The sequence below is a fragment of the Tullyiplasma multilocale ATCC 49900 genome (assembly GCF_000483165.1).
In the GTDB taxonomy this organism is placed as follows: Bacteria; Bacillota_I; Bacilli_A; order Mycoplasmatales; family Mycoplasmataceae; genus Tullyiplasma; species Tullyiplasma multilocale.
Genome location: NZ_AXXW01000005.1, coordinates 1 through 57,671 on the forward strand (window position 1 = coordinate 1; position 57,671 = coordinate 57,671).

The 57,671-nt window shown below is 30.2% G+C and carries 54 protein-coding genes, 1 tRNA gene and 1 rRNA gene (1 of these 56 running past the window's edge); 12 read left to right on the forward strand and 44 right to left on the reverse strand.

Going from position 1 to position 57,671, the window contains the following annotated elements; translation table 4 throughout:
- Together G319_RS0100030 and G319_RS04450 are read right to left on the reverse strand one after the other, a co-directional pair.
- Window positions 1–204, reverse strand: a 16S ribosomal RNA gene (locus tag G319_RS0100030); the annotation flags it as partial.
- Window positions 205–635: 431 nt separating this feature from the next.
- Window positions 636–1,388, reverse strand: coding sequence for a lipoprotein (locus G319_RS04450; protein WP_035358703.1), 753 nt, complete (start codon window positions 1,386–1,388; stop codon window positions 636–638).
- Window positions 1,389–1,709: 321 nt separating this feature from the next.
- On the opposite strand from G319_RS04450, the gene G319_RS0100040 reads away from it, so the two are divergent.
- Entirely contained in the window at window positions 1,710–2,132 is a 423-nt protein-coding gene (locus tag G319_RS0100040) for an N-acetyltransferase (protein ID WP_026389110.1), read from the forward strand.
- A gap of 27 nt (window positions 2,133–2,159) precedes the next feature.
- Here G319_RS0100040 and G319_RS08655 read toward each other — a convergent pair whose 3' ends face one another.
- The 5 genes from G319_RS08655 to G319_RS0100065 form a co-directional block, all read right to left on the reverse strand.
- Window positions 2,160–2,519, reverse strand: a complete 360-nt coding sequence (locus G319_RS08655; protein WP_026389111.1) for a hypothetical protein — start codon at window positions 2,517–2,519, stop codon at window positions 2,160–2,162.
- A 192-nt stretch (window positions 2,520–2,711) separates the two neighbouring features.
- Window positions 2,712–4,127: an NADP-dependent glyceraldehyde-3-phosphate dehydrogenase gene (locus G319_RS0100050; protein WP_026389112.1), complete on the reverse strand. Its 1,416-nt coding sequence runs from the start codon at window positions 4,125–4,127 to the stop codon at window positions 2,712–2,714.
- Between the two features lie 82 nt (window positions 4,128–4,209).
- Window positions 4,210–4,971, reverse strand: a complete 762-nt coding sequence (locus G319_RS0100055) for a TrmH family RNA methyltransferase (protein ID WP_026389113.1) — start codon at window positions 4,969–4,971, stop codon at window positions 4,210–4,212.
- Window positions 4,972–5,014: 43 nt separating this feature from the next.
- Window positions 5,015–5,353, reverse strand: coding sequence for a hypothetical protein (locus G319_RS0100060; RefSeq protein ID WP_026389114.1), 339 nt, complete (start codon window positions 5,351–5,353; stop codon window positions 5,015–5,017).
- A 123-nt stretch (window positions 5,354–5,476) separates the two neighbouring features.
- Window positions 5,477–5,980: a dUTP diphosphatase gene (locus G319_RS0100065; protein WP_026389115.1), complete on the reverse strand. Its 504-nt coding sequence runs from the start codon at window positions 5,978–5,980 to the stop codon at window positions 5,477–5,479.
- A 222-nt stretch (window positions 5,981–6,202) separates the two neighbouring features.
- Here G319_RS0100065 and G319_RS04455 point away from each other — a divergent pair, with 222 nt between their 5' ends.
- Complete coding sequence (locus G319_RS04455) at window positions 6,203–6,535, forward strand: helix-turn-helix domain-containing protein (RefSeq protein WP_035358705.1); 333 nt, start codon at window positions 6,203–6,205, stop codon at window positions 6,533–6,535.
- Between the two features lie 31 nt (window positions 6,536–6,566).
- Here G319_RS04455 and G319_RS08660 read toward each other — a convergent pair whose 3' ends face one another.
- From G319_RS08660 to G319_RS0100110, 8 genes are all read right to left on the reverse strand, one after another.
- On the reverse strand, window positions 6,567–7,415 hold the full coding sequence (locus G319_RS08660; protein ID WP_051350825.1) for an aldo/keto reductase: 849 nt from the start codon (window positions 7,413–7,415) through the stop codon (window positions 6,567–6,569).
- Window positions 7,416–7,417: 2 nt separating this feature from the next.
- On the reverse strand, window positions 7,418–8,497 hold the full coding sequence (locus G319_RS08665; RefSeq protein ID WP_026389116.1) for an oxidoreductase: 1,080 nt from the start codon (window positions 8,495–8,497) through the stop codon (window positions 7,418–7,420).
- Window positions 8,484–8,795: a helix-turn-helix transcriptional regulator gene (locus G319_RS0100085; RefSeq protein ID WP_026389117.1), complete on the reverse strand. Its 312-nt coding sequence runs from the start codon at window positions 8,793–8,795 to the stop codon at window positions 8,484–8,486. Before G319_RS0100085 ends, G319_RS08665 begins: the two co-directional genes overlap by 14 nt.
- A 97-nt stretch (window positions 8,796–8,892) precedes the next feature.
- Window positions 8,893–9,492, reverse strand: a complete 600-nt coding sequence (locus tag G319_RS08670; protein WP_026389118.1) for a hypothetical protein — start codon at window positions 9,490–9,492, stop codon at window positions 8,893–8,895.
- Between the two features lie 123 nt (window positions 9,493–9,615).
- The gene (locus tag G319_RS0100095; protein ID WP_026389119.1) at window positions 9,616–10,896 is read right to left on the reverse strand and encodes a glucose-6-phosphate isomerase; all 1,281 of its coding nucleotides are present in this window, start codon (window positions 10,894–10,896) and stop codon (window positions 9,616–9,618) included.
- Window positions 10,897–10,985: 89 nt separating this feature from the next.
- A complete protein-coding gene (locus G319_RS04465) occupies window positions 10,986–11,645 on the reverse strand; it encodes a 5-formyltetrahydrofolate cyclo-ligase (protein WP_051350826.1) in 660 nt (219 codons plus the stop codon).
- 52 nt (window positions 11,646–11,697) lie between these two features.
- Window positions 11,698–12,138, reverse strand: a complete 441-nt coding sequence (locus G319_RS0100105; protein ID WP_026389120.1) for an iron-sulfur cluster assembly scaffold protein — start codon at window positions 12,136–12,138, stop codon at window positions 11,698–11,700.
- A gap of 8 nt (window positions 12,139–12,146) precedes the next feature.
- Complete coding sequence (locus G319_RS0100110) at window positions 12,147–13,373, reverse strand: aminotransferase class V-fold PLP-dependent enzyme (protein ID WP_026389121.1); 1,227 nt, start codon at window positions 13,371–13,373, stop codon at window positions 12,147–12,149.
- Window positions 13,374–13,518: 145 nt separating this feature from the next.
- On the opposite strand from G319_RS0100110, the gene G319_RS08675 reads away from it, so the two are divergent.
- The 6 genes from G319_RS08675 (at window position 13,519) to coaBC (ending at window position 21,965) form a co-directional block, all read left to right on the forward strand.
- Window positions 13,519–16,344, forward strand: coding sequence for a lipoprotein (locus G319_RS08675; RefSeq protein WP_026389122.1), 2,826 nt, complete (start codon window positions 13,519–13,521; stop codon window positions 16,342–16,344).
- Window positions 16,344–18,431, forward strand: coding sequence for a lipoprotein (locus tag G319_RS08680; protein WP_026389123.1), 2,088 nt, complete (start codon window positions 16,344–16,346; stop codon window positions 18,429–18,431). The genes G319_RS08675 and G319_RS08680 overlap by 1 nt, the downstream gene beginning before the upstream one ends.
- A complete protein-coding gene (locus tag G319_RS0100125) occupies window positions 18,431–18,829 on the forward strand; it encodes an HIT family protein (protein WP_026389124.1) in 399 nt (132 codons plus the stop codon). The genes G319_RS08680 and G319_RS0100125 overlap by 1 nt, the downstream gene beginning before the upstream one ends.
- A gap of 110 nt (window positions 18,830–18,939) precedes the next feature.
- A complete protein-coding gene (locus tag G319_RS0100130) occupies window positions 18,940–19,992 on the forward strand; it encodes an alanine racemase (RefSeq protein ID WP_026389125.1) in 1,053 nt (350 codons plus the stop codon).
- A 103-nt stretch (window positions 19,993–20,095) separates the two neighbouring features.
- Complete coding sequence (locus tag G319_RS04875; protein WP_026389126.1) at window positions 20,096–20,815, forward strand: type III pantothenate kinase; 720 nt, start codon at window positions 20,096–20,098, stop codon at window positions 20,813–20,815.
- Complete coding sequence (gene coaBC / locus G319_RS08685; RefSeq protein ID WP_026389127.1) at window positions 20,805–21,965, forward strand: bifunctional phosphopantothenoylcysteine decarboxylase/phosphopantothenate--cysteine ligase CoaBC; 1,161 nt, start codon at window positions 20,805–20,807, stop codon at window positions 21,963–21,965. The genes G319_RS04875 and coaBC overlap by 11 nt, the downstream gene beginning before the upstream one ends.
- A gap of 28 nt (window positions 21,966–21,993) precedes the next feature.
- On the opposite strand, the gene G319_RS0100145 is transcribed toward coaBC, so the two are convergent.
- The 14 genes from G319_RS0100145 to G319_RS0100210 all read right to left on the reverse strand — a co-directional run bounded on the left by G319_RS0100145 (window position 21,994) and on the right by G319_RS0100210 (window position 41,211).
- On the reverse strand, window positions 21,994–22,977 hold the full coding sequence (locus G319_RS0100145; RefSeq protein ID WP_026389128.1) for a 3'-5' exoribonuclease YhaM family protein: 984 nt from the start codon (window positions 22,975–22,977) through the stop codon (window positions 21,994–21,996).
- A 68-nt stretch (window positions 22,978–23,045) separates the two neighbouring features.
- Window positions 23,046–24,350, reverse strand: a complete 1,305-nt coding sequence (gene trmFO, locus G319_RS0100150) for a methylenetetrahydrofolate--tRNA-(uracil(54)-C(5))-methyltransferase (FADH(2)-oxidizing) TrmFO (protein WP_026389129.1) — start codon at window positions 24,348–24,350, stop codon at window positions 23,046–23,048.
- Window positions 24,351–24,410: 60 nt separating this feature from the next.
- A complete protein-coding gene (metK, locus tag G319_RS0100155) occupies window positions 24,411–25,550 on the reverse strand; it encodes a methionine adenosyltransferase (protein ID WP_026389130.1) in 1,140 nt (379 codons plus the stop codon).
- 138 nt (window positions 25,551–25,688) lie between these two features.
- Window positions 25,689–27,665, reverse strand: coding sequence for a hypothetical protein (locus G319_RS08690; protein WP_026389131.1), 1,977 nt, complete (start codon window positions 27,663–27,665; stop codon window positions 25,689–25,691).
- Between the two features lie 199 nt (window positions 27,666–27,864).
- Window positions 27,865–29,766 (reverse strand): hypothetical protein, encoded by a 1,902-nt coding sequence (locus tag G319_RS08695; protein WP_026389132.1) that lies wholly within the window; start codon window positions 29,764–29,766, stop codon window positions 27,865–27,867.
- 345 nt (window positions 29,767–30,111) lie between these two features.
- Window positions 30,112–30,531 carry a hypothetical protein gene (locus G319_RS08700; RefSeq protein ID WP_026389133.1) on the reverse strand — a complete coding sequence of 140 codons (420 nt, stop codon included), beginning with the start codon at window positions 30,529–30,531 and terminating at the stop codon, window positions 30,112–30,114.
- A gap of 162 nt (window positions 30,532–30,693) precedes the next feature.
- Complete coding sequence (locus G319_RS0100175) at window positions 30,694–31,461, reverse strand: TIGR00282 family metallophosphoesterase (protein WP_026389134.1); 768 nt, start codon at window positions 31,459–31,461, stop codon at window positions 30,694–30,696.
- Window positions 31,461–31,784 (reverse strand): YlxM family DNA-binding protein, encoded by a 324-nt coding sequence (gene ylxM, locus G319_RS0100180; RefSeq protein WP_026389135.1) that lies wholly within the window; start codon window positions 31,782–31,784, stop codon window positions 31,461–31,463. The genes G319_RS0100175 and ylxM overlap by 1 nt, the downstream gene beginning before the upstream one ends.
- 18 nt (window positions 31,785–31,802) lie before the next feature.
- Complete coding sequence (gene ftsY, locus G319_RS0100185) at window positions 31,803–33,128, reverse strand: signal recognition particle-docking protein FtsY (protein WP_026389136.1); 1,326 nt, start codon at window positions 33,126–33,128, stop codon at window positions 31,803–31,805.
- A 96-nt stretch (window positions 33,129–33,224) separates the two neighbouring features.
- Window positions 33,225–33,926, reverse strand: a complete 702-nt coding sequence (phoU, locus tag G319_RS0100190) for a phosphate signaling complex protein PhoU (RefSeq protein WP_026389137.1) — start codon at window positions 33,924–33,926, stop codon at window positions 33,225–33,227.
- A gap of 12 nt (window positions 33,927–33,938) precedes the next feature.
- On the reverse strand, window positions 33,939–34,775 hold the full coding sequence (pstB, locus tag G319_RS0100195) for a phosphate ABC transporter ATP-binding protein PstB (protein WP_035358707.1): 837 nt from the start codon (window positions 34,773–34,775) through the stop codon (window positions 33,939–33,941).
- Window positions 34,775–36,910 carry a phosphate ABC transporter permease PstA gene (gene pstA, locus G319_RS04475; RefSeq protein WP_051350827.1) on the reverse strand — a complete coding sequence of 712 codons (2,136 nt, stop codon included), beginning with the start codon at window positions 36,908–36,910 and terminating at the stop codon, window positions 34,775–34,777. The genes pstB and pstA overlap by 1 nt, the downstream gene beginning before the upstream one ends.
- A 33-nt stretch (window positions 36,911–36,943) precedes the next feature.
- Complete coding sequence (gene ptsS / locus G319_RS08705) at window positions 36,944–38,149, reverse strand: phosphate ABC transporter substrate-binding protein (RefSeq protein WP_026389139.1); 1,206 nt, start codon at window positions 38,147–38,149, stop codon at window positions 36,944–36,946.
- An 86-nt stretch (window positions 38,150–38,235) separates the two neighbouring features.
- Entirely contained in the window at window positions 38,236–41,211 is a 2,976-nt protein-coding gene (locus G319_RS0100210) for an AAA family ATPase (protein ID WP_026389140.1), read from the reverse strand.
- Between the two features lie 125 nt (window positions 41,212–41,336).
- Between G319_RS0100210 and G319_RS0100215 the strand changes: the two genes are divergently transcribed.
- A complete protein-coding gene (locus G319_RS0100215; protein WP_026389141.1) occupies window positions 41,337–42,122 on the forward strand; it encodes a pyrroline-5-carboxylate reductase family protein in 786 nt (261 codons plus the stop codon).
- A gap of 62 nt (window positions 42,123–42,184) precedes the next feature.
- Here G319_RS0100215 and G319_RS0100220 read toward each other — a convergent pair whose 3' ends face one another.
- The 6 genes from G319_RS0100220 to G319_RS0100245 all read right to left on the reverse strand — a co-directional run bounded on the left by G319_RS0100220 (window position 42,185) and on the right by G319_RS0100245 (window position 47,600).
- Window positions 42,185–42,922 carry an ABC transporter permease gene (locus G319_RS0100220; protein WP_026389142.1) on the reverse strand — a complete coding sequence of 246 codons (738 nt, stop codon included), beginning with the start codon at window positions 42,920–42,922 and terminating at the stop codon, window positions 42,185–42,187.
- A 1-nt stretch (window position 42,923) separates the two neighbouring features.
- Complete coding sequence (locus G319_RS0100225) at window positions 42,924–43,652, reverse strand: ABC transporter ATP-binding protein (protein ID WP_026389143.1); 729 nt, start codon at window positions 43,650–43,652, stop codon at window positions 42,924–42,926.
- Window positions 43,653–43,801: 149 nt separating this feature from the next.
- Window positions 43,802–44,488, reverse strand: a complete 687-nt coding sequence (gene rnc / locus G319_RS0100230) for a ribonuclease III (RefSeq protein WP_026389144.1) — start codon at window positions 44,486–44,488, stop codon at window positions 43,802–43,804.
- Window positions 44,488–45,489 (reverse strand): phosphate acyltransferase PlsX, encoded by a 1,002-nt coding sequence (plsX, locus tag G319_RS0100235; protein WP_026389145.1) that lies wholly within the window; start codon window positions 45,487–45,489, stop codon window positions 44,488–44,490. The genes rnc and plsX overlap by 1 nt, the downstream gene beginning before the upstream one ends.
- Before the next feature lie 70 nt (window positions 45,490–45,559).
- Window positions 45,560–47,215 carry a DAK2 domain-containing protein gene (locus tag G319_RS0100240; protein ID WP_026389146.1) on the reverse strand — a complete coding sequence of 552 codons (1,656 nt, stop codon included), beginning with the start codon at window positions 47,213–47,215 and terminating at the stop codon, window positions 45,560–45,562.
- A gap of 73 nt (window positions 47,216–47,288) precedes the next feature.
- Window positions 47,289–47,600 (reverse strand): Asp23/Gls24 family envelope stress response protein, encoded by a 312-nt coding sequence (locus tag G319_RS0100245; RefSeq protein ID WP_026389147.1) that lies wholly within the window; start codon window positions 47,598–47,600, stop codon window positions 47,289–47,291.
- 199 nt (window positions 47,601–47,799) lie between these two features.
- Between G319_RS0100245 and rpmB the strand changes: the two genes are divergently transcribed.
- Window positions 47,800–48,000, forward strand: a complete 201-nt coding sequence (rpmB, locus tag G319_RS0100250) for a 50S ribosomal protein L28 (RefSeq protein WP_026389148.1) — start codon at window positions 47,800–47,802, stop codon at window positions 47,998–48,000.
- An 84-nt stretch (window positions 48,001–48,084) separates the two neighbouring features.
- Here the strand turns inward: rpmB and G319_RS0100255 are convergent, their stop codons facing one another.
- Complete coding sequence (locus G319_RS0100255) at window positions 48,085–49,371, reverse strand: hypothetical protein (protein ID WP_280123350.1); 1,287 nt, start codon at window positions 49,369–49,371, stop codon at window positions 48,085–48,087.
- Window positions 49,372–49,607: 236 nt separating this feature from the next.
- A complete protein-coding gene (locus tag G319_RS08710; RefSeq protein ID WP_026389150.1) occupies window positions 49,608–50,423 on the reverse strand; it encodes a hypothetical protein in 816 nt (271 codons plus the stop codon).
- A gap of 80 nt (window positions 50,424–50,503) precedes the next feature.
- Between G319_RS08710 and G319_RS0100265 the strand changes: the two genes are divergently transcribed.
- A tRNA-Leu gene (locus G319_RS0100265) sits at window positions 50,504–50,588 on the forward strand.
- 97 nt (window positions 50,589–50,685) lie between these two features.
- Complete coding sequence (locus G319_RS0100270; RefSeq protein WP_026389151.1) at window positions 50,686–51,111, forward strand: DUF2188 domain-containing protein; 426 nt, start codon at window positions 50,686–50,688, stop codon at window positions 51,109–51,111.
- A 21-nt stretch (window positions 51,112–51,132) separates the two neighbouring features.
- On the opposite strand, the gene G319_RS0100275 is transcribed toward G319_RS0100270, so the two are convergent.
- The 7 genes in view from G319_RS0100275 to rsmB are tightly spaced (at most 43 nt apart) and all read right to left on the reverse strand, a layout consistent with a single transcriptional unit that may run on beyond the window.
- Window positions 51,133–51,753, reverse strand: a complete 621-nt coding sequence (locus G319_RS0100275) for a thiamine diphosphokinase (RefSeq protein WP_026389152.1) — start codon at window positions 51,751–51,753, stop codon at window positions 51,133–51,135.
- The gene (locus G319_RS0100280; RefSeq protein ID WP_026389153.1) at window positions 51,746–52,420 is read right to left on the reverse strand and encodes a ribulose-phosphate 3-epimerase; all 675 of its coding nucleotides are present in this window, start codon (window positions 52,418–52,420) and stop codon (window positions 51,746–51,748) included. Before G319_RS0100280 ends, G319_RS0100275 begins: the two co-directional genes overlap by 8 nt.
- Window positions 52,420–53,316, reverse strand: a complete 897-nt coding sequence (gene rsgA, locus G319_RS0100285; protein WP_026389154.1) for a ribosome small subunit-dependent GTPase A — start codon at window positions 53,314–53,316, stop codon at window positions 52,420–52,422. The genes G319_RS0100280 and rsgA overlap by 1 nt, the downstream gene beginning before the upstream one ends.
- Before the next feature lie 7 nt (window positions 53,317–53,323).
- On the reverse strand, window positions 53,324–54,454 hold the full coding sequence (locus G319_RS08715) for a serine/threonine-protein kinase (protein ID WP_026389155.1): 1,131 nt from the start codon (window positions 54,452–54,454) through the stop codon (window positions 53,324–53,326).
- Window position 54,455: 1 nt separating this feature from the next.
- Window positions 54,456–55,250 (reverse strand): PP2C family protein-serine/threonine phosphatase, encoded by a 795-nt coding sequence (locus tag G319_RS0100295; RefSeq protein ID WP_280123351.1) that lies wholly within the window; start codon window positions 55,248–55,250, stop codon window positions 54,456–54,458.
- A gap of 13 nt (window positions 55,251–55,263) precedes the next feature.
- A complete protein-coding gene (locus tag G319_RS0100300; protein WP_026389157.1) occupies window positions 55,264–56,679 on the reverse strand; it encodes a hypothetical protein in 1,416 nt (471 codons plus the stop codon).
- A gap of 43 nt (window positions 56,680–56,722) precedes the next feature.
- Window positions 56,723–57,671, reverse strand: the 3' portion of a protein-coding gene (gene rsmB / locus G319_RS0100305) for a 16S rRNA (cytosine(967)-C(5))-methyltransferase RsmB (protein ID WP_035358709.1). The gene runs 320 nt beyond the window's last position; only the last 949 of its 1,269 coding nucleotides appear in the window; its start codon lies beyond the right edge, outside the window — the gene reads right to left on this strand; it ends in the stop codon at window positions 56,723–56,725.

Below are 57,671 nucleotides of genomic sequence, written 5' to 3' on the forward strand. Positions count from 1 at the left end.
GGTGCTTTCAACTTCTTCTCATGCGATAATGAAGTTCTCATGCGGTATTACCCTTCGTTTCCAAAGGCTATCCCCCGCTATTAGGTAGATTAGATACGTGTTACTCACCCGTTCGCCACTGGAGTGCAAGCACTCCCGTTCGACTTGCATGTATTAGGCATGCCGCCAGCGTTTATCCTGAGCCAGGATCAAACTCTCATTTGAAAAAAATGTAAATTGATTCTGACTGTTTCTTTTATTATTGTATATGTAATTTTGTTTACTCAAAAATTGATTTTGAACAAGATTGTACAATTTGTTGTTCTATTTAGTTTTCAAAGATCATTTTATATGTTACCTTTAACGGCGACTTTTAGATAATAGCATACAAAAAAATTAGAAACAATACTTTTTTTAAAAAAATAATTATTTTTATTCTTTGTTTTTATTGCATATAAATGCTAACTAAAACTCTAAACGCCATATATCTATTATAGTTAAAGAAATCACTAATAGCAAGCGAGAAATTTATAATATAGTATCCACACAACGTTAAGTGCTTATAAACATATTTATAGTCAAAAAATGACCTGTATTAACAAGTCATTTTTTTATCATTTTTCTTTGTATCATTATATATATCTAAAATTTGCTAATTATTTAGCTGTTGTAGCTTCAGTAATATTTAAAACCATTGATGTAACTTTAGCTGTATCTTTTCCATTCCCAGTTGTGTAGTAAATTACATATTCACCAACTTTTAATGTATCAAGTTTACCTTGGTTTTTTTCATCCAATTTTGAAATTAGAATTTTTCCATCAGTTAACTTAATTTCTGCAGCATCTTTTTTAGTAAGAATTTTAGAAACAACTCCTGATTCTTTTCATTCTTTACCTTTTACTCCAAGATCTTTCATAATTTTGTTTTGTAAATTTTTAGATTCTAAAGTGTATCCGGGTTTTACTTCAGTTCCAATAACAAACCCTAAAGTTTTTTCAATATCTAATTTGATACCTTTTAATTTAATAGTTAAATTAACTTTTGTATCATCTTTAGCAGAACTTTTTTCAGCTTCAGGTTTTTCAGCTTCAGGTTTTTCGGCTTCTACTTTTTTCATATTAATTACAATTTTTACACTTTTTGTTTTATTAGCATCTAGAACTTCTGCCAACACAATTCCATCTTTAGTTACTGATTTTACTGATTCATCTTTTCCATCTAATGTAACAGTATCGATATCTGCAACTTTTAATGTTCCATCTTCAAATTTTAATGCAAATGTAAGATTATCTTCAGTAGATGCTGAAGCTTTAATCTTATTTGATTCTGTATCAGAGCAAGCAACTACAGCAGCACCTGCTGTTGCAGTTAAACCAATTGCCCCTAAGATTGTTAATAATTTTTTCATACTAATCCCTCTTTTTTCTTTCGAAGACATTAAGTCGATCAAACAGATATCTTGACTATAGTTTTATCAACTCATATGTGTCTTCTTATTCTCAATATAACAACATATAAAAAATATGAAATGGTTTTTTCCGACAATATCAAGAATTTAAGGACTATAAAATAATTAAAAAACAATTGTGCATTTTTTAATTATTTTCCTTTGTTTTCAGCTCCAAAAATGAATGCCACTTCTAAATTTAACTATTAAATAATAAAATACCAATTTACATTAAAGAATTTTATATACTTATCAAAGATAAGATTATCCCAAGGAGACAATATGATAAGAAAATTTAAAAAAGAGGATCTGGAAACTGTTGCAAATATTTGATTAAATTCAAATATTATCGCCCACGATTTTATAGATGATAGTTATTGAAAATCAAATTTCGAAATGGTTAAAGAAATGTTGCCCCAATCTGACTTATTTGTATTCGAAGATAACGGAATAATAAAAGGATTTGTTGGTTTGGAAGATAACTTTATTCTTGGGTTATTCGTAGCACCTAATTCTCAAGGGCAAGGTGTTGGTTCGCAATTACTTGATTTCATTAAAGAAATTTATCCTAGTCTTTCTTTGCAAGTTTACACAAACAACTCGAATGCTTTAAATTTCTATCTTAAAAAGAAATTTAAAGAAGTGTCAAGAAGTATTGATAAATCTACTAACCAGGAAGAAATTTTAATGGCATGACGTAAATAAAAGCAAGTTCTAAATAGGACTTGCTTTTTATATAGTGATATCTTTTACACCAAATACTTTTTCATTTAATTTAATCACTGCAGTTTTAAGAATTACTATATCAGCCTTGATTTCAACAATATCTGCTTTGATTTCAACAATGTCTGCTTTGATTTCTGCAAGTTGTTTAAGCATTTCTTTTTGGAATTGATTTTGCGTCATTGCAACCTCCATACCTAACATTTTTTTGATCTCTTTAAAATATTGATTCAGATATTTTCACATAACTTCTTTCTCTTTTTCTGAAAGATTATTAATCATAATAAATCATTCCTTTGAAAAAAGAAATTCTTTATCTAGATTTTTGTTAACTGAAAACCAAAATAGATTATTTGCTTGTTTTTCCATAATACCTCCTTCGAGTTTAAAGTTATAACCTTAACTCAATAAGTATTAGGAATTTTTTAAAAAATATTACCTATATTTTGTAATATTTCATTTCTCATCATTACATTTTCATAATAACACCATTATTTATAAAAACTAAAATGTAATTTGATTCAAACAAACAAAAAAACGAGCCAAAGCTCGTTTTAAAAATTAATAGTTAATTACAATTCCTTTGAATCTAGTAACTGATAATAATGTTTCTCTAATTCCTTGAACACCATGTCCTGAATCTTTGATTCCAATAAATGGGAAAGAATCGGGTCCACGTTGTGACTTACCATTTAAGTTAACTGTTCCAGTTTCTAATTCTTTAGCTACTCTCATAGCTAATAATAAATCTTGTGAATAAACACTTGCTTGTAAACCAAAATCTGATTTATTTGCAATTTCAATCATTTCTTCAACTGAACCTAATCTCATAATTGGAAGCACTGGTCCAAATGGTTCTTCTCAAGCTACTCTCATATCTGGTGTAACATGATCTAAAACAGTTGGAGTAATTAAGTTACCTTCATTAGTTCCACCAGTTAATACAGTTGCTCCTTTTGAAATAGCATCTTGAATTAAATCTCATACAAAGTCAGCTGACTTCATATCAATCAATGGTGTGATATCTTTATTATCTTTTGGACTACCAATAGATAATTTATTAGTTAGTTCGACAATTTCAGGAACTAATTTATCAGCAATGTCATCTAAAGTTAAAACCCTTTTAATCGCTGTACAACGTTGTCCAGAATATGAAAATGCCCCTGTCACGATTTCGTTTGCATATTTATCAACTAAATTAGCATCCAACACTAATGCCGGATCTTTTCCACCTAACTCTAAAACTAAATCTTTAGAAGAAGAAATTTCCATAATGTGGTGCCCAACACCAACTGATCCCGTGAATGAAATGAAATCAATTTCCGGATTAGTTACAATAACATCCCCAATTTCTCTTCCTCGTCCTGTTACAACATTGAAAATCCCTTTCGGTAAATTAGCTTCAACTGCAAGTTCACCAAGGCGAGCCCCAATTAAACTACCTTGAGTGGCTGGTTTAAACACTAAAGTATTCCCAGTAACTAACCCTGGAGCAATTTTTGAAATTGCCAAGTTAATCGGATAATTGAATGGCGAAATCGCTACCCCAACTCCTTTTGGTACATATTCGAAAATACCTAACTTATTTTCAACTCCAAGTCCAGCCCCATCCATAGCTAAAGGATTTAAACGTTTTGCTTCTTCAAATGTGTATTCCATATATTCAGCTGTTCTAATAACTTCAACTAAAGCGTCTTTATAACTCTTACCAACTTCAGTCATAATAATAGTCGCTAATTCTTCTTTGTTTTCTAATATTAGATTTTTTCAATCATTCAAAATTGAGATTCTTTTCACTAACGGTGTTTTAGCTCATTGTTTTTGAGCAGACCTTGCAGCTTTGAAAGCATCATCAATTTGTTGTGCGCTTAAAGCACTAACACTTCCAGCAACTTCTAATCCTTCGGGATTAATAATTTCTAATCTTTCTTTTGTTTCAATAAATTCATTATTGATTAAAGCGTTAAATTTATACATAATCTGTACCTGCTTTTCTAAAGTAATCAAACAGTATTGGTTACTTACTAATATTATAGTACAAAAAAATAGGCCAGGCCTATTAGATGTTATTAATTTGGTACATAATAATTGAACCAGCAACTCCGGCATTTAAGGATTCAACATGTTCTTCCATTTCGATCATTACATTGATATCAATTAAATCAAACAATTCAGGACTAATTCCTTTTGCTTCATTTCCAATTATTAGAGCATATTTTTGATTTCTCTCAAATGGAGCTTTTTGTAATGGTTTGTAATCACCATGTAAAGCAGTTCCAATAATTAAATAACCTTCAGTTTTTAAATCATTAATTGCAGAAATCAAATAATCATTTACTAAGTTAACGTGGAAGAAATTACCTTGAGTTGATCTTAAAACTTTGTCATTATAATAACTTACTGAATTTGGTGAAGCAATAATAGTTTGAAAGTCAAAACTAGCCGCACTTCTTATTAAAGTCCCAATATTACCTGGATCTTGGATGTGATCCAATAATAAAATATTTTCGCTATAGTTAACAACCGGTTTTTTCATTATACAAACCGCGAACACTGATTGAGAATTTTTAACATCACTTAATTTATCAGCCACATTATCAGCAACTTCAATTACTTCATCTATGTCTTCAACTTGTGCATTTAAAGACGCTAAACCTTTTGGAGTTCCAATTAAAGTTTTAATAATTCCATCATGATATGCTTCAAGGACTAAATGGATTCCTTCAACCATAAAAAGTTGTTCTTGATTACGGTATTTAGCTTCTTTAAGTTTAAGAATTTCTTTAATTCTCTTATTTGCAACCGATGTAATTTGTTCCATAAAATCCCCTTATATTATTTATAGGAATATTTTATCAAATAAACTATACTTTTCTGCTTTCATATTCATTTATAATATTTTTCAATTTTTGATTTTCTTCTTTAAGGTTTAAAATTTCTTCTTTTAAAATTTTGCGTTCACGCGATTCCCTTGTTGCAAACTTATCGAAATTATCGGCATTAGCTCTTCCGGTTTTACTTATTAAAGCTTCTTCACCAAATAATAAATAGTTATAACAATTCTTTCTAACCGTTGAATAAGACACACGATACTTTTTAGACAGATCAACTAAACTAACATTGTTTTCAAATCGTTCTTTTACCATTTGTAATTTAACACTTGTGCTTAAGATATTTGATTTATTACCTTTAAAATTAGCCATAAGTTCTCCTTTTCATTTTATCTTTTTTAATTATTTAACTTTTAAAAAAAATTAAAGGTTTTTGTAGAATTTTAAATCTAGTTTGGAAAAAATCAAATTGGTTTAAAAAAAGACCTAATGGTCTTAATAATTATTATCTTGTCTCTCAAAGTTAATTTTGTTTTTGATTTTGTATGCTTCTATAATTTCAGTTTCAGAATAAGCTTTAATATCAGAGATGTTTAAATAAATATTTAGTAAATCTTCATAACTATCAAAATCTCTATCTTTTATAAAATCACTCAATAGATTAACCAATGTTAAATATGCATCAACATTTGTTGTCAATCCGAAATCAGATTGTGAGAAATTATCGAAATCATAATTAATTTGAAGTCCAATACTGATAAGAAAATGAATACCATCAATATACTCATCTAACTGAACATCTAATTCCGCTTCTTTTTTATTAGATCAAAATTTGAAACTACGCTCTTCATTGGCATATTCTCCCGTCTCTACTAAAAAGGCAACAATTTTTTTATTTAAGATTTCATCATCTATTTCTAAGCCTTTATTTTCAGCGATGTAGTTATCTAAAATTCTTTGTTTTTCACTTAATCATATTATTGTTTGTTTTGTAATCATAAAATACTCCTCGTTATTATCTTAAAGATATTTTAATACATTTCATCTTTCAAATGTTCCATTTTGGAAATTAACATCTCTGCTATTCTTATGTATTGTTATTTTTTCTATAATGGGAGTAGTTGGATAAAGCAATTAAAAAGTGATAACTTATTTAATTATTCAATAATAACTATGCGGGTTTTAAAATTCAGCATCTACAAAATGTAAGGAGAATTATATATGGCAAACATTAAAGGCACAAAATCGCACATACTAACACTACCTGAAAAAGAGAAAATGGTCAGAGAACATTTTGAGAGAGGAATAAGCCACGCAGAGCTTTCGAGGAAATATCGCATTTCATATTCTGCAGTTAGAAAAAACTGTGAAAATTACAAGTTATATGGAATTGAAGGATTGAAAAGCAAGACAGGTAAATCTAATGTTAAGAATTTTCAAAAATTTGAAAATCCTAATTCAAGAGAAAAAGCGATGCTTAAAGCAGAAATAGTTAAATTACGTGAAGAAAATGAACGTTTAGCTAAGATAATCGAGAGTCCAAAAGATAATTAGGACAAAAAAAGAATCTTGCGATTCTTTTTTTCTATTTATTTAGTGTTTTTAAATATTCAACAGGATAAACATAAGGATCTGCATTTCCATATTTGTGTTCATCTAATTTAGCAATTTCTTTCATATCTTGATCATTTAGTTCAAAACCATCTAAGTCCATGTTTTCAATAATTCTTGAATTTGTAACTGATTTAGGAATTACAATAACTCCTAAACTTAAAGCTCATTTTAATGCAACTTGTGCTGGAGATACTTTATACTTTTCAGCAATTTCAACAATTGTTGGTAAGTTTCCGATTTCACCAGACATTAATGTTTGATAAGAAGTAATCACAATCCCTTTTTCTTTCGAGAATTTAATTAATTCACTATGTTGTAGTAAAGGATTTAATTCTACTTGGTTTACAGCTGGTGCGATTTCTACTTTTGGTAAGAATTCTTCTAATTGGTCAACCATAAAGTTTGATACTCCAATCGCTTTAACTTTGCCTTCTTTGTAAACTTCTTCTAAAGCTTGGTAAATATCTAATGCAAATTCACTATATCAATGTACTAAACATAGATCTAAGTATTCTAGTTCTAGTTCTTCCATAATGATATTAAATTGTCTCAATGCATCTTCTTTTGACAATGCACTAATTCAAATTTTTGATGTAACAAAAATTTCTTTACGATCAATCCCTGATTCTTTAATAGCTTGAGCTACAACTTTTTGGTTTTGGTAAACCAAAGCTGTATCAATATGTCTATATCCAGATTGAAGAGCAAAGATGATGGCAGCTTTAGTTTCACCCTCGTCTTTCATTCTGTAAGTCCCTAATCCGAACAATGGCATTTCATATCCGTTATTTAAAACGATTTTTTTATCGGTAATTTTCATAATTACTTCTCCTTTTTGTTCAAACTTTCAATTAAATCTTTATATTGTTTTGGTGTAAATCAAAGATTTTGATTTCAATGATATTGTACATCATCCATTTCGTTTACATCTAATAAATTATTTATTGTGACATTTGGATTAGCAATGACTTCTCTACCAATTGCTACAAAGTCAACATTCTCTTTTAAAGCAAATTCTACATCTTCTCTAGTTTGGTAATTTCCCACCGTGATAATGTTTTTGTCAGTTCATTTTCTAACTTCTTTGGCATATCCAATTCTGAATAATTTAGTTCCAGCGTCAGCCATTAATTTTAAGAAGTCAACATTTGCTAAATTACTTCCACTCGAAATATGGAAGTAATCCATAAATGGATCTAATGCTTCAACCAATGGTTTCATATGTTCGATTTTTAATTCTGAATAATCAACATCATCCACAATTGATAATCTGATTCCCATTCTGATTCCTACTTCTTTTTCAATTCTTGAGGCAATATTAATAATTAGTTGAGATCTCTTAACGATATCTTTTTCGTCATCAATTGTGTTTAAGAATGGATGGTAAATTTCATTTAATAAATATCCATGTGCTGCATGTAATTCAACAAAGTCAAATCCTGCTTGTTTAGCTCTTGATGCCGCTTGAACAAAATCTTCTTCAATTCTTGCAATTTCTTTTGGTGTTAAAATAGTTAATTTGCTTTGGTCTAGGTAATCAAAGTATTTAGTTGTTCCGAAAGTTTCTATATCTAATTCAGCTTTAGCTCCAGCATGATTTAATTGAACTCCAATTACAGCTCCGGCTTGATGAGCTATATCAGCAATTCTTTTCATTGGAATGATTTGTTCATCATTTCATAGTCCTAAATCTTTTTCTCTAATTCTTCCTTCGCTTGATACAGCAGTTGATTCAACGATAATTGTTCCAACCCCTCCATAAGCTCTAGCTCCATAATGTTGAATATGGAAATCGTTAGCGATTCCATTTTCAGCCATTAGTGTATCCATTGGCGGCATCACTATTCTATTTCTAGACTTGATCCCTTTTACTAATTTTGTTTGGTCATTAATACGGTACATAGTTTTCTCTTTCTCCTAAATCTATAATATGGTAAGCATTAACAACATCTTTAATAGTTTTTAAAAGTAATTCATCAAGATCAGGATTCATAAAGTAGTAATTATTTTTCCCAATTGTATCTCTGCACAGAATCCCTACTTCAAATAACTCACAAATTTGTTTTGAAATATTTATCCTACTATAAACAGTTTCTTGTGCCAAATATGAAACCGTGACTCTTTTCTCTTTTAGTATTCAACAAAGAATGTTTATCTTTGTTCCAGAATTTAATTCTTTGATTAATTGTATCGTTGTCATTCTTACCTCCAATATGTTATCAAGTGGTAACATATAAACATCATATACTTAAAAGTATCTAAAAGCAATAAAAAAAATGAATCCGAAGATTCATTTTTTAAACTCTAGGTTTTTTTGATAATAATATAAGTGTTGTTATCGCTAAACCAAGTAATACTATTCCGAATACAAATGCGATAAGAGTCGCAACTGATAGGAAAGTACTAAACGCTATTACAGAAAATACAAATATTATAATTTGCATAATTGCTGTTGCTAAACCAAGTTTTTTAACATTACACTTCATACCTAAGAAAACGATATTCATTATTAAAGTAAAGAATCCGAATCCAGCAGTAAATGATGAAAAAATTGTTGATGTTAATGCTAGTTCATCAAAATACTCATAGTAATAATCGCTATATCAATAATAATCAATGAAATCAGAAGTATCAATTGCTCCAATAATTGAGAAAATGATCATTAACACCAACATCCCAAGACTTACTCCTTGTAACGATCATAAAGCTATTTTAATAGCGCTTGAGTTTGTATTTGTCAGCGGAACTACTCTTGATTTATCATTTCTTTGAATTTGAACTTCGCCAGAAGTGATTGATTTGTATTCGTTTTCTAAATTAGCTAATTTAATCTTTAACTCTAGAGTTTCAATTTCTTTAACTAATTCTTCATTTGTTTTAATTGTATTGTTTGCCATATTTTTCTCCTATTGTTTCATTATAATATAATTTATTTTTACAAATTACTAAATATGACTAACTTTACATATCAGAAATAAAAAAAACAAAATCTTTCGATTTTGTTTAAATTTTATTAATAATTATTCAGGTTTTCCTAAAAGTTTAAACATGTTTGCTTTGTAAACTTCTACTCCTGGTTGATCAAATGGATTGATTTCTAATAAGTATCCACTCATAGCAACTGCTAATTCAAAGAAGTAAACTAAGTAACCAAATTGAACATCATCCATTCCGTCGAATTCTAATACGATGTTTGGCATTTTACCAGTATTTACGTGAGCATCAATTACTCCCTCAATAGCCACTGAGTTAATTTCGTGGAAAGTTTTAGATGTTAAGTAGTTTAATCCATCGTAGTTATCGGCATCAACTGGTACATTGAAGTCTTGAACTGGAGTTTTAACTTTAATAACTGTTTCAAATAATACTCCTCTTGTACCTTCTTGTACTCATTGTCCTAATGAGTGTAAGTCTGTTGAGAATACCATTGAAGTTGGGTATAACCCTTTTCCTTCTTTACCTTCACATTCACCAAATAATTGTTTTCATCATTCATTTAATAAAGCCATTTGTAATTCATAAGTTACTAAAGCTTCAGCTTTATAACCTTTTTGGTTCATTAAGTAACGTGCAACAGCATATTGGTATGCTGGGTTTGATAAATCATTTGCAGTTAAGTCAGCCATAGCTTTTTGAGCTCCAGCAAAAATATTATCCGTATTTACTCCAGCCACTAATAATGGGAAGATTCCAACAGGTGTTAACACTGAGAAACGTCCTCCAATATCATCGGGAATTGTAAATGTTGGGTAACCTTTTTCATCAGCTAAAGTTTTTAATGCTCCTCTAGCTTTATCTGTAACAGCAACGATTAATTCTTTTGATTTTTCAACTCCAACTTGAGCAATTAATTGTTGTTCTAAACTTCTGAAAGCAATTCCAGGTTCAGTTGTTGTTCCTGATTTAGAAACAACACAAATTCCAAAGTTTTTGTCTTTTAAGTAAGTTGATAATTGAGCTACGTATGTTGAAGACATTGTGTTTCCTGCATAAATAACTTTTACTTTATCAGTGTGGTTTAATCCTCTAATCATTTCATCAGCAGCTCTTGCTCCTAAATATGATCCTCCGATTCCAACTACTACTAATACATCAATTTTACTTCTTAATTCTGAAGCAACTTTTTTCATTTCAGCGTATTCAGCTTTATCAAATGTGTTTGGTAATTCAACTCAACCTAAGAAGTCGCTTCCTTTACCTGTTTTGTTAATAATCATTTCATGAATATCTTTAACACGAGTTTCATCGATTTCTTTATCTAAAGCGTTTAAACCAGTGTATTGTAAGTCAACTTTAATCATAAAATTCTCCTTTTTATTTTCTCTATTTTTTAATCTATATTATTTTAATGCAACCCAAAGAAAAATGCACCTATAAAAGTGCATTTTTATTATTCTTCTTCTAAAGTTTCATCATTTAATCTTCAGTAAGTAACATCATAATCAAATTCTTCTTCTTCAGTTTCTTCAATCATCGGAACATAAACTTCTTTTTCGGTAATTACAAAGTTCATGTTTTGATCGTGTTCTTCAGTGATGATATCTTCACTTGTTAATTGAGTTGATTGACTTAAACCAATTTTATACCCTTGGTAATTTGTATTATCAATTCAGCTATCGTAGAAAGATTTCCCCATTCCAACTCTTGCTAATTTTGAATCAAAAGCTACTAATGGCATAAATAAAGCATCTAAATCTGTGGCTCTTCTTAATTTTTCGGCTTGATCATTTGTTTCATAAACATTTAATTCAGTATTGAATGTTACATCTTTATCAATGTCTAAGATTCTTCTAAAATCCATTTCGTTTGTATCTCTTAAACAGTTTGGAGCATAAACTTCAACCCCATTTTCAATACAATGTCTAATTATGTCCCTTGTTTCAGGTTCGTGATTCGTTGAGATGAAAATCCCAATTTTTTTAAGATTATAGCGTTTGATGAAAAAGATAACTTTTCTAGCAATCATCTTATTACATTCTTCTAAATAAGATTGAGATAACATTGATCTAACTTTTAAATAACTATCTCTAATTTCTGGTTTATTTGTCATGTTATTCTCCTTATTTTCTAAGCACATAAAATATATAATAAATTAATTTGTCTTATTTTCTATTGTTTAATTTCAATTCCTTAAATCCTCTTGACCCTAAAGTGGCACATGTACGACGATTTCTTTGATTGAAAATATTTTTAAAAGCTATTAAATCTCCTAATGACTCTTCATTATTAATTATCCCATTATTAATCATTTCTTCATAATTATTAATAATTTCTTCAACTTCAGTTGGGGTTTTATTAATAATCATTGAAATTAAAATGTCTGCTGCTGATGTTGAAATAGCACAAGCACTACCTTCAAATCTAATTTCAGTGTATATTCCATCTTCTTCGACAATTTCGACAGTCAATTCATCAGAACAACTATCTGAGCGTAAATCTGCTTTATATGCTTTTGGATTATTTGTGAAACCTTTATTTACAGAGTCTGTAAAATGTTTCATGATGACTTGTCGTAATTCTTGATCTGTTCTTTGTTCTTTCATATTTCCCCCTAAAAAATTGCATCTAAGAAATTTTCTGATTTACTCAACGCTTCAATTAATATGTCAATTTCTTCTTTTGTATTATAGATAGCAAAACTGATTCTTAAAGACACCTTAACTCCAACTGAATCAACAACTCTTCGGGCACAGTGTGAACCAGAACGTGTAGCAATTTTGTATTTACTATCTAAAAATGTTGCGATATCCTGAGGATTAATTCCTTTAACATTCAACATTAAAATTGGTGAATCGTTGTCTAAATTATAGAAATCAATTGTTTCATTTAAATTGAATTTTTCAATTTGTTGGATTGCATATTTTTTCAAGTTTTTTTCATGATTTTTGATATTTTCAACACCAATTTCTAATAAGAAATCCACAGCTTTTTCAAATGCTGCAATTGATGAAATATTTGGAGTTCCACCTTCAAATTTATCCGGGATTGGAGACAATGTATAGTCAACTAAATTTTCTTCAATTTTAGCACTCATACCACCACCAAAAATAATTGGTTCCATTTGATTCAGTAACTCTGCTTTACCCCATAGAACACCAAGTCCAAAAGGACCGTACATTTTATGAGCAGAGAATGCCAATAGATCAATATCTCAACTTGTTACATCAATTTTTGTATGAGCCACTGATTGAGCAGCATCAACAACAATGATAACTTTTTCATTAACTTTTCTGATCTCTTTTACAATTGATTCAACATCATTTTCAGCCCCGATTGTATTAGAAACATGAGCAAATGCCACAACCTTCGTTTTAGGTGTAATTTGATTTTTGATTTGGTCGATATCTATTGTATTATCATCAGTTAAAATCAGGTTTTTAACCACAGCTTTTTGTTGGTTAGCTACATTAATTCAAGGCAATAAATTAGACGAATGCTCTAAGTTAGTTACAAAGATTTCATCATCTTTTTCTATTAAACTTTTTAGACCAAAAGCTGCTTGATTTAGTGAAAATGTTGTTCCACTTGTAAAGATGATTTCACGATTATTTTTAGCCCCAATTAGATTAGCAATTTTTGTTCTTGTATTTGAAATTATTTCGTTTGAAAGATATGCATTATCATAATCATTTGTATGTGGATTTGCTCCATTAAATTCAAGATATTTAACTTCAGCATCAATCACTGAAGAAGGTTTTAAAGTTGTTGCTCCATTATCAAAATATATTAACCCTTTATTGTTTTTTAATACCGGAAAATGATCTCTTTTTATCAACATAATAACCCCTTCTGTTTTTCTATATTTTTATTATTATATATCTTATCTATAATTTATTGTATTTTTATAGAGTTTAAGTATTAAATTAATGGCTATTTACTTTATAATATTCTTATATTGCGAAACAAAATAAGGAGAGACAATAATGAAAAAATTACTTACATTATTAGGTGCTATAAGTATTACGGCATCTTCAGCTGCATTAGTAGTTGCATGTAGCGATAAAAGCTCAGATGAGGAAAAAGATAAAAACGATATTTTCATTGATAACAATGGAGAAATTGTTATTGATTCAGAGAAACTTTTAGATTGATTCCACGAACACAATGTGATTGCTAAAGACCCTCAAGAATTCTTGAAAAAATTCTACAACTTATTTGCGGTTGGTGTTTTACAAAAAGCTGCTGACAAAACTATTGTTATTGCTAAAGATGAGCAAGCAACAACAAAAGCAACTGATGGGAAAATTATCATTCCTGCAAATTCAGATTATGCCAATGAAGGTTTATTTGGAGTTGATGGTGTTGATGGAGATACAGGTAAACTAGGAGCAATCTTAGGAACTGAATCAGATTCAGACATCACTACTCTTTGAGGGCGTGCTAATGCCGCTTATGACAAATTAGTTAAAGCTCACGAAGATGATAAAAATGACGATGGTCTAATCGACGAATTAAAAGCTAAATTCCCAAATGTTAAAAAAGATAAATTAGAAAAAGCTTATAAATCAGATTACATCTTAAACAATACAACCGATGGAGCTTATGCTTCTATGGTTAATCTTTTAGGAATCGAAAAAACTATCGCAACAACAAGTTGAGCCGATGGTATTTCATTAACTGACAGTGATAGTGAAACTTGATTAAATGAATTCAAAATTACTTTTGGTGATGTTAAGTTATCAGAATTAGTTCAAACTATTTCAAACTTAGATGCTACAAAAGATTCAAATAAAGTTTCATTAATTGTTAACTTAATAAATGCAACTGGAGGATTAGACGTAACTGGTGATGATACATTATCTGTTCTTTCTGATGCTTCTACTTTCAAAACTTCTTCAATTAGATTCGCAACTACTGATAAATGAGAAGATCTTAAAACAACAGATAATATTGAAAAATTAATTAAAAAACTTGAAAGAAAAACTTTAACTGGAGATAAAACAGTTTCAACAGATGGTTGATTCACTTCTACTTCAATTACTGAAATCGAAACAGATGACATTTTCGATGCAGATGGTAAAGTGATTAAAACTTGATTACATTTAGTTCCAACTACAATCTTAAATAATAACAAGATCGAATTAGGTGTTTCAAATAATGGAAACTATGGTTTCTTAAAAAATTCACAAAAATACTTAGTTGATAAATATTTCCAAAACAAAAAACCATTAGCAATCAGTCAAGTTATCATTGCCAATGGTGGTGATAATACTGATGCTTCAAAAGTCAACTTAAAAAACTTTATTAAAGTTGATAGTGTTAATGATTCAGAATCATTACAAAATCAATTCGCTGGTTTTGCAGCTTTAATTGATAACTATGTAGCACCAAATGCAACTCAAGCAGAAGGTTTAGACTCATTAGGAATGACAAACTGAGACACAATTTTCAGAGGCGAAGAAGCAGGAGTCAAAGACCCTACTTCAAAACAAACAGGTGAATGAACTGCAACTGACTTCTACAAAGCGGATAACAGTGGAGATTTATTAACTTTAGATAGCACTTCATATTCAGATGTTGCTAAATATTCTATTTACGATTTCGTTGCAAAAGATGGTGAAACAAAAGAAATAACTTCTGCAACCGTTGATGCAACTTCAGGATTCACTCCAAAACAAGTTGAAGCGATTAACGAAAGTATTGCTGTTGAATCTGAAAAAGCTACTGCAGCTGCTAAAGGTTTAGGATACTTAAATGGTTTGGTTCAAACTTTAAACCAAAGAGATAACGAAGAAAACATTTATACAGTTCTTAATGCTGATCAAGGAATTATCGCTTTCATCGATGATGCAGGATTACACATTGCAAGAATCGATGGATATTCATTATTAAAAGCAGACAAAATTACCGAACAAAAATCATTAGCATTCAAAGATAATGAAGAAACATATTTAAATGAACAAAGAACATTCGAAACTATGAACGAAATTATTACAGGTGCTGATAAAGAAATAGCACCATACTTAATGAATCAAGCATTATTAGGAACAAACGCTACTACAAGAGCTGAAGAAGGTGAAACAACACCTCCAACAACAGGAAATAGTGAAAGTGAAATTCCAAATAATAAAGCTATTAGTGATCGAATTGAAAAATTTGGTGTTGATGCTTCATTAATGAATTCATCAATTACAAACAGTTATGAAAAATTCTTAGTTAATAACTCAGTTGTTCAACAAGGATTAAAAGAGGCTGGAGCTACACCATTCTACAACTTCAACATTTTAGATAAAGTTGCTGAATACTCAAATTCAAATGATTCATCTACATTAGGAGATAACCCTTCTTGAATGTGAGATTACATTTTAAACTTAACCGAAGATAAATCAGTTGATGCATTACTAGACAACGTAATTAACTTCGGAGATGCAAATTCAATTAGTGCTAAAAAAGTTAAATCAGAGATTAAAGCACTAATAAAACAATCTTCTTCAATTGCCACTGGTAAGCCACGTTCAGAATTCCAAAACGGATGAACTAAATGAAATAAAAAAGTTGCCGATGCTTGAAAAGTTGCACAAAACACAAATGATAAAGATTTAAAATACATCGCTAACGTTTCATTTGATTACAAAACAAACTATGGTGATGTATCAAAAGGATTAACAGCAAAATACCACGCATTTAAAACTGAAGAAACTGAAGCACCAGCTTCTTACTCATATGAAGAAGTAAATTCAAACAACTATATCAAATTAGTATTTGATGTTAAAACAATTACAAACAGAAAAGACGGAGGAGCAAAATAATGAAAAAACTTATCGCATTACTTGGAGCAGTTACATTAGTTGCTTCATCATCAGTTGTTGTTGCTTGTGGGACAAGCAAAGTAGAACGTTTCGACACTCCTTCTATTACAGAAGCTTTATATGAAAAATTAATCGCTGGATTGAAATCTAATGGTGATTTCCAATTAACTGAAGGTCAAGATTTTGACAAAATTGATTTTGAAAATACATTAAAAATGATGATCAATGAAATCATTGCTAATGAATGAAATGATGAAAGTACAAAAACTTTACTTAAAAACTTAGGAATGACAGTTACTGATAAAGATACTAAATTCAATATGAACGATATCATGGATTCAATTTCTACAAATGAGTTCTTTGAAGAATATACAGCATCAATCATTAATTCAGATACTGGAGCTTTAGATATTGATTTTATTAATAATAAATTCATTACTCTTAACCCAACTAACTTATTAGGAACAACAGAGTTCTTTGATGAAGCTGAATACTCAATTTGATTCCATGAAAATGACTCATGATTAAGATGACAAGCAAATGGTGAATTTGGAGAAGAATCTTTCTTACAAATTCCAACTGTTAAAACTCTTTCAGATTTAAATGGAAACTTTAAAATTTTAATGAATGTTGACAACGAAGCTGATTTTAAATCAGGAACAGCAACTAACGAAGCCGTTGACGGATTAACTACTGTATTTAAAGTAGGAGAAAAAGTTGAAACTCCAGCTGTTTATGGATTAGATGATTCTGAACAAGGAAATGTTTTCACAGGTTCAGAAATCTTAAAATACCGTTTCCAAAAATACTTCAAATCTACAATTCAAACTAAATTATTTGAAAACTTACTAGGTATGTCATACTTAGATTCAAGTTTATTTTCTAGAGGTTGATCAACATCTAACTTCTCCGAAAGATTCTTATATGTTAATACCGCAAGTGATGTTGCTAAAAGCACACAAACTTGAAGTACAGACCCAAAAAACATTACATCAAAAGTAAAAATGGTTTGAAACTTTACAGTTAACGGTACAAATGAAGATGTAAGAAAAGCTGTTGCTAAATTAGATTCATTAATCGATACAAAAGGTGTTATTAAACCAGGAACTAACTTAGAAGAAATCTGAAAGGCTTTATCAGCTGTTGAAGAAGGAACTACTAGAGATGGTGAGTACACAGATGCAAATGGGTCATTATCAGGAATCGATCCATTCTTAAAATTATCTGGATTTAATGGTTTTGTTAAAAACTCAGGAGACAACACAGTTGAAAGTGTTCAAGGTAACTTCACATTAAGTGACGCTACTAAAGCAGACATCTATAAAGCTGATAAACCTACAGTTTTAACAAATAACAAAAAAGGTTATGAATCAACTGAATCAGTAAATAAAGATATTGTTATTGTATTACCTGTTTATTTAACAGACTTATTAAGTAATGAACAATCACAATTTTCATTAACAAATGATGAAGTTTCAACTGATACAGATTTAAAAGGTCTAACATTAAACTTACAACAAAATGTATGGACTTCATTAAATGATAAATTCGTGACTGACGATACTGAAAGACTAGTATTACCAACTGACTTTGATACTGCCGCAAATTCTAAAGATGGTTTAGAATTTAAAAACATCAAAGGAAACATCTACGTAAGAAGTGTTGAAGAAGCAACACCTGAAACACCTGTTACAATTGGTGACTACAGTATTACATTTAAAACAGCTGTTTCAAATACATTTACAGTTGATGGAACAATCGATGATAAAACTGAAGAATTAAAAGGTGGAGAATTCGGTTATGATATTAAATTATTATCAACTGATGATAGTTACCAAAATTCACAATTTATCAAAAAATGAAATACTTCAGAAAAATCAAGTTCAGATATCAAAACAATGGATATCAATACTAAAAAAGCACTTTTAAATGAATTAGAATTTATTACAACTAAAGATTCAAACGTAATTGAGAAAGCTAAAGAAAACTTATATTCAGAATACATCAACGAAGATGATGTTAAATATACAAAATTATATGATGCTATCTTAAAATATCTTAAAGATGAAAAAGAAAGTACAGATTAATGGATTGCCTATTTTGTAAAATCATTAATCAAGAAATCCCTTCATATAAAATATTTGAAAACGAATATACTTATGCTTTCTTAGATATCAATCCGGTTGCTAATGGTCATACATTGGTAATCCCTAAAAAACACTTTGAAGACTATAGTTCTACTGATGACTTTTATTTAGCAGAAGTGGCTAAAACTAAAAAAATCGTGGCTAACTTATTGGTTGAAAAATTAGGAGCAAAAGGTTTTAACTACGTTGCAAATGAAAAAGAAATTTCAGGACAAATAGTATTCCATTACCATGATCATATTGTTCCAAAATATGAAATTGGCAAAGGATATATGCATTCAAATAACCGTGTTGATATAGAAGAACTGGAAAATGTTTTTGCTAACATCAAAAAATAAAAGTGAGTTTGCCTCACTTTTTTTATGCACCTTTTATTAATTTATTATTAAGTCTTTTATTTTCCTTTTAATATAATATGATTTAGATATAAACATAAGGAGGAAATATTATGAGTTTTCCTAAATTAATGATTGACCTTAAAAAAATAAAAAGAAACATAACTTCTATGCTTAATGAATGCGATAAGCGTGGAGTTGAGTTGGTGGCAGTTGAAAAATTGGTAGCTGGAGATTTACAAGTGGCACAAACTATTGTTGGTGCCGGAGTTACCACTCTTGCCGATTCTAGAATAAAAAATCTTCAAAAGTTAAAAGACATTAATGCTAAGAAAATGCTTTTAAGAATACCTATGCAAAGTGAAATTGATGAATTAGTTAAATGGGTTGATGTTTGTCTGATATCTGAATTAGAAACTATTAAGTTAATAGATCAAAAAGCCACTTCCCCTATCGAAATTATTCTGATGATTGAATCTGGTGATATCCGTGAAGGTCTTCATAATAAAGAAACAATTTTCAAAACGGTTGAAGAAATAACTAAAATGAAATACGTTAAATTAGTGGGTCTAGGGACTAATTTCGCATGTTTTGGAGCAACTATTCCATCTGTTGCTAAAATGCACGATATGGTGGCTTTAAAACGCGAATTAGAAGATACTTTCAAGATTTCAATTCCAACTATTAGTGCCGGTAACTCTTCTCACATTTCTATTTGAGATGATCCAGAAATTCCAAATGAAATTAATCAAATCAGAAGTGGTGCTGCAATCCTAATGGGATTTGGATTAAATGATGAACCAATCCCCTTCTTAGAAATGAACGCTTTCACATTACAAGCCGAAGTTGTAGAAGTTCAAGTTAAACCAAGTGCTAGTTGAGGGCAAAAAGGTCTTGATGCCTTTGGACACGAAAAACACTTCGAAGACATTGGAGATCGTACTAAAGCAATTATTGCAATAGGTCGTCAAGATTGTCCGAATGAAGATATGATACCAGTTGATTCAAATATCCAAGTTTTAGGACAAAGCAGTGATCATACAATCTTAGACATAACCGATTCTAATATCAAATATCGAGTTGGAGACATCATCGAATTTAACTTAGGTTATATTGGAGTTTTAAGTTGTATTACAACAGAGTTTGTTGATACTGATTATAAATAGATAAAAGCCATAGTTTTCTATGGCTTTTTGTTTTTTTAGATGCCTTTTTGGTATTAGTATTGTTTGAAGTGATTTATAATAAATAAAAGAAACAGGAGATTTTATGAAACAAATATTGATCGATATCGGAAATACATCAATTCATGTAAAAGGTTTTGAAGATAAGAATTTCTTTGAACTTTTTAGAATACCAACAACTGAAGCTTGTGATACATTATATGAAAAATTTGATGAAATCGAATTTTCAGAAGTAAATCAAGTGACTTTCAGTTCAGTTGTTCCAAGTTTAGATTCTGATTTAATTAAATATTTCAATTCTAAAGGAATTAAAATTTCAAACATTAAAACTTCTCCTATTTTTAAACAAAACGATTTTGCTTTTAATACCGAATCTTTAGGTCAAGATTTTATTGCTAACTTTTTAGCCATAAAAGAAAAACACAATGACGCGATAATCGTAAGTTTGGGGACAGCCACTACTTTCTCATATATCAAAGGTGGAGTTTTCACAGGAACAATTATAGCTCCAGGAATCAAGAAGAGCTTAGAATCATTAATCTCTAGTGCAGCTAAACTTCAGTCAGCTGATTTTGAAGCTTCTAATTTAACTTATGGACAAAATACAATTGATGCCATTAACATCGGAGCTATCAACAGTCATTGATATATGATTGAAAAAAACATCGAATTACTAAGTGAAGATAAAAATATAAAAGTTATCTTCACTGGTGGGAATGCTAGAATGATTGAAAATTTCATCATTGAAAGAAAGTATGAGATAAATGACAATTTAATATTTGAGGGTTTAAATTATGCAAAGTAGAAAAATAAATTTAATTATAACTGGAGGTATTGGAGCAACCAAGAGTATGCAACTATATTCTCTATTAAACCAAAAATACGACGTTAACGTAATTGTCACAAAATCAGGTGCTAAATTTATTGATGAACAAATCCCTGTAAAAGATCATAATATTTTTGATCACGATAAATATGATGCTCATACTTATGGAGAACACATCAAATTAACAAATGAAGCTGATATCACAATTGTATATCCAGCGACATACAACATAATTGGTAAGGTTGCAAATGGAATAGCTGATGATTTCGCCTCTTTATTATTAGCAGCCTTTCCAAAGCCAATCATTTACTTTCCTTCAATGAACGAGAACATGTATAACAATGATGTAATGAAAAGAAATAAGGATATTATCACTAATTCTAATATGAATATTTGATATGAACCAAAAGTTGGGCGTCTAGCTAGTGGTCATATCGGGATTGGAAGACTACCTGAACCAAATGAAGCGTTTGAATTTGTCACAAGCACCCTATTTAACTTTGATAATCTTTATGACAAAAGAATTTTAATTAACTTAGGGAGAACAAGAAGTTATATTGACAATGTAAGATATATTACAAATGGTTCTAGTGGTAAAATGGGCTCAAGTTTGATAAATATTGCTAAAACATTTACAAACAATATTTCTATTGTTAAAGGAGATACTGATGTATATGTTTCAAACGCGATACCAGTTATTACAAATCAAGAAATGTTTGAAGAAATGAAAATGCAATTTGCTAATTCAGATATTGTAATATGTACAGCAGCTTTATATGATTTTGAAGTTTCTAAAAAACTAAATCATAAAATAAGTAAAGAAGATGGTCTAGATTTGGAATTTACTAAATCAATTGATGTTTTAGAAGAGTTAGGGAAAATGAAAACCAATCAGACGCTTGTTGGTTTTAGTTTAGCTGACGATTATGATTTAGAAAAAGCCTATGCTAAAATGAAAAGAAAAAATATGGATGTATTGATTTTAAATCAAATCTCAGCGATGGGAAACGATAATAATGAAATTATAATTTTAAATAGTAAAGATTCTACTACTAAAAAAATTGATTCAAGTTCTAAGCAGAATATCGCTTTTGAAATTTGAAAATATCTTAATGAATATAAAAAATAACCCAATGATTAACTCATTGGGTTTTATATTATTTTTTATAATGTTTTAAGTACATTTTTCCATCTTCACTTGGAATTCTTCCAGTTCAAGAATCTTGATCCACTTTATTCAATTCATCATTAACTTTGTAAATACGAGCATCTAAGTTATCGAATGTTGATAAAATAATTGCTTCCATAATAGCTGGTTCTTGAGGTGAACCATATTCTTTCTTACCATGACTTGCTAAAATCATGTGTTGTAATAAAGTCAAATCATGATTAATAACTCCATTAGCATCTGTGTAAATACCTTGTTCTTGGGCTAATTTGTTTAACTCAGCATTACCAATACTAATATGTCCTAATAATTTACCTTCTAAACTGTAGTCCACTGCTGTTTCGTCAATAATTTCTACAACTTTACCGATGTCATGTAAAATAGCTCCACAAATCAATAAATTTCAATCGATTGAAGCATATGTATAACTTGGTTTAATGGCTAAACAATTTTTAACTAATGTATAACTATGTCAGAATAATCCTCCAGCTACATTGTGGTGGATTGACATCGCTGCTGGATATGTTAGAAATTGTTTTTCATATTTTTTAATCAATCCAATTGTTAAATTTCTATAAGTGTCGTTTTTAACTTGGTTTAATAATTCCATTAAATTTTCATATTCACGTTCAATGTTAACTGGTGCCACTACGAAGAAATCAGCTTTTGTTAATCCTAAGGCAAACACTTCTTCTTCAGTTAGAATTTTATAATCGTTGATTTTTAATTGTAAAATTCCACGGTATTCATTAGGCGTAATATCTTTGAAATGAATGTATGCATTTGGTTTAATAACCTCTTTATCTTGTTCAGTCACTATTCACTTTCTGGCTTCAACTCTTCCTGTAGTATCAGTTAGATGGATAATCATGTAGTTACTTCCGTTACTTCCAGTTGAAATAATTACTTTTTCAATTCTAGCAATTAATTCAGCACTATTTAAATCAGCTGTAATATCTTTTATTTTTAACATGTTTGCACTTCCTTTTATTTCTTTTATTTTACCTTTTATTTACTCATAAAAAAATAAACCCTCTTGGTTTATTTAATTATCTCTTTGATTTCTTCTAAATATATATCAAGATCATGCATTGCTTGGTTATAAACGTACATTTCATCTTCGGTTTTGCCTGTTCGATCAACAATACCCATATTAGCTTTCATCGGTGAGAATTTTTTAAGTTTTTCATTCGTTACATAATTTGTTAATGCCCCAATTACGCTCGTATTAGGCATTCTCTTAACTTTTCTATTAGTTAATAGACTAAGAACACCAATTGACGCTACAAGCCCACTAGCAGTTGATTCTACATATCCCTCAACACCTGTGATTTGTCCCGCAAAGAAAACATTTTTCTTACGCATAACTTGCATCTTGTGATTCAAGATTTTAGGTGAATTGATATAGTAGTTTTTATGCATAACTCCGTGACGAACAATTTTCAGATTTTGTAGTCCGGGAAGACTTGATAAAATTCTTTGCTGTTCAGGTCATTTCATATTTGTTTGGAAACCAACAAAATTATACAGGGTGTCAATTGCGTTATCTTGACGTAATTGAACTACCGCGTAAGGAGTTTCACCATTTGGCATTTCTAGGTTATTGGGTGATAGAGGTCCATTTAAAAGAACTCTTTTTCCTTGTTTGGCCATTTGTTCAATTGGTTGACATCCACGGAAGAATATTTCTTTTTCAAAATCTTTAGATTCAACTGTTTCAGCATTTATTAATTGTTGATGAAATTCTAAAAATTGATCTTCGTTTAACGGAACACAAATATATTCACCGTCACCTGTATTGTGACGTGAATTTAGATAAACTTGACTAAAATCTATTGAATCTTTTTCTACAATTGGTGCGGAAGCATCCATAAAATACAATTTTTGATTTCCAATCAATCTTTGGATTTCTTGTTTCATGTTATCGGTTGTTAAAGGCCCAGTTGTAATTATAGTAATATCATTTTCATCATCAATAGAATTAACATCTTCATTGATGACTTCGATATTTTCATGATTATGAATTATATTAGTGATATATTCACTAAACCCAATTCTGTCAACAGCCAATGCATCATCACCTGGAATTTGTGTTTCGTATGCCGCTTTAATAATTAAAGAATCTAATTTCACCATTTCTTCTTTAAGAATACCTACAGCATTCTTTTTAGATTTACTTCTTAAGGTATTTGAACATACTAATTCAGCTAAATTTTGTGATTTTTGAACCGGGTTAGGATTAATTGTTTTTGATTCATAAAGTTTTACTTTATGCCCTCTTTTAGCCAATTGATAAGCCACTTCACAACCTGCTAATCCTGCTCCAATAATTTTAATATCTCTCATATGTTCTACCCACTTCTATTACTTAATTATAAAAGAAAAAAAGCCATATGGCTTTTTGTTTTATAAGTATTTTTTTAATGTTTCAACTTTATCAAGTTGTTCTCAACTAAAGTCTGGTTTACCAAAGTGTCCATAAGTTGCTGTTTTTAAGAAAACAGGTTTTCTTAATTCTAATTCTTTGATCATGTTAATAACTGAGAAATCAAAGTTTTCTTCTAGTGCTTTTAAAATCACATCACGAGCAACTTTTTCTGTTCCAAATGTTTCAACAAATATTGAAACTGGTTCAGCAATACCAATTGCATAACTCACTTGAATTTCTAATTTGTCAGCTAATCCAGCCGCTACTAAGTTTTTAGCAGCATAACGTGCCATGTATGCAGCTGTTCTATCAACTTTAGTTGAATCTTTTCCAGAGAATGCTCCACCACCATGGCGAGCATATCCTCCATAAGTATCAACAATAATTTTACGTCCTGTTAAACCAGTATCACCTTGTGGTCCACCGATTACAAAACGTCCTGTTGGATTAATTAAAACTTTAAAGTCTGTATTTAATCCAAAGTCTTTTGCTACCTTGTCCATAATGTTTGTTTTAATGTAAGCTTTAAATTCTGCTTCATTAAAATCTCCATCATGTTGAATTGACATTAATACAGTATCAATTTTAGGATTTGCAGGATCTGTATAATCAACAGTCACTTGAGATTTCATGTCTGGTCTAGCAAATTTGAATTCTCCTGCTTTTCTTAATTTTGTAGCTGTATAAACTAATTCGTGAGATAAAGTGATAGCCAATGGTAAAAATGTTTTAGATTCGTTTGTTGCGTATCCAAACATAATACCTTGATCACCAGCTCCGATTAATTCTTCAGTAATATCAATTCCTAAAGCAATATCGTGTGATTGTTCTTCAACACGGATTTCAATTTTACATGTATCAGCATTGATACCGTAATCATCATTGTTGTATCCGATTTTTCTAAGAACATCTCTAGCAACTTGTTCATAATCAACAGTTGCTGTTGTAGATATTTGTCCACCAATTAATAAATAATTAGTTGTAGCGAAAGTTTCGCATGCTACTTTTGCGTTTGGGTCTTGTTTTAAAACCTCGTCTAAGATGGCGTCAGACACCTGATCACAAATCTTATCCGGATGTCCTTCTGACACCGATTCACTTGTAAATAAATTTCTCATATTTCTTTTGTTTTTCCTTTTACTTTGTGTATTTTACATACCAAAATATTATATCTTAAACGGTATTTAATCTGGGACGTAAAAGTTAAAAAATAAGAAAAATTCGATGCATATAATATTGCATCGAATTTTTATTTACTAAATATAACTTCTGTTCGTAGCTATTATCACGCTGCCAGTTTCACCATAAGAAAACTTTACATTACATGAACCAATAATTGACACATCAAGAGTAACTTCCGCTTGTGCTCTTAACTTATTGCCATCTAATCAAATGTCTATTTTTGAAACATAAGCCAAAACTCTATTATTATCTTCTTCATCAGCAATAAACATCTTATCATTAAATACCAATTCAGGCCTTTCCTTGTTCATTACATATAAATATTGATTTAGATTAATTTTTGATTTCTTTTCTCCATCTTTTTCATAATCTAGTTCAAGTGCTAGAGATTCTTTTTGAAAACTAATAGAGAAATGTTCTAGTATTGTTTCTTTGTCAAAAATATTGACTTCTTCAAAATCAAACACCACTATATCAACTCCAATAGTCTTGCTCGCATCAACATGTTTATCTATCATAACGTTATGTTCTAATTCTATTCTTTCAATTGGATATATTTCGATCACCCTAGACCCTGTAATAATATCTGAATTTGGATTAGCCTTGATTTCGCATTCACCAATTACAGTCGGATCAACATCAATAATTAAATCTTTATCTTTCTCCACTTCTAAACCATAAACACTTAATGTTTCATTTACATTATTTAAGATTTGAGTAATAACTTCATCGCGATCACTATAGTATTTAATATTATCGATTTGGAGAATATCTTGCAAATTAAATTTGTCAACTTTGAATTTTTTAACCACATTCAACACCACCCTTTTAGACGTTTCCAGACCTCTAATCTCAATTTCTCCACCTTTTGAAGTATCTCCGATTATTTCGTAATCTTCACCTAAAACAATTCCGTGAAATATTTCATCTAATTTGGTTTGAATAATATTAATTACATTTTTCATTGAAAATCCAACTCTTCAAGATAAATCTCAATCAATATCTATTACCTTTTTATTCACATAAATCAAAAAGTTGTTCGTTATTAATTTTGAATGTGTTAGTGAAGCAATAGTTATATATGAAGCTTCATAATCGTTTCCTCCCACAACAAATTCATCCACACTTATGAGATTGTCGTTTTTGAATCCAACAAACTCTGAAATGATCTTTCTTATTCTTTTGTATGAAGTCCCATCATTAGACACTTGTCATGGTCCAACTTTAATCTCACCGATATCAACTTTCTCATAAGTAAAAGTTTTTTCACCAGTTAAAATTTTAGAGTTATTCAATGCAACAACTTTTACTTCTTCGCCTTTATTAATATCGCCAACGATTTCATAATCTTCCCCTTCTATAACTTGTATATTTTTGGGAAGCAAAGAACGCATGGAATTTATCACTTTTTGTTTTAAATCGCCAAGGTCTTCGCTGACTCTAACGGTTTCTAGTTCTAAACCATTTATTTCAATTTTGCTTACATCTACAATCAACTTTCCTTCTATTTTATAACTATCCCCAATCACTTTAACTATTATTGGTTCTGATGAACTTGTATCTCCGAAAATCTCATAATCAATTCCTTCGATCAATTCAGAATTTAGTTCGTTTATCATGGTGATAATTGTTGTCTTGATATCGATAAAATTCTGACCCACTTTTGAGATATCAACTTGCAATTCACTTAACCTAACAATATCTTGAACTTCTCATTTAAGATTAACAGTACCTTCATAATTCTTTTTAGAAGAGAGGGTTTTGGTTTCAATGTTCAAATCCAAATCTATCAAAGCTTCTTCAAGATTTTTGTATGATTTTGGATTTAAATTATAAATTTTCGCAATAATGTTTTCTCTGTTTATTTCAGGTTTATACAATTTGCCCACTATTTCAAGTTTAGTAATGACTTCTTCTAGCTTTTCAATATTCTGAATCACATTACCATCATCGTCATCATCTTTTGTTTCGCTGCACGCAACAACACTTAAACCTGTAGATGCAGTTAAGCCTATCGCTAATAACATAGCTAATATTTTTTTAATTTTCACACAAACCTCCTATATCCCTTTAAAACAAAAATAGTTTAACAAGGAAAGGGTTGTTTGTTCTTAATTAGTAATTTATCTAAATACATTTAAACTAATGTGGTTTTTTAATGTTCAAAAAACAAAACAAAAAAGAGGTATAACCCTCTTTTGCTTTATTTATAATGATTTTCAGTTAACTTCGTTGTATTCGATATGTTACCTAATAAGAATTTATCTTGAAAGAATAAACTACTTCAGCTTTCGTCATTGGAGATTGATGGAACAACACAGTAGCTGTTCTTAGAATTTGATAAGCATATTTAGAATTATATTCATCAGGATTTGAATTTAGAACTGCTTCTGCATCCCTTATCGCTTGTTGTAATTTATCAAAATCTTCTTGAGTATGTCTACCTTTTTGGATAGTTTTAACTCTTTCAATTTCATATTTTAATCCATTTAATCATGGTGTATCTGTGCCCATATCTGGAGATTGATAAAAGATAACCATAGCATTTCTTAAATCTTGATATGCAACTTTTGATGCATATTCACTTGGATCAGATTCAAAAACAGCAATAGCCTTCTGTCTACCAGCTTGTAACTTAGTAAATGCTTCAGGATATTTTTTACCTTGAACCATAACACTTGATCTGTCAATTTCATATTTTAGAGCTTCATATCAAGGTCTCTTAGTTCATTCATTGGCACCTTTGTCAACAGAATTATAATATTCAGTTTCTGCAGCTCTTAAAGCCTCAAAAGCAGCTTTGGCTTCAGTTTCATCAGGGTTTTGTGATAATTTATTCTTAGCTTCAGCAATAGCTTCTTTTAATTTATCATATGCTTCTTCAGTCTTTATAGTATTTTCTATACCACTAGCATTTTCAATTTCATATTTAAGAGCATCTAATCAAGGAGTTTTTGTACCCTCATTAGCCCCTTCTTCAGGAGACTTGTAAAACTCTACAATAGCTTCTCTTAAATTTTCAAATGCTGTTTTAGCGTTATCTTCTGAAGGGGTATTTTCGGCATTGGCGATACTTTGAGCTTCTTGTATTGCAGATTTCAACAATGCAAATGCTTCTTCTGTTTTTGTTCCCTTTTCAATATTGTCTGCACTCGCCACTTCATATTTAAGTGCGTCAAATCAAGGATGGAATACATCAGGAGAATTATAGAAAGTGTTAATGACACCTCTTAATTCTTCAAATGCAGTTTTAGCTTCATCTTCTGAAGGATCAGAACTTATAACATCACCTGCAATTTTTAAAGCTTCTTGCAATTTTGCATATTCTTCACTACTTTTGCTTCCTTGTTGGATTGAATTCCCTTGATTAACTTCATAATTAAGAGCGTCAAATCATTGTTTAGGATCTTCAGAATAGCTATAGAATGTGTCGATTGCACCTCTTAATGTTTCAAATGCAGTTTTGGCATCATCTTCTGAAGGAGTAATTTCAGCTTCTGCAATTACTACAGCTTCTTCGATAGCTTTTTTAAGTTCGGCAAATACTTCTTCTGGTTTATTCCCTTGTTCTATTTCTTTTGCGAAACCAATTTCATTTTTTAAAGCTTCGAATCATGTGTGTGTTTCATCGGGAGAATTATAAAAGGCGTCAATTTCACTTCTTAATGCTTCAAATGCAGCCTTAGCCTCATCTTCAGTTGTAATCTCTTTTGCAACTTCAATAGCATTCTTTAAAGTTTGGTATGAAGCTTCATTCTTCAATCCTTGTTGGATTTCTGAAGCATATTGAATTTCGTAGTTAAGAGCATTTAATCAAATAGTTACCACATCTTCAATTTCTTCAGAATTAAAGAATACGTCTTCAGCAGCTCTCAACACTTCGAAAGCTGACTTAGCATCACTCTCAGATGTCACTTTTTTAGCACTTTCAATCGCTTGTTTTAAAGTGTCATGAGCTTCTTGTGTCTTATTCCCTTTTTGAATAGAATCAGAGTATTTGATTTCCTTCGCAAGTAAATCCAATCACGGAGTTTTTGATTCTTGATTTCCGTCTTCATTACTATTAGTTGACCCAGATGTTGCAACAAGAACAACAACAGGTGGTGCTAATACTAAACCAATAGCAGTTAGTGCAATTAATAATTTTTTCATTTTTATCCCCTTCGTCTTCTAACATTCAAATGTTTATAGAGTTCAATTAGTGATTGCTAATTGAAATACCAACACTCTAAAAAATAAAGTGGTAGTTCCTTTGTACTTAAATGAGAATAGAGATGCTTTAATGGCGATTTAGTCAATCCATGACATCTATTAATTTTTGTGCATCAATCCATCACATTTTTTACATAAAATAATAATAAATTAATTAGCTTCCCAATATGAGAGTTTTCACTTTCCAATTAGGAAATAAATACGCTTTTTTATTTATACAATAAAAAAACCTCTTCTAAGAGGGTTAGTTTTATTTAGTAAATAATTTATGCCAACTGAATCCAATTAAGCAATTTGTTCTTTACTGTCTTTATTCGAATGGTCATCAGTTGTATTTAATTTAATATTTCTGAATGAAAATAGAATAGCTATTATAAACACAGTCAACGGTAGAATTATTAATAAATAAATATTTGCAACCATATCAATAGCTAGAGATGTTTTGGAAGATACACCACCAACTAATGAATTATAGAAATCCATATATTTATCTCAACTTATGATGATCTTACCCGCAGGACCCAAAAAGAACCCTTCTTCAATTCCATTTGGCATATTTACCGCTGCATTAATTAACTTTATCGCAACTATAATTAAAACAGATGCTACCAACAATGCTGTGAAGAAAAATATTCATAATTTTACATCCTTGATATTTTTAATTCGAAAGTTTTTTTGGTTTTCATTTATTTTATTTCTTTTCATATTCATCCTTCTTTTATTTATATTTAATATTAAAACCATTCTACTTTAATTTACACGCTCTTGTCAAGATAAAAAAACATTTAAATAATTCCATAAAAAAACAAGGCTGATGCCTTGTTCATGTTGATTTTAAAATATTAGTCGTTAAATCTTTGTTATTAATTATCTCTGTATTCTTTTAATTGCAGTTGCTCTATTAGATTCATTATCAATCGTAATGATTACTCCTTGAACAGTTCCAGCACCTGCAGCTGGTTCAAACCTCGCTGGTAAACCAGTTTTTTCACGATAAATAACTTGTTCTGGTTTTGCTCCAATTATTGAGTTTAAAACCCCAGTCATTCCTAGATCAGTTATGAAAGCTGTTCCCTTTGGTAAAATTCTTTCATCAGCTGTTTGAACGTGAGTATGTGTTCCAACAAATCCTGTAATTATTCCATCATAATTTCAAGCAAAAGCCATCTTTTCAGCTGTTGCTTCAGCATGGAAATCAACTAACAAAATGTCGTAATCTAATTCCATATCTAAGAAATTATCCATGGCTTCATATGGGTTATTTGCAGGATCCATAAAGCTTGTTCCCATTAGGTTAACAACACATATTTTTTTGCCACCTTTATTAATGATTACATAACCTTTACCAGGCATATAAGCATTCATGTTCATGGGTCTTAACAAATCTGGTGTTTGATCAATATAATCTAAAACTGATTTATGTTTGAAGATGTGGTTACCACTAGTGATAACATCAACTCCATTTTTTTTGAAAAAATCATAGTGGTCCTTAATTATTGATTTACCATGAGTTGTATTTTCCCCATTCACAATAACTACATCAACCTGATTATTAATAACTAATTTTTTAATGTGATTTTCAAAGGCATCACGACCTGGTTTGGCATAAACATCACCAATCATCAAAACTTTCATTATAGGTTTTGCTCCAATTTTTCTACAATTTTAATAACCTCTTCGTTATTAGAATTTTTATGTTCATCAATTATTTTTGTTAATTGTTCTCTTTTAGCTTTTAATGCTAATTTTTCTTCTAAATCATAAAGCGATTTAGTTGTTTTCGTAATCGAATCATGAATTGCTGCTTTAGAAATATTAAATTCATCAGCAATTTCTTGAAAAGATAAATCTTCATCAAAATACAATTCAAAATATTCCGCTTGTTTCGGAGTCAATAAATTTTTATATAGATTAAACAATACGGAGATCTCCATTGTTTTTTCATATCCATTAGCCATTTTATTTCCTCCTTTATTTTATTCAACTTCAGTCGTGTCTTCCATGAAACCAGCTGCTAGTCCATATACATATTGTTCTACATCAAATTCGATGATGTCATCAACTTGTTCACCAATTCCCATTAATTTAACAGGGATATTCAATTGATCTTTAATTGCTAATGCAATTCCACCTTTACTTGTCCCATCCATCTTAGTTAAGACAATTCCAGTAACTTTAGTAACTTCACTAAATGATTCTGCTTGTATTACCCCATTTTGACCCGTTGTAGCATCAATTACAAGCAATAACTCATGTGGAGCTGCTTTATCGAATTTATGCACGATTTGGTGCATTTTTTCAAGTTCTTTCATTAAGTTAACTTTGTTTTGTAAACGACCTGCTGTATCAATTAATAATAGGTCATATCCTTCGGCTTGTGCTTTTTCAATTGCATCATAAACAACTGAAGCGGGATCTTGATTATTTTTCTTACCACGAATTAAATCTACAGAATTATCCAAACGAGTTGAAACTCATTCTTCTAATTGTTCAACAGCACCAGCTCTAAATGTATCTCCAGCAGCAATCAAAACTTTCTTACCTTGTTCAGCATAATAGTTAGCAATTTTAGACAATGAAGTAGTTTTACCAGTTCCATTAACTCCAACTACCATGAAGATATTCAGGCGTCCATCTACAAAGTTTAATTTGTAAGCTTTCTTATCTTTTTCAACATATGCATCATATAACTCCTCAATTAGTAATTCTTTGATTTCATTAAAATCAGATGTTTTTCTAGCACGCTTTTGTAAAGCTGTAGAAATTTTAATAACCATCTTCATCCCCATATCAGTCTTAATTAAAAGTTCTTCTAATTCCTCAAAGAAATCATCATCAGCTTCTTTATATTTTTTTGATAATTTCTTAATATCTTTTGAAAAATCCAAAGCTGACTTTAACATTACTTTTTCAGCTTTTTCTTTTTTAACAGCTTCTTTTTGTTTACGTTTTAACTCTTTTTGTTTTTGTTTAATTTCTTTTTTAGTTGGGACAAATTTTTCTTCAACAACTTCAGAAATAGTTTCAATTTCTTCTGGTTGTTCTTCAAAAACTTCCAACTCTTCATTTTTTTGCTCAACTGGAGTTGGAGTGTCTAGGTGAACTGTTTGTCATACCGTTTCATCAAGTTGATCATCGAATGTTTTTTCGAAGTTTTCTTCTATCACTTCAGTATCATTGACCATAATTTCATCAGCAATAACTTCAGGTTGTTCATCAATTATTTCTATTATTTCTTCTTTTATATTTTCAATAGCATCTTTTTTAGACACTTTATCTTTTAATTTAGATCAAAATCCCATAATACTTTACCTCTAACTATATTTATAATTGTATCAATTCTTAATCAATAAAGGACACATCTTAGTATTAGAGTAACAAAAAAAGCCCTTAGGCTTTTAAATTGTCATTTCCATCATTTCTTCTTCAAGTTTTTCTTGAGTATCAATAACTTCTTCGAATTTACCAGTTCTAATAAATGTCACAATTTCTTGTACATTAAATAAGTGATCTCCAGCTCTTTCTAAGTTTTTAACTTGTTTCATAGCTTCAGCAATTTCAACTGCTTCTTCATGAGTTTCAGTTTTTCTGATTTGTTTGATCAAGTAATCGTAAACTGATTTAAATTCTTTATCCAGTTCATGTTCTAGATCTAAAACTGATTCTTTATTATCAACGGCATATTCAACGAATAGACGAGAAATAATATCTAACATATCAATTACAATTTGGAACATTTTAATAATTGAGTTGATGTATTTTTTTGTTGGTTTGTAATTTACAAAGAAACGACAAACGTTTTTTGAATAATCAGCAATTCTTTCAATTTCACGAGAAATTAAAATAGCCCCAACTGCTAAACGTAAGTCTTTAGCAACCATGTTTTGTTTTGCGATTTTTCATAATGCAGTAGAAGTGAACTCATTTTGCATATCATTAATAATACGGTCATGTTCAATAACCATAAGTGCTAAGTTAACATCTCCTGTTTTAACAACTTCGAATGTTTCAGCATATTGAATTTTTGTTTCTTCAATCATTTGTTCGATATCAGATTTAAGTTGTTGTAAATCTCTATCTAAAATTTTGTTGTATGACATATGTGCCCCCCCCTATCCATATCTTCCTGAGATGTAATCTTCAGTACGCTCATCTTTTGGATTTGTAAATAATTTTTTAGTTGTAGAATATTCAACTAACTCACCTTTTAAGAAGTAAGCTGTCATGTCACTAATTCTTGTAGCTTGTGCTAAAGAGTGAGTTACCATAACGATAGTATATTCTTTTTTAAGTTCTAATACCAATTCTTCTACTTTTAAAGTAGCGATTGGATCAAGTGCTGATGTTGGTTCATCCATTAATAAAATTTTTGGATGCATTGCGATTGCTCTAGCAATACATAGACGTTGTTGCTGACCCCCTGATAATCCAAGAGCTGGAGAAGACAACATATCTTTAACTTCTTCCCAAAGAGCTGCTTTTTTTAGAGAATCTTCAACTATTTGATCAAGAACATTAGTATCTTTAACCCCTTGTGATTTAGGACCATAAGCGACATTTTCATAAACACTCAATGGGAATGGGTTAGCTTTTTGGAAAACCATTCCAACTTCAGTTCTAAGTTTTGCTACATCTACACCCGGATCATAAACATTCTTATCAAAAACGCTAATTTCTCCATCTACAACAGCTCCATCAACTAAATCATTCATTCTATTAATAGATCTCAGTAGTGTAGATTTACCACATCCAGAAGGACCAATAAATGTTGTTATTGAGTTTTCTTTAATATTCATGTTGATATTAAATAAAGCTTGTTTTTTACCTTTGTTATAGTAGAAATCAAAATTATTTACTTTAATAACATCATCACGTTTTGATAAAGCAACTTTTTTCTTTTTCTCACCAGTTGTCGCAACAACTGTTAAATCTAAATCTTTAGTACTCATTATTCAGATCCTCCTTTTTTAAGTCTTTTATATTCTTTTCGACGATTTCTTCATGCATTTCAATTCGCTTTTGTAGTTGATGGTTTCAATTTGTAACTTCATTTTGTTTTAAATTCAGTTAGCGCTTTCATTCTTTTTGTTCATCATTTTGCAAATTCAAACTCTTTAAAGTTTTGGAACATTTGTCTAATTCCATAGAACATCGGTGAACGTTTAGCCCCCATTACGGCAGCTGATATTTTTCCAGATGTAAAGTTCAATGTCAATACCAAGATAATTGTTACCAATGACATTAGGTAGGCGATTGATTCTCCACGTCCAGGCCCAGCTTCACTGGCTAACATATATATTCCTGTTGTAAGAGTTGCCCCACTTGATAAGAACCCTTCTGTAGGCATTCTAATAGCAGTTCCTAAAGTTAGATAAACTGGAGCAGATTCCCCAATAATTCTTGCCATTGCTAAAATTGTTCCGGTAATAATACCTTCCATTGAGTTAGGTAGAACAATTTTGAATAAACGTTTAGTTTTACTCATTCCAAGTGCTGCTCCAGCTTCTCTATATGATTGAGGAACTGATGTTAAAGCATCTTCGAAGTTTGAAATAAGCATTGGAAGTATAACAATAGTCATTGTTAGGGCTGCTGCTAAAATACTGAAAGGTAGTTTCATTCAAACAATAAATACTGATAATCCAAAGATACCAAATACAATTGATGGTGTTGAAGCTAATAAGTTAACTGAGAATCGTAAGACCTTAGTTACTTTTGAACCTTTTCTAGCATATTCAGATAGGTAAATTGCAGCTCCCAATGCTAAAGGAATTGCAAATACAAGTGTTGCGACAATTAACAATACTGTCGTGATTAATGCAGAGAATATACCACCTTGACCATTAATACCAATGAAAGCATCAGCATATTGTAATCCACCAAGTCCCCTAAAGGCAACTACACCAATAATTCAGAATGTAAATGAAATAAACAAAGCTGTAGATATTCACATGCATGCTAAAAGAATTGATGAATACATATTTTTAAAAATCTTATTATCAGATTTGTTATTAACCATTTGAACAAGATCATAAGATTCATATCTTACTTTTTCTTTTTTAGATTTAGCTTTTTCTTCTCCAGCTTTAAATCTTGCTTCTTCTCTTGTTGCTTTTCTAGTACGTTTTCAAGCATCATAGTTTGAAATAATTAGGATTGTAATGTTTATGATAAATACCATCAAGAATAAGAATAATCCAATTGCATATAATGCCGCTTCATGGACATCACCTTTATTTTCAAGCATTTCAAGACCGATAGTTGCAGCCAACGTTCTAATTGAAGAGAATAAGAATCCTCCTAAACCTGAATCAGTTACAAAACCACCAGTTGAGTTACCAGCAATCATCATAATAGCCATAGTTTCACCAATCACACGAGCCATACCCATGATAACTGCTGAAATAATTTTGGCTGATGCTGATTTTCTAATAATAGAGAAAGTTGTTTTCTCCTTAGATATCCCTAGCCCTAAAGAGGCGAAACGATATCCTTCCGGAACAGCTTGAACTGCATTATAACTTAATGAAACCATTGTTGGAACAGCCATAAATGCCATTGTTAACCCAGCTACCATTAAGTTATCATTTGTTGGAGCACCCATTAATTTGAATAATGCTCCAACTTGTTCTCTGGCAAATAAACCAAATACTACTGACGGAATACCAGCCAATAATTTAACAATTGTCATAACAACTTTTTGTTGTTTTTTAGACAAGTACTCTGAAATAAATAATGTCGAGAATATTGTCAATGGGATCGCAAATAACATTGCTACCATTAATAACATTAACGTCATTGCTATTATTAATCCGATACCATACTGTCCCTTTTCAGGATCTCAGTTTGGCTTAGTTATAAAATCTCAGAAAGTTGTATTTCCCTCATTGAATAATGGGATAGATTTTAAAATTACAAACCCGATTAAGATCAATAAGATTATCCCGACTATGAAAGTAAAGGCATAAATAATTGATTTAATAACTTGTCCACTTAAAGTAGTTTTAGCTTTTGGATTTTTAAGTTTCGTCGGATAAACTTTAAAGTTTTCTTCAGGACTTTTGTTTGCTTTAGTTTTAAACATATTCCTTTTCCTTTCTTATGTATGATTTGATCATTACTTAATAACCTGCATTAATCCTTCATGCTTATAGAATTCTCCAGCTTTAGGATCTGTAGCCATTCAGAATAAGAATTTAGCAATAGCTTCAATATTTTTATTTTGTGCTTTGTAGATAGCTATAAATGGTCTAACCAATGGGTAATTATTTAAATCATTAGTATTTTCAACACCTTCAATATCAGAAGTAGATTCCTTATTAACATCATATTGGTTAACACCATCATTAATAACTACAGCTTTTAAATCATTAAATTTCTCTGCATCTTGAACGTATTCTGCATATGCCATAGATACATATCCAATTGAACCATTTGATCTTTGTATCTGTGAGAAAATAGAACCATTATTTCCGTAGGCATTTGCTGCTCTACCAGGTGTAATCCCCTCTTTTTCATTTGATTTTTTAGTAATTTTTTCAAATGAACTTCTAGTTCCTGAACCCGGAGTTGTTGTGTATGGATTTACCTTGATGTTTGCAACTTTTGGTAATGCTAATTTAAGTTTCGCAATTTCTGATTGTGAAACCGTTTTTGTAGATGGAATTTCTAATTTTTCAATTATCATCTCAGCTAAATGTCTTCATGTAATTAAATCATTTGGATTGTTTGGTTCATAAATTGCTTTTAACACATCAATTGAATCATCACTTAAAGTCGGCATAGCTCCACTAACGGCAGCTGTTTTGACTCCAAATTCGAAGTATTCAACAAAATCTTCGAAGTTTGTTCCTTCAATGTTGTAGATAAATACGATAGAATCTTTTGCAAACTCAATGTGGTGAATATCTTCTTTATCTTCACTCATATTAGCCTTAATATAGTCTAAATACCCCTGTTCTGTTGCTTGAGTACCATAAGCATTAAGACCATTCTCATTTACTTGAAAAAACTTTTCATTATCGTCATAAATATTATATTCATTAGAATCAAATGCTTGTTCATCAAATTCTTTTGAAATGAACCCTGCATTATAAACATCATTTTGGACATTCTTAACTCCAGCTCCAGATCCAGTTGAACTGTAGATGAAAGATTCTTTTTTCTCTTTTTTATAATTATTAGTTAGTTGTTGTAATAAAGGATCTACTGATGCTGATCCTCCAATACTTAAAGAATTATTAGGTGCGGCGAAAGTTCATGCCCATAATCCAATGATTGCACCCAAAAGGATTGCTACCACTAAAAATAGTTTTTTACTCATTTTGTCGTCTCTCCTGACAGTATAAATACTTACTTAATTATACCAAATTAAACACAAAACTAGTCCTTTTTGACAAAAAAACCAAGCTAGGCTTGGTTTTCTTTTATTGTTAATTCTTTAGCGTCAACAAGTTTAATTTTAACGATTTTTGTGATACCTTTTGTTTCCATAGTTACCCCAAATAATACGTCACAGTTCTCCATTGTTCCTTCACGGTGAGTAACAATAATGAATTGTGTATTTTCAGTAAATTGTTTTACGTATCTTGCAAAACGTTCAACGTTAGCAGGATCTAATGGAGCTTCAGCTTCATCAAGAATTACTAATGGTAAAGGTCTTACTTTTAAGATTGAGAATAGTACTGATAATGCTACAAGTGATTTTTCTCCTCCAGATAGTAAGTTTAAGTTACTAATTTTTTTACCTGGTGGGTTAACTTGAATATCAATTCCAGTTTCTAAAATGTTATCTGGATCTGTATAAATTAATCTAGCAGTTCCTCCACCAAATAATTTTGCAAATGCTTCTGGTAATGCATCATTCACATCATCAACAACTTTTTTGAATTGTGTTTCCATTGCAATATCAATATCTGTAATAATATTTTGTAGTTTTTCAATTGCTTCACGAATATCTTTAACTTGAACTTCAAAGTAATCGTAACGTTCTTTTTCAGCTTTAAATTCTTCAATTGAATCCATATTGATGTTTCCAATTTCTTTTAATTCAGTCGCCAATGTAACGATTCTTTCACGAGCGTAAGCTTCATTTTCAATGACAGTTGTTTCCATCTCTAAAGCAGCTTCAGCAGTTAGACCATATCCTTCTGCTAAACGTTTTAATGACATCATGAATCTTTCTTGAAGAACATTCAATTCTGAACTAGCTTTTGCATATTCGTCTTTTAAATCACTTAATTCGTTACGTTTTCCTGAGTTAAGTTCATTAATTTCTCTTTGACGATCTGCATGCTTATTACGTTCTGTTGAAAGTTGATTAATTCTAATTTGAATTTCATCTCTTTCATTTTCCAACTTAGCAATTTGTTTAGCAATTTTAATTGATTCAGATTCATTTGAATCGTCTTCTTGTTGCCCTAATAAATTTCTACCAGTTAGGATTCTATAATCTTCACTAAGTTCGTTTAATGCATTTGTAAGTTGCTCAATGTTTAAGTTAGTGTTTCTGATATTTGCTTGAATATCATTTTGTTCATCACGTAATTTATCACGTTCAATTTTTACTTCATTTAATAATTTAGTTCTTTCAATTTCTTTAGCTTCTAATTGTTGGATAACTCTTTCAAAATCTTCAATTGTGTTTGCTTGTTTATTTTGTCCAGCAAAGATATTTTGATTTTTAGTTTTACCCCCAACAATAGCTCCTTTAGGTAGGAATCTTTCCCCTTCTAAAGTAACGATGTTGAATTTGTAATTAATGTTTTGAGCAAGTTCTCTTGCTGAATCATATTTATCCATAACAATTACAGTACCTAAAGCATAATCTAAAGCTTTTTGATATTTTCCATCAATTGAAACTAAATCATTTGCAAATCCAACAAATCCTCTAGCTGATTCAATTGCAGATCTTTGAGGTCCTTGAATTGTAGAAGGGTTTAATGAATCAAGCGGTAAGAATGTTGCGCGTCCAGCGTTATTTTTCTTTAAGAATTCAACAGCACGTTTAACATCATTATTAGTTTTCATAACAACTGATTTCATTGAACCAGCAGCAACTACTGAAATAGCAGTTTGGAAATCTTCTTGAACATTTACTAAACTAATTAATGTTCCGATAACTCCACCAATTGTGTTACTGTGTTCAACAACAACAGCTCCACCATCATTGTAAGCCATAGCGCCCATTCCACGTTGGTTTTCAGCGTGTTCTTTTTGCATTTGAACTCTTGTGCTATTTCTTCTAATAGTTTCAATTTCATCATAAATGTTTGAATATTGACTTGCCACATAATCATATTTTTCGTTAATTTCAGTAATTTGATTTTTGTAACGGAAAACTTTATCTTTTTCACTTGATACAACAACACGTTTTTCATCAAAGGCTTTTTTAATTTGCCCTGCTTTAAATTCATCTTGATCTTTTGTATCTAATTTTGAAGTTTCTCTTGCATCAACTTCTTGTTTTTTAACTTTTAAATTAGCAATTCTTTGAACAATCTCTTGGAATTTATTATTTAATTGTTGAATTTCTTTTTCTGAGTTAGAAGTATCATTCATCATTCCATCGAATTCGTCTTGAGATAAGTTGATTTCATTTGAAAGATTTTTAATTTTTCCTTCTAATGTATTTTTATTAGCTCTTAATTCTTCAATACGAACTTTAATAGTTTTGATATCTTTAACTAAAATTGAAACTTCAATTTGTTGTAATTCTTCAATTTTTTCTTTGTAAAGTTCAGCTTTTTTAGCTTGTCTTTCCAAATTGGGTAATCTTCTTGCAATCTCGTTTGATATATCTTCTACTCTCGCTAAATTTTCCATACCTTTCAGTAATTTTGAAAGTGTTTCACGTTTACGTTTTTTGTATTTAGCAACTCCAGCTGCTTCATCAAAAATATTACGACGATCTTCAGGTTTAGCTTCTGCAAAAGATGAAATAGTTCCTTGAGAAATAATTGCAATACTTGATTTAGTTAAACCTGTTTCTAAAGCGGCATCTTGAATATCTCTCAATTTAACTCTTTGTCCATTAATGTAGAATTCACTCTCACGAGTTTTCTTAACGAATTTACGTGTGATTTCTACGATGTCAGTATCATAACCAGAAAAGATATCTTTTTGATTATTGAATACTAAAGTAACTTCAGCAAAATCAGCAGCTTTTTTATCACTACTTCCACTGAAAACAATATCATCCATATTGGCACCACGTAATGACTTAGTTGATTGCTCTCCTAATGTTCATCTAATAGCATCAGTAATATTTGATTTACCTGATCCGTTGGGACCAACTACCCCGATCATCTCGTGTGTGAAATCTAAAGTTGTTGGTTCTGCAAATGATTTGAAACCATAAGCTCTAATTTGTTTTAAAAATAACATGTATATATCTCCTATAATTGCGTTTTACCATTTTTAATTATATCAAAATTCAAATAATTAAAGTTGGATATTTATCAATAAAAACCTTTCCATTAAGTGTAGAATAAAAAAGAAAAAGGAGTTATATGAATCTATTATTTATTGGAGTTGGTCATATGGCCACAAGTTTAATTAAAGGGATTAAAAAAACATCTAGTGATGTAAACATTTTTATTAATAATCGTGAGAAGACATTGGCTAAAGCTACTGAATTAGGTGTTCACCCTTTAGAAGATTTAAAAGCCATTAATAATAAAAATATTGATGCCATCATAATTGGAGTTAGACCCAACTCTTTAAATGAACTATCAACTATATTAGATGAAATTGATTTATCTAATATAACAATAGTTTCAATGTTGAGTGGCGTAGAAATATCAACTTTAGAAAGTGCGTTCATCAAAAATAGAAATCTTCACCTAGTTCGAATCATGCCTAATTTAAATGCTGAAATTAATATGTCTGTCACTGGGATGTGTTCAAATGGTTTAAGTGAAGAAATGGATAAATCAATTAAGAGTGTTTTTGAAAATTGTGGAAAAGTAGAATTGATAGATGAAGATTTATTTTCTGAATTCACAATTGCTGCTGGTTGTCTTCCAGCTTATGTATTTCACATTCTCGATTCATATATTAAAGCAACAGTTAACTCTGGAATTGATGAAAAAACAGCAAAAAGAATTATCCTAAACACATTCGAAGGTTCGGTTAAGAATGCTTCACAAAACACTTCACCTCTTCCAATGATGGTTGAGCAAGTTTGTGTTCCGGGTGGAATTACCATTGAAGGATTAAAAGTTTTAGAAGTTAAAAAAATTGATGAAATTATTGAAGAATCATTTCAAGCGGCATTAGCAAGAGATAAAAAATAAATTCACAAAACAACCCCAAGAGATCAAAAAATGTTCTCTTGGGGTTTTTGTTCTCTCTTCACTTATTTTCTCAAACGTTTTTTAAATAATATTCCTGTTCCAATGATTATCGGAACTACATAAACTAGAACAATTAGAACATTTGCTCATAGGAATTTGTTTGGTCCTCCCACTATTGAAGTTGAGATAATGTCAAACATGTTAGCAAAGGGTAATATGTAGATAAATATCACATAACCATTTTCTGCATTCATACCACCACCTGAAAAATTATTCATGAAAAATGTCAAACCCAAAATCGGTAGAAGAACTACAGGAACTACTTTTTCAGAAAAAATTGAACCAGCTAAAATACCGATACAAATAAAAAATAATGCAATCGGAATTATCATGACAACAAATACAACAAACATAGGACTGATACTCATACCCATTATTATCGACGCTATTGTCATAACTAGAATATGAAAGATGTTGAATAAAATATATGGAATTGCGTAACTGATTATATATTCATAGGATTTTACAGGAGACAAGAAAGCCCTATTCAAGAGACCAGAATTACGATCCTTTGCAATAGTTACTCCTATTTGTGGAATTAATTGCACAAAACTTATTAGAGAACCGATTGCAAATATTCCTTCTATTGGAAGTGGTGCTTCATTATCAAATAAACTAGCAATTTTTGTCACCGCAAAAATTATTAGAGGCATGGTAATCAATAATATGAATCCTATTTTATCATTATAAATTTCTCAAAGATTTCTTCTTGTATAACCTTTAATGCGTTGTAAATTCATCTTAAAGACCCCCTGTTATTTTAATAAAGGCTTCATCAAAAGTTGTTGCATCTACTGAAGATATTATGTTTTCGGGTGTATCTAACACCTTAATAAACCCTTTACTAATAATAGCCACTCTATCTGCATATAAGTTAGCTTCCTCAAGATAATGGGTTGTAAGGATTACAGTTAAACCACGCTCATTTTTTATCCTCAAAAGTTCATCCCATAAGAGCTTTCTACTAACTACATCCAATCCCGTTGTCGGTTCATCTAAAAACAAAATTTCTGGTTCTGTCATCAGTCCCATGGCGATACTCAAACGCCTCTGATATCCTCCTGATATTTTCTTAGCTTTGAGATTTCGATATTCGATCAACTTTAGCGTTTCCATCATCTCTTCTATTTTTATTTTTTTATCTTCCTTTGGTTTTTGATAAATATCGTAAATAAATTCTAAGTTTTGATAGACAGTTAAATTAAAACCCAATCCCAATTCTTGTGGGACAGTACTTATTTTATGACTGACTTCCTTCCAATCTTTTTTGGTGTCTTTACCCATAATTTGTATCGTTCCAGAATCCATTTTTGTCAAACCAGTGATCATATTTATTGTTGTGCTTTTGCCAGCACCATTTACGCCAAGTAAGGCAAAAAACTCACCTTTATTAATTGAAAAATTTAAATTATTCACAGCTATTCTCTCTTTGTATTTCTTAGACAGCCCTTCAACTTTGATTATTTCCATACGAAACCAACTTTCTACATTATAAATATCTTACTACTATAAGTGTTATTTAAATAGTTTAAAAATGTTCCATTTTGGAAGATTTTTCTCCATTATTGTTTTTTTATAAATAAAAAAACCAGTTATCTGGTTTTAATTCATTTTATTAATTAAGCACTCATTTTCGCAAGACAATCTTTAGCGGCATTTTGTTCAGCTTCTTGTTTAGAGAACCCTTTACCAATCCCGAATTTTTGCCCTTCTAAATTAACACTTACTGTATATTCGGTTCTATTATCTTTTTCTATATGTCTTTCATTTTCAACAACATACTTAAGATCATTTCTGTTTTCCGCTTGTAATTTTTCTTGTAATTCAGATTTATAGTCTTTTAATTTATCCATAAATCCCGGTTTAGAAATTTCTTTGTATAGAGTTTCTTTTAATCAACATAAAAGAACTTCTTCTCCATGATCTAGATAAATTGCTGCTGTAAAAGCTTCAAAAACATCTGATAAAATAGAATCTTTATCATAACCTTTTGAGTTTAATTCACCTTGTCCTAAACGGATTAAACGACCAAGTTTAATCTCACGAGCTACTTTAGCAAGCGATTCTTCTCTAACTGCATTCGAACGATATTTAGTTAAAATACCTTCAGCAATTTTTGGGAAATTTAAGAAGAAATATTTACTTACGTACATTTGTAAAATAGCATCACCCAAGAATTCCATCCTTTGGTAAGTATATTTTAAATGCTTCTCATTTGCATAAGAGTTGTGAGTAAGTGCTTCATTGTAGAAGTGAGAATTTTTGATTGTAATTCCGTACTTATCTAAAAATTCTTGTACTGTCATTATTTATCCATCCCTTTTTTCATTTTGTTTAATACATCGTTTTGTACAGCCGAGTATGTCATTCTTAATGTTGCTTTAAATGATTTAACATCACTTGATCCATGAGATTTGAAAGCTATTCCATTAACACCAATTAGAATTGCCCCAGCATGGTTTTTGTAATCAAATTTGTTTCCAACTTCTTTGAAAGCTGGTTTTAAAAATAATGCATTTATTTTTCTAAAGAAAGTTTTTGTAATTGATTCTTTAATTTCTGACATGATGTTTTTGGCCATTCCTTCAACTGCTTTTAAAGCGATATTTCCTGTGAAACCGTCAGTTACTAAAATGTCAACATCCCCTGCAACCATATCGCGTGTTTCAATGTTTCCTAAGAAGTTGATTGATTCATCTTCTTTTAATAATTTATATGTTTGTTTTTGGAGATCTTTACCTTTTCCTTCTTCAGCGCCAATATTCATTAGTCCAACTCTCGGATTTTTGATTCCTTGAATTTCTGAAGCGTAGATTGTAGCCATTTTAGCATATCCTAAAAGGTCTTCTGGGTCATTTTCTGTATTTGCACCAGCATCTAATAATAAAGTTGTAATACCAGCTTTAACAGTTGGTAATGTCGGCATAAAACCAGGTCTAGTAACCCCTTCAAATTCACCTAAAATAAAGTGTGATCCAGCAATGAATGCTGCTGAATTTCCACCAGTTAACATTCCGTCAACTTTACCTTCTTTAACTAATTCTAAAGTTCTCACTAATGATGAGTCTTTCTTTCTTCTAACATCCATAATTGAACCATTCATATCAATTACCTCAGTTGTTGCAAGGATCTCATATTTAGATTTATCTAAACCACCATTTTCTTCAATTGCTGCCTTAATTTGTTCTTCGTTTCCAACAAAAACTAAAACTAAATCGTTTTTATCAGCTAAAAATTCAATTGCTGCCTTAACCGCTATTGTAGCTCCATTATCTGAGCCCATTACGTCGAATGCTATTTTATACATATCAATTACCTCTAATTTCTTTCTATTATTATATAACAAAAAGCCCGTAACCAAGTTACGAGCTTTTGTATTATTCAATTCCGATGATAAATGAGTAGATTTTTTGTCCACCTTCAACGATTTCGTATTCAACGTTGAAGTTTTCATCTAAGAATTTTCTTAAATCACTTATTGATTTTGCATCAGCTTCTTGACCAATGAAAATTGTTAAGATTTCTGTTTTATTAGTAATAAATTTACCTAATTGTTTTTCAAAAATTAGTTTTAAACTTGTCTCAGTTGCGATGATTTTTCCATCAACAATTGCCATTTGTGAGTTCTTTTTAACTTTAACTCCATCAACAACAGAATCTTTAGCTGCTTTAGAAACGTTAAATGAAGTAACATTTTTAATTGCTTTAGATAAGGCTGTGTTATTTCTCATAGCACTTGCACTTGGATCGTAACTTAATGCTGAAGACATACCTTGTTGGATTGTTTTTGTTGGAATAACGTAAATTTTTGATTTAGTTTCTTCTTTTTCAGCTTGTTTTGCTGTTAAATAAACATTTCCATTGTTTGGCATGATAAATACTGTTTTAGCATCAACTTCTTCGATTGCTTTTAAGAAATCGTTTGTTGAAGGGTTCATTTTTGAACCTCCGTTAATAGCTAAATCAACACCTAATTCAGTTTCAAAGTATTTTTTCATCTCATCTGATTGAACAACAGCAATTGTTGCTGCATCATTTTTTAACTTACGTTCAATTTTGATTGAAGTTGATTCTTTTCAAGTTTTATTAACATTTGGATTTCCACCTTTAACTTGTGAATCAGCTTGAATGTTCATGTTTTCAACTTTAACAGTTTTGAAATCACCATATTGTTGTAAGAACATTAAAACTTGACCTGGAGATAAAGCATGTGTATGAACTTTTAAGATGTCTTCATCGATAACTACTACCATTGAAGTGTTTCTGTATAAGTTTAATTGGTCTCTAATTGTTGAAACTTCTAATTTGTTAATTCATTCAGAGTTTAAGATAACCACACCTTCAGTACAGTAACCAAATTCTCCTTCAATTTCCATTTCAAGGTTTCCACCATCATTTGTTCCCAATTTAGCTAGACGTTCAATAATTAAACCAGTTTGAACAACATTGTTCATTCCTTCTAAGAATTTAACTAATCCATATCCACCTGAATCAACAACACCAACATCTTTTAATGCTTGTAATAAGTTTGGTGTGTTATCTAAAGAAGTGTTTGCAGCAACGATAATTTGTGCTCAAAATTCTTTTAATTCAAGATCATCAGATAACATATCTGCAGCTTCACTTGTTTCTCTAATAACTGTTAAAATTGTTCCTTCAACTGGCTTCATAACTGCTTTATAAGCAATATCTTTAGCACCAGCAAGACCTAATTTTCAGTCCGCTACAGTCATTTCAGTAGATTCAGCCATTCCTTTAGAAAGACCTTTCATAATTTGAGAGAAGATAACACCTGAGTTACCACGAGCTCCCATGATTAATCCTCTTGAGAATGCTGATAAATATTCACCAACTGTTTCATATTCGTTATCTTTAACATCGTTATAACCGTTTGTTGCAGTTAAATTCATGTTTGTTCCAGTATCACCATCTGGTACTGGGAAAACATTTAATTTATCGATGTGAGGATAGTTGTTGTATAAATTATTTACACCACTTTGGATCATATCCATTAATAAGTTTAATTTTTCCATTTTCCTTGTTCACCTAATTTTTTTATTTTTTTTATTTATCTATTTTTTATATAGTTTATTTTTAATTTATAAATTACATCAAATCGTCAACTGCTACGTCAACCATATATTTAACTGTAAATTTAGATATTTTTTCTAATTCATATTTAACACGAATTTGAATTTCTTTAATAACATCTTTTATATTAACTCCGCTTATAAGAATTACGTGAATTCTAAAACGAGTTACGTTATCTGTGTTTGTGAATTCAATGGCATTATCAATGTCTTTAGTAGCTAGTTCTTCTCTTGTATCTGCATTAAAGTTTGCAAATGACATTACTCCTGGAACAGTAACTACCGCATCTTTGATAACCTTTATAACTGATTTATCAAAATTATTCACAAAATCACCCGACTTTCACTAATTTATTTTAGCATATTTAATATATATGAATACAATTATTGACCTTAAATAATCACTTTTTATATAAAAAAGAAAAATAATAAATATAAAAATGAATTTAGTATTGTATTTAAGATTAATATTTAGTATTATTTTCAAGTATATGAAACAAATATAAAAAAGTGCGAGGTGAAACACAATGGCAAGAAAAGATACATTAACAGGTAAAGGTCCCCTTTCAGGGAATAACAGATCACACGCCTTAAATGCAACTAAAAGAAAATGAAACTTAAATTTACAAAAAATTAAAGTGATGGATGAAGACGGTAGAGTTTTCACAATCAAAGTTTCAGCTAGAACTTTAAGAACACTTAAAAAACAAGATAAAGTTGTTGGTTAATAATAATTTCTAAAGAACCTAACGGTTCTTTTTTTATATCTAATTACTCGAATATATAAAAAGAAGCGATTTTCATCGCTTCTTTTACTTTCTCTTAAAGATATAGTTATCTGTTTTTCTATATATAGACACGTAAAGTATTGCTCCTGCAACTATTCCCAGAATTCCAAAAAGAACAACAACTAAAAGAATTATTTGATTCCCTAATTGACTAGCAATTTTTGTTTCAAATCCAGTATTGGGATCTACATACTTTTCTCAATACTTAGATTCAATTCCTGACTTAATAGCCTTAAAGAATGCATTAGGAGTAAAAGCTATTACAGATACTATTGAAACCCCTGCTCCATAATTTTCATTACTAATATTTAACTCCGTTCCAATTGGAGATCAACGAATCGTCACCAATGCTCAAGTTAATAATCCAAGAACTAGAACATTTATCACTGACGCAATCTGAATAAGTGTTTTGAATAAGACACTCTTTTGTTTAAAATCAGAAAATCCCGGCAACAATATAGATATAACAACAAGTGCAACCCCAACAATCAAACCTATTGTAATTCAAAAAATATAAGAATGAGAATTATCAGCTTTTCTTCCCGCAAAGTTTGCAATAATAACTCGCATAACATACGTTCTGAAAACCCCAATAAATGAGACTAATGTGGTTGATATCAATAATGTATTTGTAAGGTAATTGGTGTATGAAGCTAATCCCATTTGAAGCATGTAAACACCAAGTATTAAAATACCAAGTAATCATACTTTTCAAGATTTAATTATCGACAGTACACCCCTTACTGAAAATGTTTTGCTCTTGCCGTCATCAACGCCTTTGATAAATAAAATGGTCAATATTAACGAAGTGATTATCAAAGAGACGTATATAGTCACTAGCACGAAGAAGCCGGTGTTGATAGATTTCTCCCCAATGTTAATTGTTGGCAAACTACCACTTTTAGATAGAGTTAAAAGCAAAATCCCTAGAAGGGCCAGAACAAGACCTATTAGTCCATTAACAGTTCCTTGAATCCCATTATTTCTTCCAACTTTCTTCTCTTTTTCTGCGCCTTCCAAATCTTCGGTATTATGGTTTTTTATTATCTTTCATAATGGCGCTCACAATAGCGCTCCACTCGCAAATGCAAAACCCACGAATATTACATAGAGTTGTCACAATATAGCCGTTGAACTATCATTAAAAGGCAATGACATATATCACAAACCAAGCAAACTGGTTATTACCAATGCAGTTATTAACAATGTTCTACTTTTAAATTTATCACTTGTATACGATCCCAGTAACATACAGGGAAGAGCTGCAAAACCATGAACCGAACTAGCACTCGAATATTGACTAGCACTCAAATATAAACTACTGCTTAAATTAGGAATATAGTTTTCCATATATAAGGGTATGGCCATCAAAACAACATCTGTTAGAGCCAATATTAATATGGGTATATTGTCTTTTATACTTCTCGAAATATTTCTAAAATTCTTAGTTTTAAATTTCATTACCCATCCCCTTTTTCTATACCAAATATCAATATTTTAACTCATATACCTTCAGAAAAAAAGATACAAACATAGTTGTTTGTATCTTATAAACCCAATTTAACTTGAACTTCAATTGTGATATCAACACGATCTTGTTTGTGAGCTACCATTATTTCTTCTGTATTAAAATCAATTAGTAAATCATATACAGATTCAGCATTAATTTCTTCATCATCTTCAACATTCATTCACTCACTAAATGTTTGTGAATATTCCTCAATTAATTTCTCTCTAATATCTTTGTCATAGACTTTTTCTTTTATTAATTCAGTAATTTTAAACGTATTTGTAATACCTTCGTTTTCCACAAAAACTTTATACATTACAAACTTAACAAAATTTCTAACAATTTTTCTATCAATAGAAATTTGTTGTTCTAACTTTAAAGCCTCTGGAGTTTTTTCGGCAACTACTTTAATTTTATTATTTTTCTTCGCAGCCTTTTTAGCTATCAATTCTTTTTCTCATTCGGGTATGAAAACATCTTCTGTAATTTGTTCTTCAACTTGTTGAATGTATTTACTTTTATCTTTGGTTTCTTCTTCAATTAAAACTTTGTTATATTTGACAGCGCTTTCCATAAATAAATATGCTGGAACATTTAGTAAAACTAAAGTGATTATTTTTGTAAACATATCTAAGTTAGAAACTTTATTCATAATGATACATCATCAAACAATAACAAACATTGAAAAAATTATTGGTACGGCCATCAAACCGATAACCAAACTATTAGATGTACTTTTTCCATTACTTGATTGAGATGGTCCAACGAAATATACAATCAAACCAGTAATCAATATCAATATTAAAGTTCATATAACTAGTGAAAAAACTGCTAATCATTTTGAAATTTTCATATAATCACCCTTTCATTATTAAATAATACTTTATTTTTGTGTAAATTTGTACTTTTACAAAGTATAATATTTATGTATTTGCCCCCTTGGCGGAATTGGTAGACGCATCAGACTCAAAATCTGACGAGGCAACTCGTATCGGTTCGATTCCGATAGAGGGCACCAGTATAAAAGAACAAGCACCAATTTTTGGTGCTTTTTATTTTTGATTGTGTTTTATCTAATGTTTGTATAAAATTAGATAAGTCGGAGGTTTTATAATATGAGATGAATGGTTGAAAAAGATAAAAATGGTTTTGTACATGTAAGACCTGACTCAAACGGAAACTTTAAAACACGTGATGAAGCTATCGAAATGGCTAGAAAATTAGCCAAAGGTAATAAAACAATATTAAGAATACACAATCAAGGCAGTGGATACGACGTTGTCGATTACACAAGTATTTTAACTTCTAATGAACTTTATTCTAAAACTTTAAGTGAAGTTAAACTAGCAAGGGCTGAATTGACAGTAGCTACAATGGAATACAAAAAAAGAAAAGAAGAGAAAAAATCTTCTAACGAAGCTGATATGCCAATCGCTAGAAGAAAATTACAACTTTCAAAAGACAGACTTAAGAAAGCTAAACTAAATCTTAAGCTTGCGATCAAACGCAATAAACCAGCTAAGGTTTCTGTTCACGAATAAAAAAAACGCTTAGGCGTTTTTTTATTTTGTCATGATGCAAATAATGTTTTTATTTGTTTCAATTTCTGGATTTTGGTACGGAATAAATGCATTAGATATACAAGTATTTTCATACTGGCTGAACACTAAATTTTCAGCATTATATTTCATATTTCGTATAGAAATGTTTGTTTTTTCATAAGCATAAAAACTTATGAAAGTTTTGTTTTGGTAATTATTAAAATCAAGAGTTGTTAAACCTTTATTTATTCTGAACATTGTTGTTTCATCATTCATGAAATGGATTCCATATTTGAATATAAGGTTGAATATCGAAATATTCTTATCAAATCTTTTTGTCGGATTTGCGACAAAGATTATTTTTTGATGTTCAATTTCGAGAGCTCTTAATATAGCTATTTCTCCATCTAATAAATCTTTATCAACTTCAAGGATTTCAAAACTTTTAGCATTAGTTTTGATTAATTCCAATTCTTCAGGGATAACCTTATCAAAATCAGCAATTGCTAAATCTATTTTGATCCCCTTTTCAATAAGGTCTAAACATCCACGTTCAACTCCAACAATGTAATTTGAATCACTATTAAAAATAGAATAATCAATATTTGTTTTGGCAGTAACTATTAAGATATTCTTAATCATTATTTATCAAATCCTTTGCTCTGCTTTCGAATTCTTCTGATCCAAATAAGTAGCTTCCGGCCACCAACATATCTACTCCAGCTTTTTTAGCAAGTCGTGAAGTATGTTCATTTATACCACCATCAATTTCAATTATGAAATCAAGATTATTTGTATCTCTTATTTTTACAAGTTGTTCAATTTTTGAAAGAGATACATCCATGAAACTTTGTCCACCAAATCCTGGTTCAACACTCATTACAAGAATATTTCCAACTTCTGAAAGATATGGTAACACGGCGTCAACTTTAGTTTTAGGTGAAATAGCTAACGATGGGATGATATTATTGTCATTACAAATTTCTATAAAAGTTTCAGTTTCCTCTTTTGACATTGATTCAATATGCATAGTCATCATTTTTGGTTTCAATTTTATGTACTCTACAAAAAAATCTTCAAATGGATTTGTTTTAACTTTTACCATAAAATGAATATCTATGTTTATGTCAGAATTATCTGTGATATCCTTTAAAATCTTTGACCCGAAAGTTAAGTTAGGAACAAAATCAAAGTCCATTACATCATAATGAATTCATTCAATTCCTGATTCTTGACATAATTTGATATCGCTTTTTAAATCATAGAAATTGGCACTTAGTACACTTGGTGCGATAATATATTTTTTCATTAGTATTTACCTCTCCTATTCTTTAATTCCTCATACATTTTTACATAATCATTATAGATGAAGCTCGGAACTTCACCATCTTTAACAGCATCTTTAACAGCACATTTAATTTCATTAATATGTTTGCAATCAACAAACTTACACATGTTTCTATATTGAGAAAGTATTTTAAATGAGTATAAAATATCTTCAATCTCAATATCTTGTAAATCAAATGATGAAAATCCTGGCGTATCTGCAATTAAGATATTTTCTGGTAGGTTATATAATTCAACTGATGTTGTTGTATGCCTACCACGATTAAGATTTTTAGAAATTTCTTGTGTTTTAATTTGTTCTTCCATTTCAAGGAAATTATTCAATGTCGATGACTTACCAGCTCCAGTTTGACCCGTGAATACAGAGATTTTATTCTCTAAAATATCTTTTAGTCTATCAAGTTGATCTTTTTGAGGATTGGTATTATCCATAATAATGACTTCATAACCAATTTTTGAATATTCCTCAATCTTTGCTCATACCTCATCATAGTATTTTGTTTCAACCAACAAATCTTTTTTAGTAAAAACTAAGACTGGTTTAATATTTTTAACCTCAAGCATAGCAATATATTTATTCAAAATATAAGATGCAAAAAGGGGTTCATACAAAGCTGTTACTATAATAACTTGATCAACATTAACGATTTTAGGACGATATAATTCTGTTTTTCTTTCTTCAATAGAAGTTATATAAACGTGCCCTTTTTCTTCATCAATCATTTCACAAACCACAAAATCACCGACACAAGGTTTATTTTCTCTTTTTAAATTTCCTTTGGCTTGGGCTTCGAAAATTTTCCCCTCTGATAATACTAGACTTATTGAACTATCTATTTTAATTATGATACCTTTCATATTTCTCCTAACTTACCAATAAAACTATTGCAAACGTTAAAACAAGTGTTGTTACCGCAGCAAATACTGGTATTGTAAATTTTCAATTAAATTTTTTTATGAATTTCTTGTACTGATAATCCTTGTCACTTTTCATAACATTCTTTTGATCTTTATCAGTTATGAACATCTCAATGTTATTTTCTTTAACATTAGGATTATTTTTAACTTCTCTTAAATCTTTCAAGAACTCTTCGAAGCTTTGATATCTTTTAGTATAGTCTTTAGCTAAACATTTCATAATAATGTTATCTAGTGCTTGTGGGATATTTCTATTGAAAACTTTCGGTCTGACAATTTGCTCTTTGTAATGTTTATTTGCAAAAACTATTTTCTTTTCATTAAGCTGATCTTTCGCCTTATCATTCAATGAATAAATATTGAATAGTTGAGTACCAGTAGCATTCTCATACAACATAACTCCAACAGAATAGATATCTGATTGAAATTTATAATCATTCGGGCTCAAGTATTGTTCTGGTGAAGAATATCTTGGAGTACCTTGGAAACCAGTTGAAGTAGTATGGTTCGATAACATATCAACAATCTTTGAAATTCCAAAGTCAGAGATTTTAACAATAGAATCTTCTGTCACTAAAATATTTTGTGGTTTAACATCTCTATGATAAATCCCAGCATCATGGATTTCTTGCATACCAGTACCAATCATGTCATAGAAATAAAGAATTTCTTCTAAAGACATTGAGGGATATGGGCTAAATTTTTTAGACATATCTGCAGCACCTTCAACCAAATCAATTACCATGTAAAACATTCCGTTTCATTCATTGAAATCTACAAGACTAATAACGTTTTTACTAAAGGCAAATTTTGCAAATGCCTCTTTTTCTATTTCGATACTTTGTTTTGTAGATTCAGATGAAAGATTGATATTAGAAATAACTTTTACTGCCACAAAGTGAGCATCTTTCTTTGTTGTCTTTGTATCTAAAGCTTTATAAACTTTAGCATTTCCACCTTCACCAATTGTCGCTAATATTTGATATCTGTTGTCGATCAAATCACCAACTTTTACAGTTGGTTGTTCAATCTTCTTATCAGAATTTACTGCCACATTTGGATTTTTGATGTTTTCCATATTAAGATACCTCTATCATTAAAATTGATAAATTATCAGTTGATAAATTTCCCTTAGCATAATCAACCAAATCCTGACATTTACGCTTTAATTTTTCGTTTGATTCAACAATTTCTTTAAGAGTCTCTTCATCGACATAATCGTGAATTCCATCAGTTGTTAAAAAATACAAACCTTTAGGTTCCTTTATTAAATATGTATCAATTTTAAGAGTTTTATTCGGTCCCAAAGCTGAAGTTAAAACTTTTCAATAAGTAACTTCGTTAAAACGAGCTCCAAAAGCACCCTCTTGGTTAATTTTATTACGCTCTTCTTCAGGAGTTGAGTTTCATAAATTTTGATCTTTTGTTATTTGATAAACTTTATCATTTGTATATTTGTAAGTTCTTGAGTCCCCAACGTTAATTACATAACCTTGATTATTCGCGAATAAAACAGCAGTTAGAGTTGTTCCCATATCTAAAGTTTCTTCTCTTTCAGAAGCATGCATCTTCATCGAAATCAGAATACTTTCTATACATTCTCTTAATCATTTATTAATTTCTTCTTTAGTTTTATTTGAAAAAGTTTCTTCTTTGAATAATTCAATGAATTTTTTAACAGCGATTTTAGACGCCACATCACCGTGCGCATGTCCACCCATACCATCACAAACTATCCCGAATAAATCTCCATCTTTATTTTTTTCAAAACCTAGATAATCTTGATTACTCTTTCTGTAGTTACCAATATCAGATATTTCAGCTACTTTATACTTCATGTCATTACCAATCCTTCAATACAATGATTTTATCATTTAAACCCCTTCTTTATGACTTTTCGTCATCATTTTTATTGAACTTTTTCTTTTTGAAAAATAGGATAATAATCGCTATCAAAGATAGTATCGAAGCTATAGAAAGTATGATATATGGCTTTATTCCTTTGGATTCTTTCTGTTCAGGAATTATAGGTTTGTCATCTTCAGGATTGGTTTGTTCAGGTTGTTGGGGAATGCCTTGCTCAGGTGGTTCAGGAACAATCTCAACTGGTGGTTCAGGAACAATCTCAACTGGTGGTTCAGGAACAATCTCAACTGGTGGTTCAGGAATGATTGGATTAGGCAAGATTTCAGTTGGTGGTTCAGGGGTACTTGGTTCAATTTGTTCTGGTTGTTCGGGTTCAACATATTTATAGACCCTAAAAGAGCGTTCTCCTTTTACATACATTTCATAACCAGCTTTTGGAACTATTTCCCATAAATCATCTTTTACATTATTTAGATTTAGGATATCTTCAAAAAGATATCTATGTCTGACTTGTTCTAGTATGGTATTACTATTTATTTCCCCATCAACGGTAATTTGATCAAAGAAATAAATCCTTTCTATAGTTAATTCTTGGTAAATTTTTAGATTAATCTTCGGAATCTTCACTTCTTTCAATTCAGCGGTTGAATTCATCATCTTACTTCTTCCAAGCTCAATCTTTTCATTGATTATCATCCCCGGTTTAAGATATAACAAATCTTCTTTTATATAGTCATTCAATTCAGGATATTGAAAATACTTACTAAACTGCAGTTCCGAAATGCCTTTTTTATTAATTTCACGTTTAAGACTTTCTTTAATTTTTCGTTCAAAATCAATTAAATCAATATCTGAATAATTGTAGGTAATAGATACTTCGATATCTTGAACTTTTCTAAAATCTAATGTTGGTGTAAAGCTAAACAATATATTTTTAACTTCTATTTCCTTCTTATAGATTGACATACCTGTTTGTATTTTTTTGTCTTGGTTGTGTATCTTCTCATGAATAATTATCTTGTAATCAGCTTTAAATTCTATAAACATATTCCTTTGTATTGGAGCATTTATATACATATTCAAATATTGGACTCAAGTTTTTCTGATTATAAAAGGCATTCGTTCTTGAAATTTTGTATTTTCAGAAAAGTTTACACTATACGAATCTTTGTTTTCGGTTAGTCCTCCATGACCTCAGAGTTTAACTATATAGTCCATTTTAAAAGTCAAATTAAACCCCTTATTGATTAGGTCGATTGTCTTCTTGGGTGGAGTTATCTCTATTTTTTGATCATAGTTTTGAGTGGTTGGAAATTGATATTTACTATCATTGACTATTTTAATTTCTTTGTCAGCATAATGATTGATAGTTGGTTGCTCAATCAATGAGCTACCAACTAGATTTGTACATGTTAATAATATTTTAAAATTTTTCATATTCACCTCATATAGTATTAGGAGAAAATTAAAAAAAATGCCCTTAGGCATTTTTAATTATTTTACAAATGTAGAAACCATCGGTATTATTTTCAAACCCAAATAATTGTGTTTCACTAATTATTTCCATATTTGGATATTTATTAATAAATTTAAGAATTTGGTTTTGATTCTCGTCCTTATTGATCGAGCACGTTGAATAAACCATCTCTCCACCAATTTTAAGGTTCTTATAAGCTGTATCTAGGAGTTTTTCTTGTAACTCAACTATTTCACTTAAAGCCGCTTTACTGATGTTGTTAAATTTGATTTCAGGTTTACGTTTCAAGACTCCAAATCCTGAACAAGGAGCATCTAATAAAATATAATCAAAATATTCAGGTTGATTAATTAAAGTGGCATCTCCTGCTTTTAAAACGGTGTTTGTTACATTCAATCTATCGATGTTTTGTTGGATTAACTTTATTTTATTTTCACTGATTTCATAACCTGTTAATTCTCCAGTGTTATTCATGATTGCAGCAAGATGAGTAAGTTTACCACCTGGTGCAGAACACATATCCAAGACTTTAGAATCTAATTTAGGTTCTAAAGTACCAGCCACTAAAATTGAAGCAGGATCTTGAATAGTGATCAAACCTTCTTTGTAAAGGTTTGATTTAACAATTGGGAATTTTGAAATTAAACAATCCTTAATACCACTTTCTTCAAGTTGGTATTCTTCTTGATATTTATCTAAAAATTCTGCAGTAGATATTTTTAAAGTATTAACTCTAAAACTGATAGGTGGTTTTTTATTTGAATCCAAGCAAATTTGGATTGCGTTTTCTAAACCGTAATCTTTTCTTGTTTTTTCAAATAAGAAGAATGGATATCCGTTTTCGATACACATTTTTTTATAACCATCTTTAACATCTATTTCAAAGAATTCATCACCTTCACGAAGAACTCTCTGCAAACAGGCATTAGTTAGTCCTGCGAATTTTGGATTG